The sequence below is a fragment of the Acetobacter persici genome (genome assembly GCF_018256955.1).
GTDB lineage: Bacteria > Pseudomonadota > Alphaproteobacteria > Acetobacterales > Acetobacteraceae > Acetobacter > Acetobacter persici.
Genome location: NZ_JAERKU010000007.1, coordinates 114,458 through 155,354, shown reverse-complemented (window position 1 = coordinate 155,354; position 40,897 = coordinate 114,458). Strand labels below are relative to the sequence as shown.

The following is a 40,897-nucleotide window of genomic DNA, read 5'->3' as shown; positions in this document are numbered from 1 at the left end:
ATCCATCCGTTCCGGGTTGGCCTGATGCGCGCTGTCCGCCGTCACCATAAAAGGTCGATTATGTTCATCCCCACCCCAGAGCACCGCCACGCAAAAAGGAATACTGGCCCGGCCATGTGCTTTCCAGAAACAGCCGGACGTCGGACGACGTCGCAATGGCCTCATCCACAATCGCCACATCAGGCCCGATGGCCCGCACAGCCTCCCATGCCGCAACGCGCGGCGGGATGGCATCCTCATTCCGCCGGGCCTTTGCTTCCGCAATCGCTTCCGCCCGCTGGGCGCGCCGTGCAGCAGCCACCTGTTCGGCCTGCGCGGCATAGTCCGCCTGATGCGGGTGTGCTGCCTTGCTGAGCAGCGGCAGCAACGCCTGAAGAGAGGCCTTGATATCCCCCACAACGGACAGCGGCGTGTTAAATGTACGGCCCAGATCCCGCACATCAGAGGACATCTGATAGACCGCACAGCCCGGCGGCAGCGCAGGACCTTCCGTGTAGAGAATGGTAATCAGCGATTTGCCACCAAGGGCAAAAATCGCATCATATGCACTCAGACGCTCGGCAATAGCCGTGGCCTGAGTGGGCAGATTGCCGCACCAGAGCGGATGCGCTGTCGAAAACGGCACGCGGGACGGCCATGAGGACCCATAGACCGGCGCCCCAAGGCACTCCGCTACAGCCGCGACTTCGGCCGCTGCATCGGACGCATAAACTTCATCCCCGGCAATCAGCGCAATCCGGCCCGGCGCAATGCGTGTAAGAGCCTTTGCCAGATCCTCCAGCCCGCCCGCCACGGCAGCGCGGTTGATAACGGACGGCGTGCCGATATCCACCCCGCTCATTTCCTCCATCACATCCATGGGCAGAGAGAGAAAGACTGGGCCAGCCGGAGCCGCCATGGAATCGTGAAAGGCGCGACGCAGCAGAACAGGCAACTGGTCCGCATGGGCCACTTCCTGCGCCCATTTGACGGCAGGGCGGGCGATCTGCACCAAATCTCCAAACAGGAGCGGGTCAGAAATGGTGTGCCGGGAATCCTGCTGGCCTGCCGTAACAACCAGCGGCGTCTGGGAAACACTGGCATTGAGCAGATTCCCCATGCCATGCCCCAGCCCCCCGGCTGTATGCAGGTTCAGGAAGCCCGGCCTGCGGGCCGCCTGCGCATATCCATCCGCCATAGCCACCACGCTGGCCTCCTGCAGGCCGAGAATATAGGAGACGTTTGGTACTTCCAGCAGGGCATCCATCAGGGGCAGTTCGGTCGTGCCGGGGTTGCCAAAAATATAGTCCACCCCTTCACTGCGCAGAATTTCAAGCAGCACAGCCGCACCACGCCGCATACCCTTCTGCCCGGCTGCATCAAGCGATGAAATCTGCATTCCGATTATCCTTCTGTTGTGCCCTGCACAGACCTGCCCGCCTGAATGTCAGGCGGCTGCGCCCTTTATGGCACTCCGTCTGCCCGCTGGTAACTGCTCCCACACACTGTGTAACGCAGCACGGGTGCAGAAAGCCCACGGGCATACTGGCCCGGCAGTCCGGCAAAGATGATAATCGTCCTGCATAATCAGCCCTTAATCCGCATATGGCGCCTCCTGTTATAACAGGAAACGCCACATGAAAACACCCGAAAACAGATTTCTGCCCTGACTCTGCTCAGGCGGCTGCGGACGTTTCCCCAAGCTGGGCCAGCGGCTTCATCAGCAGGTGGTTCTGGGAATAATCAACCGGCACGGCAATAACCACCGGGCCTTCAATATCCATAGCGGCCTTGAGAGCCTTGCCCACACCGTCAGCCGATGTCACGGTGATGCCCTTTGCCCCACAGGCTTCTGCGTATTTGGCAAAGTCGATCGGCCCGAATTCCACCCCGGACCCACGGCCGTATTTCTTCTTCTCCTGCATTTCCACCATGTTATAGGCCTGATCAATCCAGACCATATGGATCAGGTTACATTTGAGGCGCACGGCGGTTTCCAGTTCCATGCTGGACATCATGAACCCGCCATCCCCGGAGATGGAAATAACCTTTTGCGCCGGGTTGAGCAGGCTTGCGGCAATCCCCCACGGCAGACCAACCCCCATTGTCTGCTGACCATTGCTGATCAGCACCTGACGTGCGCGGAAGGACAGCAGATAGCGGGCCAGCCAGATATGGAACGTGCCCATATCCAGACAAAGCGTGACATCAGGAGTGACAATCTGCTCCAGTTCCCGGACAATCTGTAACGGATGCACGGCCGTATTGCTTGTGCTGCGCGCATCCCGCAGCGCACCGGCACGGGCAATTTTATACCCCTCAAGAATCGATTCCAGTTCTGGCGCACGGGCCAGTTTACCGGCCTCCCGTGCCAGTGCCTTCACCGTCGGGGCAATGTCACCAACCAGTTCAACAACCGGGACAAACGCGTTATCCAGTTCCGCCGCGACAATATCAATATTGATAATCTTGCGGGCGTCATTCACGTTCCATAGCCATGGGTCATATTCCACCGGATTATACCCGATGGTCACCACCACATCTGCTTCATGCAGAAGCTGGTCCCCATGCTGGTTGCGGAACAGACCAACACGCCCGCCAAAACGGTCCACCAGTTCATGCGAGACCGCACCGGCTGCCTGATACGTCCCGACAACCGGCACACCCGTGGTTGCCACAAACGCCCGCACGGCCTCAGCCACATCCGGGCGGCTGGCCAGCAGGCCAAGCAGCACGACCGGGCGGCTGGCATTTTTCAGCAGCTTTGTGGCGTCCGCAATGGTCTCGGCGGAGGCGGGGCCGGTTTTTGGCACAGCACGATCTGCCAGAACAGGCGCCTGCGCGGGCATGGACAGCACATCCATCGGCGTGCTGACAAAAGAAGCACCCGGACGCCCACTTTCCGCAAACCGGAAAGCATTGGCCATAACTTCGGAAATCGCCAGAGGATTGGTAATTTCCACACTATATTTGGTGATGGGTTTGAACAGGCTGACCGTATCCATGGTCTGATGCGTCAGCTTGAGCCGGTCAGCCAGCTTGACGGCACCCCCAATTGCCAGAACCGGGTCCCCTTCAGAATTGGCGGTTGCCAGTCCTGTTACAAAGTTTGAAGCCCCAGGCCCGGATGTTGCAATTGCCACACCGGCCTTACCCGTCAGGCGACCAAGGCCACCGGCAATAAACGCGGCATTCTGTTCGTGCCGGGTCACTACCGTTTCAATCGGGGAATCAACCAGCGCGTCAAACAGGCGGTCCACCTTCGCGCCCGGAATACCAAAGACATGCGTGACACCATGCGCCACCAGATTTTTGACAATAAGCTCCGCGCCGCATTGTGCGGCGTGATCAGAAGGCTCGGTCATTGTGTTGTGTCCTGTTAAAAAGCTTCAGCCGCCTTCGGCAATCCGAATAGCTTCACTCAGATGTTCAGGATTGAGGTTTGCTTTTGCAAACTGCTCTGTGCGTGGCAACTGTATTTCAAGATCAGAGATCACGGCGACTTCAAGCTGGCCGCGCACCAGCCGGTATTCCGTCACATGGCCACCGCGTTTCTGATCTTCCGTCAGAAAATGCAGGTGATACCCGGCAACATTCACGCCCTGCATATAAACCGGCGTGCGGAAGCCAATCATGGTGCCCGTGACAGACTCCATTGTCAGGGTCGGCTGTTTTTTCACAACATCCAGCATGTGGGGATACGGTTTGCACTGGCAGAACACCGTGCGGGTATCCACCCGCTCAAACTGCCCGGTAAAGCGCACCGCCCCAAACAGGTTGGGGTTCCCCAGAAGCTGGTCAACCAGTGCCTCAAACGTCTCTTTTGTCTGCGGCTTATCAATATTGAGCGTCTTTTCCGGCTCAAAATACGTGACGCAGGCAAAAGGGGTTTTTAGAGAACCGGGAACTTCCGTCGCCTGCCCTTCCGCCCGGAACTGGCGGACAACGCCGTCAGTCACAATCATCTCGCCGTCCAGCGCGTTGAACGTGCCCAGACCAAAGTTCCCGTGATGCAGCACTTCATCCAGCGTGGTTTCTCCGTCATACACCGCATCCAGCAGAGCGGCCATGGTGGAGGTCTGGTAAAGGCGGTTGGCGACGGGCTTCTTCCCGATACCGTTTCCGAGAGCAGAAGACCGAACGTCCATGTCTGCCACCGGGCTGTTCTTCATGCTGCGCACTGTTTCAAACTCATTGTTGCTGATCTCAGTGACACAGACGTTATTACAGCGTGATCTAGTCTTCCAATATATATTGAATGCTTTTTTCATATGATATAAATATGCCAGATGGATATCAGACACCTGCGCTATTTTGTCACTGTGGCGGACCACGGCAGCATTACCCGTGCCGCGGAAGAGCTGGGGATGGAACAGCCGCCCCTCAGCCAGCAGATCAAGCAACTGGAGCAGAAACTGGGCGTGGCCCTGTTTGAGCGCCAGACCCGCGGGGTAAAGCTGACGGAAATCGGGGCGACCCTGCTGCCCCGCGCCCGCACCATTCTGGACCTTCAGGCCCAGTTTCTGGTGACAGCCCACGGACTGGCACGGGGCGAGTTAGGGCATATCCGGCTCGGGCTGGCCGGGGCTGTGCCGCTTTTGCCGGTGATCCCGCTTGCCATCCGGCGTTTTAGAGAAAGCGCGCCAGATGTCACTCTCTCACTGGAAGAAAGCAATACGCCAGCACTCTGCGCGGCGCTGCATGACCACAGTACGGACCTCGCCATTATCCGGCCGCCCGTGCCGGACCCGACCCGCCTTTCTGTTTCTCATCTGCTGGATGAACCGACTGTTATCGCCCTGCCGCGCGGGCACCGGCTGGCCCACCATCCGGTGATCAGTCTGGACATGGTTGCTAAAGATCCGCTGATCATCTTCCCGCGTGAACTGGGTCCGGGCTTTCACGACGCTATTTTATCAGCCTACCAGCTGGCAGGTGTTACCCCCCCCATGGGGCAGCAGGCACCGCAGATTGCCGGGACTGTGCCGCTGGTGGCCGCAGGGCTTGGGGTTTCCGTCGTGCCGCGCTCGCTCAGCCAGATTCATGCGGGCGGCGTGACCTTCCACACACTGAGCGAACCAGCCCCACGCGCAACATTAGCCGTTGCCATCCGCTCCGGCCAGAATATGCCTCTGGTCTCGCGCTTTGTGAAAATTCTTCGCACCGCCTGCCGGAAATGGGAAAATATGAGTCTTGAAGACCAGTTTCCCGCAGCAGACCCGTAAAAGTCTTTTTGTCAGACTTCTAAAAAATTCGGGGCTCCCTTTCCGGAAGCCCCGGTAACACTGTTTTACAGACCAACCAGTTTCCGGATGGCCGGTTCAGCAATAATCATCAGCCCACCCGGCGGGAAGGTTGTGCCGGAGAATGATCCGGTCACATCTGCCGAGCTGTTGATCAGCTCTTCTTCCTGATCAAAAATCTTCTTTTCAGCAGCGGAGAGTTTTTTCTTGTGGCTGTTCAAGGCATTCAGCCCCGCTGCGGCCATAACCGCAAGATTGTGAGACGTCGGGACAGCCTCGGACAAACCGCGCACTCTCGCCACCTGCTGGAATGCGGCATCGTTATCCCGCCAGATCTGCATCTGGGCCTTCAAAGCCGGAACAACGGACCTGTCACCCGCAACATACTGGTCCACCAGCATGCTGAAGCGCACGGCAGGGAACGGATCTGGAGACGTGACTTCCCCAATTTCATCAAGCGCATCACCATGATGGCTGACATAACGGTTCATGACGTAATTGCGCAGCGGCACCGTGGCACTGGCCAGACGCTCCACCGGGTCAGCATTGGCAGGGGAGAGGCGCAGCGCCATCCGGTGTGTGTTGGCCTGTGCCTGTACGCCGGTCAGTTGCAATTCCGTATTCACCACGGCCAGACGCCGATACATGTCATTCACATCGCGCACGGATGCTGGAGACCAGAAGCGTTCCGCAATGGCCGCAGCGCGCGGCCAGTAGCGGGCATCCAGCATTTCATCAGTCACCAGTTCGGACCAGAGCGGCGCTTCACCCCCCAGAATATACTGCTTCTGCTCATCCGTCAGAGGAGCGGGGGCCGGTTCTTTCACAAATGCATTGACCAGATCAGGCCGTCCGCCTTTTGCCAGAAGTTTATCGGCCTGTGCGCGGGTAATGCCGTTTGCCGCCGGGTCATACGGGTCCACCAGATAATGCTGGGAAGCAGGCTGAAGCAGATCAAGATAATACCCGGCAGACACGATAACCGGATGATGATCGGCTGACGCGGAGGCCAGAAATTTTGAACTTCTCCAGACATCCACAACAACTTCTTTGGGAATTGGTGCTTCGCTCACCTCATCCCAGCCCACCATGACCTTACCCTGATCTGCGAGGATTTTCTGAACCTCAGCCGTAAAATGCGCCTGCAGGGCCTGCGGCGTGGCAAACCCGTTATCCTTCATATAGGCAACAATTTTCGGATTTTTCATCCACTCGCGGGGGTCCACTTCATCCCCGCCGGAATGGAAATACGCATCCGGGAACAGTTTCCCCATTTCCGCGTAGAGTTTGCGGACAAAACGGAGTGTTTCCGGAATAGTCGGGTCCAGTGCGGCGTTATTCTTGTTTTTCGGCTCCGGATTGACAGGGCTCTGCGCGGCCAGTTCCGGGTGTGCCAGCAAGAGCGCCAGTGCGTGCCCTGGCACGTCAAACTCCGGCACAATCCGAATACCACGATCAGCAGCGTAAGCCACAAGATCTTTCAGTTCCCGCTGGGTGTAATACTGGCCGTGGGACCCTTTTTCCGTCAGTTCCGGCATGCGTTTGCTTTCAACGCGGAAACCCGTGCCATCGCTGAGATGCAGGTGCAGCACGTTCATTTTGAGCAGTTCCATCGCGTCAAGCTGCCGCTGGAGCGTTTCAACCGCCATGAAATGCCGGGACGTATCAATCATGATCCCGCGCCAGGGGAAACGCGGGCTGTCTGTAATGGTGGCAAACGCCAGTTGCGGTCCGTTTTCACCCCGCGTGACAAGCTGGGCCAGCGTTGCCAGACCATGCAGAACGCCGTCCGGGCCGTCGGCTGTCAGCGTTACGCCGGACGCGTTGACCTGAAGGCTGTAATTTTCCTTTGCGTGGACTGTCAGCGCGTCCCGGTCTTCACCCACCTGAATATGCACGGGCACGCTTGTCACCTGCCCTGCCTGCGCAGTGTCCACCTGCTCAGGGAGCACCCGGCCCGCCAGCATGTTGATGCGCTTTGTAAAACGTTCCGCAGCACGGGTGAGCAGAGGAGAGGGTTGCTGGTCCCACTGGAGTGTCACACCCCCACTCAGCGGCAGCGCACCGGCGGGCAGGGACACCGAGGCAGGCACAGGCATAAGCGCCGGTGCTGCCGTTGCAACGCCCGTGGAAACTGCCACAGGCTCTATCCCCTGCGGCGCTGCCAGCGCGGGAGCGGCGGAGAGTGTCAGAACAGCAGCGCTGCCCAAAAGTGCGCGACGAAGTTTTGAGAAAGTCTGGTGAGTCATTCTGCGTCCTATTCTTTTGAAGCAACGGCTGTCAGGCAATCTGCCGTGTCTGTCTGTGGTGGCGTGTTTATGCAGAAAGAAAAGCCTGCAATTCCGGATCATGCTGCATTTGCCAGAAAATGGCCTCGCGCTGCGTCAGGCGTGAGGCCGCGGCCTCATCCAGCAGCACCAGACAATGCGGATGGAATTGCAGGGCGGAACCCGGCACCAGCGCGCTGACCGGCCCTTCAATAACCCGTGCCACAATATCAGCCTTTGCAGCACCCGTGACAACAAGCAGGGCCTCGCGCGAGTCCAGAATGGTGCCTGTCCCCATGGTCAGAGCCCGGGCCGGGACCTGCGCCATATCATTATCAAACATGACGGCATTCTGCTGGAGCGTGGCCTGCGCGAGTGTCACGACATGGGTGCGGCCATTGAGCGCGGAAAGGGGTTCATTAAACCCGATATGCCCGTTCTCCCCCAGACCGAGTAACTGGAGGTCAATACCGCCTGCCTGAGCAATCCGGCTTTCGTAAGAACGGGCTTCGGCTTCAGCATCCTCTGCGGCGCCATCCGGAACGTGCGTGTTGTGCTCGGGGATGTTGATCAGCCGGAAGAGATGCGTCTGCATATAATAGCGGTAAGACTGCGGGTGCTGCGCCGTCAGGCCGATATATTCATCCAGATTAAACGTCGTCACGCCGCTGAAATCTATAGAATGCTCCTCAGCCCTTTCCGCAAGCTGCGCGTAGATGGCTTCCATCGTGCGACCGGTGGCAAGCCCCAGCACGGACTCAGGCTTTGTCTGGACCTGTTGTGCAAGCACCTGTGCCGCCAGACGTCTTGTCTGGGCGGCATCGGAACATATGACGACTTTCATAAAAAATCAGTCTCCAGCGGAAATAATCAGGGATTCAGGAGCAGGCCCGCCTGTTTTGGCGCGCAGAGCAAGACTCCAGCCAGCAATAAAAATATAAGCCGGGATAACCAGCGCCATAAAAGCGTGCAAATTCCCCAGCATGGGGGCGATGTGAACAAAAATCTGCGGCAGCACGGCCCCGCCGGAATAGGCCATAACCAGAAATGCTGTTGCCTTCGCGCCATCAGACCCGGCCTCTGCCAGCACAATGGGGAACAGCGCAGGCAGGATCATGGCATTGGCAAACCCAAGCAGTGCCACACAAAAAACCGGAATAAGGCCGGGCGCCACCAGAGCAACCAGACAGATGACAATGCCCAGCAGGCAGCAGGTGAGCATGTACCCGTCCTGACTGATAAAACGCGGGACAATAATCATCCCGACCAGATAGCCCAGCATCATGGAGGCCAGCGTCAGGGCTGTCAGGTATTTGGTAATATCCAGAGAAAGACCGAAGGAATGTCCAAACAGCCCGATGGCATCCCCCGCCATAACCTCCACGCCGACATACAGGAACATGGCAAAAACGCCTGTCAGCAGCCAGACGGGCTGAGCTTTACGGGCTGGAGCCCCCTGCGGTTCCGCGGCATCAAGGGTAATTTCCGGTAAGGGTGCACGGGCAACGAGAATGGCCAGCAGCACAAGCAGTCCGGCCATCACCTGATACGGCACATGCACAGCATGCGTAAACTGCGTCAGCACCGCGTCCCGCACGGGTCCAGCCGGAGTATGGCTGATATTGGCAACAACCTGCCCGACATCCGGCATAACAATCAGTGCAAAAAGCACCGGGGCCACAATGCCTGCAAATTTGTTGGCAATCCCCATAATGGCAATACGCTGCGCCGCGCGATCATGATCACCCAGCAGGCTGACATAGGGGTTAACCGTAATTTGCAGGAGGGAAAGCCCCGCGCCGATTACACTCAGGCCGCTAAGTGCGCCCGCGTACCACCGCCCGTTGACACATTCCCCAAACAGCAGGGTGCCCGCCGCCATGATGGCAAGAGCGACAACAAGGCCACGCCGCAGGCCGATCCGCCGGGCCAGCAACGTGGCAGGCAGCGGGAAAACAAGATAGGCCAGATAAAAACAGACAGGCACCAGAAAGGACGCCACATCGCTCAGATTAAACGCAATCTGAACAAAGGTGATCAGCGGTCCGTTGAGCCAGGTCACAAAACCGATACTGAAAAACAGGGCCGCCATAATCAGCACAGGCCGCCAGCCATACGCACCGGCCGGACTTGCAATCGGAAACCTGAGCACGCTGCACTCCTTCAGCAAAGGGCCGGAGAAAGCCTCCGGCACCTTATCTCACTCTTTATACCGTAGCAGGGCTGAGAGCCTGCTGCACGCCCTCAGAACCCGGAAGAGATGGACACCATAGCGGCAAACACGCCGCCAACATAATAAACCGGAGCGCTCCCCGCGGCGACAGCGCCGGTAGAGGTCACGTGCGGATGCGCATTGGCCGTATAGCTGGACCCGGAGCGATAATGATTATCCCCGATATTGGTCAGGTTCAGCTGGATCTGCGGGTGCTTCAGGTAGCTGAAGGACTTCATGCGGTAGCCCAGCGTGATGTTTGAGGTCACGTAGGCTGGCATCTGCTCATCGTTCATGAACGTGGTGTACTGTGTATCCACATAGCGCAGGTCAAAGTTGCCGAAGAACCGGCCATCATCATAGTTCAGGCCGATCGCGCCGGTAAATTTGGGAGCCTGAACAGCAATTTTCCCGGCTGTTGGCAGATAACCGCTGCCCGTATTGAAGTTATTGTCAAACGTGGAATGCAGAAACTGCCCGGACAGATAGGGGCTGAAATGGTGCCAGCGGGCCAGACCAAATTCCGCCTGCACCCCGCGGGATGTCTGCCCGCCGATGTTGATGGGAGACGCCACCATCATGTTGGTGTTGGGGATGTAGCCGGTGGATGTCACCTGATGGTTTGTCAGGTTGATATTAAACAGCGACATGGAGAAATTATAGAAATTCCCCTGATGACGATAGCCGATTTCCTCACTGATGGAATATTCCGGCTTCAGGCTCTGCGGCTGCATGGTTGCGTGAGACGCATTGGGATCAAAAATCTGGGAATAGGCTTCCACAGATTCCGGCGCACGGAAGGACGTGGTGCCGTTGATGTAAATCTGATCCTTGGGCGTGATCATGTAGCTGGCGGAAAACTGCGGCAGCGGTTCAAAATAGTTGCCCTGCATTTTGTACGGGTCCGCGCCCGGCACAAGGTTTGTGCCCTGACGGGAGACCATGGCAACACGGAAACCGGCACTCAGGGTCAGTTTATCATTCAGCAGCTTCTGCGTATCCGCAATAAACAGCGTGTTGACCTGCTGCATAAAGTTCAGGTCATACCCCGTCAGGATTTTACCGCCTACGCGGATCACATCCCCGGACCAGCCGCTGCCATCCGCATAAACGGGGCGGAAATCGGACAGTTCTTCATGCGTGGTATAGGCATACCACCAGCCGAAGGAGAACGTGTTGCTCTTGGACAGGCGCCAGTCCGCAGAGACATTGAGACCACCGGTCTTCTGGTTCCACGGGTCACGGCTGGAAGTCAGGATGGAGCCGTTTACCGGCGTCCCCACATTCAGGTCACCATATTGCTGTGTGCCAAAATACCCGCCTGAAGCCGGAATGTTCTCACCGCCCAGAGAGGGGCCAAACTGATGCACATAATAGGGCGAGACATGCAGATGCAGGTTGTCCGCCAGCGTGAAGTGCATCGGCAGAACAACAAGCTGCTGATTGAGGTTTTGCTGATTCAGCTTGTAATATCTGGAATCTCCGGGCGTGAAGTGTTTATCATAGGAGAAGCCCACCCCATACTGGTCCCACTGCGCTTTGGTGGGGGAGCGCCATGATGTTGCGGACTGCTTGTTGTACGAGAAAATTGCGGAAATGCTGTTCCCGTCACCCCATTCTTTGACGAATTTTGAGTCCAGATGATAGCGGAGCAGGCCGCCCGGCCCACGCGCCCCGTTATCATAACTCGTGTGGGAGAAAGACACATATCCACGCACGCCGGAATTACCGATATCCCCGGTATCCAGACGGATAAATTCCTTATTGTAGCTGTAAGACCCGCCACCAAGATCCAGAAAGCCACCTGCTTTATGGGACGGGTTGAGTGCTGTCGCGGTAATCTGACCGCCCACCGCGTTATAGAACGGTGCGTTCAGATCAGGGGACCCCTGTGAGACCGTCACGGATCCCAGATTTTCAGAGTCAATCAGCGTAGACGTGTAAGGCGCATAGTTGATCGGGTCAGCCAGCGGCGCGCCTTCAAACAGGTAACCCATCTGTGTTTCGTTCAGACCACGCACCTGAAGATGGTCCCCCGTCATTCCGAACGGGTCCTGACTGGAAACGGTCACACCCGGCAAATCTGCAACCAGAGACGTGATGTTTGAAGAGGGTGCCTGTTTGGCGATAAAATCACGCGTGATGCCGCTTTGTGAGCGCGGGGCTGTCTGATGCGGCATCAGACCGCCACCCGGTGTCCGGTTGGTCACACCTGTAGAAGAGACGGAGTGACTGGTGACGGAAATTTCTTCCGTGCCACCGGTAAACTGGCCCAGAACGGAAGAGCTCAGCCCGTTTCCGGCGGAAGACTTCTTCCGGACAGGAGCAGAAGATTTTGAAAGCTTCTTTACCTGACTTCCGGATGATGAAGCAGGCGCTGACTGCGCATGCGCGGACACGGCCAGAAGACCCGTCAGCGCAACACAGGAGACTGAAAGCTGACGCAGTGAAAGACGCATGATGAACAACCCCCTTGCCCGATCGTGGAAATGCCTCACATCATTCCCAAATAGAAACGTAACCCTGCAAATTCCGTTGTTAGTATGCAATGGGGGTTTAAAGAGAACGATTTAATTCACACCGCAAACAAAGATTTTGCCGCATGTTCTCGCTTATCGTTGCACAAAAGACACATTTCGGAGACGGTCCGAGATGATTTCAGACCCCGCCATGCCCAAAAATGAAATACCGCGCCGCGAGACTTGCCGCCCCCCGGGCAAAACTTTCCGGCTCAAAATCACGAAAATTGATCATGGTACAGGCGTTTGTGCGGTGCAGGATATGGGATTCGGCCTCATATTGCAGGGCATGGCCGTACACACTTTCTTTCAGGGCCGGGTCAAGCATCACCACAACATGGCTGGGATCAAGCATCTGAATAAGCTGCGCTGTCGCAATGCCCATGGCGGAGCCCGCCCTGTGCAGGATACGGACGGCATCCGCATGGCCCTCCGCCGCCAGACGCGCCAGATCCCGCGTGCTGGTTGATAACCCCGCCTGCCTGGCCGCATTCCCGATAGCAAGAAGGGACGCCACAGTTTCCAGACACCCGCGATTGCCGCAGCGGCACGGCAACGCCTGCTGCGGGTCTAACGTAACAGGCGCATGCGAGATTTCCCCCGCGCCGCCAGTATTACCCCATAGCAAACGCCCATTGACGATATGGGCGCAGCCGATGCCGTGGCTGACAAAAATCATGCTGAAATCCGGGCTGCCTCTGAGCGGACCGAAAAGCTGCTCACCCAGAATCAGCGCCTTGGCATCATTCTCCACCCACACAGGCAACCCCGTCCGCTCAGCCACCGTCGCCCCTATGTTGATATTCCGCCACCCAAGGGCTGTACAGGCCAGACAGGTCTGCCTGTCTCTGGCCACAAAACCGGGCAAAGCGAGGCCAATCCCGGAGAGTTTTGCCCGCTCCTTCCCCAGAGACGCCCGCAGGGTTTTGACCGTTTTCACCAGAAGCGTGACACACTCCTCCGGGTCCGCCAGACGGGGCACTTCGATTCTGCTCAGGGTTGTCCCGTGCAGATCAGTCAGCACCACAACCGCCGGATCATCCTGAAGGGAAATACCGATAAACCATGCGGCATTCGCCCGCACCACCAGCGGTACAGAAGGCCGGCCCGCCCCGTAAACAGGGTCCTGTTCAGACAAGATATCGCGATCCAGCAGGTCCCGCACCAGTGCGGAAATAGCGGCTTTACTCAGCCCCAGTTCCTGCGCGAGTTCCGTCCGGCTCTGTGCGCCATGGCGGCTCAGAGTGCTGAGAATCTGATAATGGCCTGAAGACAGCATGAGCCGCCCTTTCCCTGCAAAACCGATACGGAAAGATAATTTATGGCATGAAACAAGTCAGGCAAACAGGTGGAATGTTATTTACAAACTCCCTTTGAAATACTAACCCGGAAGGGAAGAGAGTTAGCGGGTCGTATTTTTGCGTACCGTGTTGTCCAGCGCGTTTAATCACGGATGTCCTTATGCTTCTTTGTGCAGACATCGGCGGGTCGTTTATCGATTTTGCTCTCGTCCATCCGGATGGCAGACTGGAACAACGTCATGCCGTGCCCACACCGGTTGACGATGCCGAAAGCTTTATCACCGCGTTAGAAACACTCTGCGCCCCCTATCCTGCCCTGCCGCTGCATATTGCGATTGCCGGGGTTGAAAACCCGCAGACAGGCCATGTTCACGCCGCCAATATCCCCGGGATTCTGACCGTACCGCTCAGAGAAAAACTGAGTCTGCGCACCCAGCGTGTGGTCCGTATCGGCAATGATGCAGACTGTTTTGCGCTGGCAGAGGCGCGGTTTGGTGCAGCCAGAGGGCACCGCAATGTCTTCGGTCTTATTCTGGGCACGGGTATTGGCGGCGGGCTCGTGCTGGACGGGCAGATTGTACCCGGTCTGGGTGGTGTTACCGGGGAGCTGGGGCATGCGCCGGTTGTCATTGCGCCGCCGTTTCTGACAGACCCGGATGAAGTTGCCGCCACGGTGCCCCTGTTCCGCTGTGGATGCGGGCAGTCAGGCTGTCTTGATACTATTGCGGGCGCCAGATCTCTCGAACGGCTGCATCTCTGGGCAGGCGGAACACCTGAAACAAGCCATGCCATTCTCAGACTTTGGGAAGAGGGAGACAGGCAGGCCACCAGAACACTATCTGTCTGGATGACATACACCAGTGCGGCTCTGGCTCATGTTCTGAACGTCACGGGCAGCACCGTTGTCCCTGTTGCCGGCGGATTAAGTAATTCTGATCTCCTTGTTCAGACGCTGGACCGCGCGGTGCGGGACCGTATTCTCTCTCCTACATCTCAGCCCCTCCTCCGGCGCGCCATTCTGGGTAAAGATGCCGGAATTCTTGGTGCCGCCTGCCTCGGGCCGGAGCTTTGCTATGATCCGTGTTGAAATCTGCATAGAAACCCCGCAGGGCATTCAGGCGGCAGAGGCCGCAGGTGCCGACAGGCTGGAGCTTTGCGCCTCACTGGACGCCGGTGGTCTGACCCCGAGCGCGGGCCTAATGGCATATGCGGCCCAGCGCCCTCTGCCTACCCTTGCGATGATCCGCCCGCGGGCCGGTTCCTTCATTTTTGACGCAGAGGAAGCCGCCGTGATGCAGGACGATATTCGTGCTGCCCGGGCGGCGGGGCTGACCGGCGTGGTGCTGGGCGCGCTCCGGCCAGACCGGCATCTGGACCATGAACTGCTCCTGCGCCAGTGCGATGCCTGTGGCCCTCTGGAACGCACGCTGCACCGCGCGTTTGACCTGACGCAAGATCCGTTTGCAGAGCTGGAATTTGCCATTTCCGCAGGCTTTACACGTATTCTGACTTCCGGCCAGAAGCCCACCGCGCCGGAGGGTGCCGACTGCCTCGCCCGGTTGCAGAAACAGGCAGCAGGACGGCTTGTCATTCTGGCAGGAAGCGGAGTGAAAGCCGGAAACGTTGCGGCTCTGATCCGCCAGACCGGCGTGACAGAAGTCCATGCCTCCTGCCGCAAACCCTCTGTTGCGGACCCGGAGGATGCGGCTTTGGGCTTTGGCTCCCAACCTGTCGTGACAGATGCTGACGCTATCCGCGCCCTGATAGCCGCCACACGGCAGACCGGAAGCCAGCCCGCATGAACCTGCTCGATCTGAGCGTCATGCTGGCGTATCTGGCTGGCATGCCTCTGCTGGCCGTCCTGCTCTCAGGCAAACAAGCTTCTACCAGCGCCTATCTGGAAGGCGGGCATGATCTGCCCTGGTGGGCGCTGTGCCTGTCTATGGTCGCGACGGAAACATCCACACTGACCGTTATCAGTGTGCCCGGCGTGGCGTTTGGCAACGGGATGGTTTTTGTCGGGCTGGCACTGGGATATCTGCTGGGCCGGGCGATTGTCGCGTGGAAATTCCTGCCACTTTACAGTTCAGGCCGTATGCTGAGCGCGTATGACTATCTGGGCCAGCGCTTTGGCGCACGGATGCAGCGCGTTGCCTCTGCAACCTTTCTGGGCACGCGCGTTCTGGCCGAGGCCGTCCGGCTGTTTGCAGGCATGCTGCCTCTGACAGCCATGCTCGCGGCGACGCATATGGCCGTGCCCCATATGGTTCTTCTGACAACTGTTGTCGGGATCACGCTTTTTTATACGTTATGCGGCGGCTTGCGTGCGGTTGTGTGGTCGGACGCCATTCAGTTCTGCCTGTATCTGGGAGGTTCGGCCATCTGCGCCGCGCTGCTGATGCACGGTCTGCCCGCAGGCAGCTTCAGGGTGTTGCAGCATGCCGGGAAGTTCGCCCTGTTCGCCCATGCCAGCACGCCTTTCAGCAGTGCGTTTACCCCCATTGCGGCCATTGGAGGCGGAACACTGATGACGCTGGCCTCCCACGGCACAGACCAGCTCATGGTGCAGCGCGTGCTGGCCGCCCGCAGCCTGAAGGAAGCCCGTATGGCTCTGATGGGAAGCGCCGTGGGCGTCACCGCGCTATTTTTCCTGTTGTCTGGCGTTGGGATTTTGCTGTGGCTGTATCACGGGCAGGTTCCGTTGCAGGAGACAGGACTGTCCTCACCCGATGCGATTTTCCCGGACTATATTGTGCATGGTCTGCCCGCTGGCCTGCGCGGCCTGATGGTGGCAGCCATTCTGGCGGCGACAATGGGTTCTCTGTCCTCCACCCTTTCCGCCATGACCGCCGCAACCGTGGGAGATTTTTCCGCACTCTGCACAAAGCTGGGCCGCATCCTGTCTCTCAGCCCGCTGGGGCTTGCACGGGCTTTTACAGTCTTCTGGAGCGTAATTCTTGTAGGCTGCTCGCTGCTGTTTGCGCAGGGGAGCCAGTCTGCGGTGCTGCTGGGCTTTTCCATTGCAGCCTGCGGATATGGCCCCATGCTGGGGACATTTCTGGCGGGTATGGCCATCCCCTCGGCCCGTGCAACGGAGCTGATTCCAGCTTTCTGCCTGACCGTGCCGCTCGTTTTGCTGGCGATGGCGACAGTCCGGCCCGCCGTGCACCCACTTGCCTTCCCCTGGCTAATTCTGACAGGCATCCTGCTGCTGTTTTTCTTTGCGACCAGCCTGCGTCTGGCACGCAGCCTCTTCTCACGCTCTGCACGGAACTCTGACGCATGACCCACCTCCCCCGCCGCGCCCTCGCACGCCAGAGCGGCAAGGCTCTTCTCGGGCTGGGGGGAGCCTTAGTCGCGTCCCGGCTGGCATCCGGCGTCCCGGCGCAGGCCGCAACACCCGTGCCTCCAACCTCTTGCCAGAAAACGCCTGCGGGCCGCGTGAAAATCGGGTTTGAAAAACTGCGGGAGCAAGGCTACGCGCCGCTGCAGGGGCACAAGGTTGGCGTGATTGCCAATGTCGCCAGCGTGGATAATTCCCTCACCTCTATTGTAGACTGCCTGCATCAGGCACCGGGCGTGCAGCTTCAGGCCATTTTCGGGCCGGAGCATGGCTTTCGCGGGTCCATGCGGGAAGGCTTTTCAGAACCGGAAATGCAGGACCCGGAAACCGGCTGCACCGTGTATGATATTTATACAAAAACCGGAGACGCGCTGAAAAATATCCTGAAAAAATCAGGCATCACACTTCTTGTTTTTGATATTCAGGATACGGGCTCCCGGTTCTACACCTATATCTGGACGCTCTATGACTGCATGATGGCCTGCGCCAAACTTGGGCTCCCCATGCTGGTGCTGGACCGCCCTAACCCGATTTCCGGACTGGACGCCTCCGGCCCGGTGCTGGACCCGCGACTGGCCTCTTTTGTTGGCCGCGCACCCATTGCCCTGCGCCATGGCATGACGGTTGCGGAACTTGCCCGTCTGTTCAATGCCGTTTTTGTTTCTGCACAGACAGGCAAAAAAGCCACGCTGGATATCATCCCGATGGAAGGCTGGCAGCGTGGCATGTTTTTTGAAGATACGGGCCTGACATGGTGCCCGCCCAGCCCCAACATGCCCACTCCGTTAACAGCACTGGTTTATCCGGGCACCTGCCTGTTTGAAGGCTCCAGTTTTTCCGTCGGGCGTGGCACAACCATGCCGTTTTTGTATCTGGGGAGTGCCACAGTCGATGGACGCGTCTGGGCGCAGGCGGCCACAAAAGCCGGATGTGCAGGCACGGCGTTCCGCGATGTGTGGTTCACATCCCTTGTAGACCCTTTCAAGAATACGCTGCTGCACGGGCTGCACTGCGCCGTGACGGACCATAACAGCTTTGACCCTATTGCCACGGGCATGACGCTGCTCAGCACCGGGCGGCATCTGGCGGCCCCGTCTTTCTGGCGTGGGAATGGAAAAACTTTTGACCAGCTTTGCGGAAACGCGCAGATCCGCCCCATGCTGGATAAAGGGGCTGATGCTCAGGCTCTGGCCGCCATATGGGAGAAAGACCTCACGTCCTTCCGTGCCCTGCGCCAGTCCTTTCTTTTGTACTAACAATAGGATTTTTGTTGCATGACCCAGCAGGCTCCCTCCTCCCTTACTGGTCCGGCCAAAACCGAAACATATGATTCCCGGTATGAGGCGCTGGACCTCTGGCCAACCGGCACCCTGCTGGATGTGCTGCTGGAGAGTCAGCTTGGGGCGGTTGCCTCTGTCAAAGCCGCACTTCCCGGCATGGAAGAGGCCATTATGGCCGCCCTGCCGCGCCTGCAACGGGGTGGCCGCCTGTTTTACGTAGGGGCTGGCACCTCTGGCCGGATTGGCTTGCAGGATGGTGTGGAACTAATCCCCACCTATGGCTGGCCGGAAGAGCGCCTTGTTCTGCTGCTGGCCGGGGGCGATGCGGCCCTGTTCCAGCCGGTAGAAGGGGCCGAGGATGATGAAGAGGCCGCCCGCGCCGCCATCACAACGCATAAGGCTGGCCCGGATGATGTTGTGATTGGCGTGGCCGCCAGCGGAGGCACCCCGTATACCTGCGCAGCGCTCACCTGCGCCCGCGCGGCGGGCAGCCTGACCATTGGCCTGTCCTGTAGCCCGGAAACTCGTCTGCTACGCGAGGCGGAACTGGGACTGCTGATTGAAACCGGGCCGGAAGTCGTGGCCGGGTCCACGCGCATGAAGGCCGGAACCGCGCAGAAAGTGGCACTCAACATGCTTTCCACCGCGCTGATGATCCGGCTGGGTCATACATGGCGCGGGCAGATGGTCGATATGAAGATCGTCAACGCCAAGCTAGTGCGGCGGGCCCACCGCATGGTGCAGCAGCTCACAGACTGCACGGAAGCCGAGGCGAAAGAGGCGCTGGAGAAAGCCGGAGGCAGCATCAAGCTGGCCGTGCTGGTGTGTTTTGGCTTTTCCCCGGAGGAAGGCCGTGCGGTGCTGGAGCAAAATGCGGGCCATCTGCGCTCGGTTCTGAAAAACCGCTGATCGCGCCTAAAAAGCCGCTTAAGGCCGCCCGGACCGATGGTAGGGGTGGCCAGCGGCAATCGCCTGTGCCCGATAAATCTGTTCAACCAGCATGATACGCACCAGCATGTGCGGCCATGTGAGGGTGCCTAACGTCAGTTTGGCATCAGCGCGCTGAATGACTGAGGCGTCCAGCCCCTCCGCGCCGCCAATAACAAAGCAGAGCGTCCGGCCCAGTGCGGACCAGTCTGCCAGAGCGTCAGAAAACGCCACGCTGTCAAAAGCACGTCCGGCTTCATCAAGCGCCACCAGAAAAGCCTGATCCGGACAGGCGGCCAGAATGGCCTGTGCTTCCCGCCGTTTGATTTCGTCCGGGCTGCCCCGGCCATCGGCCAGTTCCACAATATCAAGCTTAGGGCGCAGGCGTTTGAGATAGCGGGCGACAAGCGCCTGCTCAGACTTATCCTTCATGCGCCCGACGGCAATCAGCTTCATGCTGCGCTCTTCCCTTGCTGCAAAAAGATCATTCTGATCCGGAGCCGTTCAAAAAAATTGGGGAAGCAAGACTGCTTCCCCTTTTTGTAAGCGCAGACTGTAAGACGCACAGAGAGTCAGACAGGGGTGACAGCCTCTTCGTTCCCGTCATCAAGTTCCGCGCCCCACATTTTTTCCAGACCGTACAGCTCACGCGCTTCCGGCTTGAATAGATGAACCACGATATCGCCCGTATCCAGCAGCACCCAGTCGGACCCGTTTGTGCCTTCAACCAACACACGCTTGATGCCAATATCTTTCAACTTGCGTTCAATATGCTGCGCCATGGCGGAGATCTGACGGTCCGCCACACCGGTGGCGATCACCATCCGGTCTGCAAAGGACGCGCGGCCCGTCAGGTCGATAACGACAATATTCTCGCCCTTATCATCTTCCAGACTGTTGACGATAAGTTCGAGCGACTGAGCGATGACGTCCGGAGAGGCCGCCTCACGCTTGACCTTGCCCTTCGGCCCGGCAGCGGCGGCTTTTTTACGCACGGACCCGGCCACCTTGGCGGCACCGGCCAGAGCGGGTTTTGCGGTTGCGGCTTTTTTCTTAGTGGCCGTGGAGGACCTGCTGCGCGCAGATGCTTCGGCGGGTGGCTTGCTGGTGATGGTCATTCTCCTGAATTTAACATATCGGGCGCACTGGCATGGCCCGCACCATCCCCAAAGCCGCCCCGCTGACGAATTGATGTTGCAGATATACCGTTTTGTCGCCCCGGAAGAAAAGCCCACACTGGGGGGGAAAGATCAGGCAGCAGGCGTGCCTGCCGCGCTGGCAGGCGGCAATGCGCCAGATACTGCGCCGCAGCGCCCCGCAAAGCCCGCATATTCTGCCCCGGACGCGGCATGACTGCTACAGGAACACGGTTCAGCAGGCGTTTCCAGCCTTTCCATTTTGGCAGGGTGGCAAACCCGTCTGCCCCGGTCAGCCAGACAAAATGGACGTTCGGGAAGCGTATCTGCAACTTTCCCAGCGTATCAAACGTGTAACGGGTGCCGAGTCGGGCTTCGATATCCGTAGCGATCAGCCTGCGTCCATCCGCCAGAGACGCTGCTGACGCCAGACGCCTGCCAAACGGTGCCATGCCCTCCGCAGATTTAAGCGGGTTCCCCGGTGAGACCATAAGCCAGACCTGATCCAGCCCCAGAGCCACCAGAGCACGGCGGGCAATGGTCTGATGGCCCGGATGCGCGGGATTGAAAGACCCACCCAGCAGACCAATCCGCGCGATGCGATGGTCCCCCCATGTGGGAATCGTATCCCGCCAGACCATACCGGGCGTCAGGTCCGCACCTGCCCTGTGCCGATCACTTCGTAACGGAAGGTCGTCAACTGTTCGACCCCGACCGGCCCGCGTGCATGGAAACGGCCTGTGGCAATGCCGATTTCCGCGCCAAATCCAAATTCGCCCCCGTCACAGAACTGCGTTGAGGCATTCCACATCACCACGGCACTGTCCGTCCCATTGAGGAAGCGCGTGGCCACGGCTTCATCAGACGTCACAATCGCCTCGGTGTGGGAGGAACCATAATGCTGGATATGATCAAGGGCTTCATCCACCCCGTCCACCACAGCAATATTCAGCACGGCATCCAGCCATTCCGTGGAAAAATCCTGCTCCGTGGCCGCAGGGAGGTCTGGCATAATGGCCCGTGCTTCCGCATCCGCGCGGAAGGTGCAGCCAAACTCGGCCAGATCGCCCACAATCTGCGGCAGCAGAGACGGCGCAATGGCGGCGTCAATCAGCAGCGTTTCCGTTGCTCCGCAAATGCCCACACGCCGCATTTTGGCGTTGAGCACAATCCGCCGCGCCATGCCGGGGTCCGCCGCGGAATGAACATAGGTGTGGCAAAGCCCATCCGCATGCGCCAGCACCGGCACACGGGCCTCCTTCTGCACACGCTCCACCAGAGAGCGGCCACCACGCGGAATCAGCAGATCCACCAGCCCAGCAGCGCCGAGCATATCCGCCACATGGGCGCGGTCTGCATCCGGGGCAATCAGCACAGCATCTTCCGGCAGATCGGCCGCGCGCAGGCCCGCCTGAATCGCGGCATGAATGGCCCGCGCACTGTGCAGGCTTTCTGACCCGCCGCGCAGCAGCACCGCGTTCCCGGATTTGATGCACAGGCCAGCGGCATCCGCCCCCACATTGGGGCGGCTTTCATAAATCACGCCAATCACGCCAACGGGTGTTGCCACGCGGCGGAAGCGCAGGCCGTTGGGCCGTGTCCATTCTTCCAGCACGCGGCCAACGGGGTCAGGCAGATCCGCCATTTCCTCAAGCCCGACAGCCATGGCTTCCACCCGCTCCGGGGTGAGTGTCAGGCGGTCACGGAACGCATCCCGCGCTGTGGAGGCTTCCAGATCCTTCGCATTGGCTTCCAGAATCGCGGGGCTGGCGTCACGGACCGCAGCAGCCGCAGCCCACAAAGCCCGGTCCCGCGCGGAGGACGGGCTTTGCGCCAGAGTGCGGGACGCCAGTCTGGCCCGACGCGCCAGGGCCACCATCGGGCCTGGCACAGCTCCGGAAACCGTCTGCTGTTGTGCCACACCCTGTTGCCCGTCTTCCTGCGCCTTCATGATGGCGTCCTTCATCCCCGTTTCTCTGTTGTCCAAACTGTCTCGGTCTGTGCTCAGACGTTAAAGCGGAACAGCAGGACGTCTCCGTCCTTCACCACGTAATCCCGCCCTTCAATCCGCAGGCGGCCAGCTTCTTTCGCCCCGGCCTCACCACCGTACTGAATATAATCATCATATGCGACTGTTTCACATGCAATGAAGCCACGTTCAAAATCATTGTGAATAACGGCGGCGGCCTGCGGTGCCTTGGTACCTTCTGTAATGGTCCAGGCGCGGGTTTCCTTCGGGCCAACCGTAAAGTAGGTGCGCAAGCCCAGCAGGCCGTACCCTGCGGCAATCACACGGTCCAGCCCGCTGTCACTCAGGCCGAGGCCCTCCAGAAACTCGCGGCGTTCTTCGTCTGCAAGCTGGCTGACTTCAGCTTCAATCGCAGCGGAGACGATCACCACAGCAGCGCCTTCAGCTTCCGCCTTGGCCTGCACTTTTTTGGAGAAATCATTTCCGGTCGCCGCTGAGTCTTCATCCACATTGCAGACGTAGAGAACGGGCTTGGTCGTCATCAACTGGAGGCGGCGAACGGCCTCTTCCGCGCCAGCCGGGATAGCGGTGCGGGCCGGGTGGCCTTCCTTCAGCGCTTCAATCAGCGGTTCAACCACCTCGACCTGCGCCATGGCTTCGGCATCACGGTTTTTGGCGCGCTTCTGCAAAGCCGGCAGACGTTTTTCCAGCGAATCGAGATCCGCCAGCATCAGTTCTGTTTCAATAATTTCCGCATCACGCACGGGGTCCACGCCGCCTTCAACATGCGTAATGTCATCATCCTCAAAGCAGCGCAGCACGTGGATAATGGCGTCCACTTCACGGATGTTGGCCAGAAACTGGTTCCCCAGCCCTTCCCCGCGGGACGCGCCACGCACGAGACCTGCGATATCCACAAACTCAAGGCTGGTCGGCACAACCTTCTGGGATTTGCCAACAGTCGCCAGCTTTTCCAGCCGGGGATCGGGCACAGCCACGCGGCCCACATTGGGTTCAATCGTGCAGAACGGATAGTTTGCCGCCTGCGCCGTGGCCGTTGCCGTCAGCGCATTGAACAGTGTGGACTTACCCACATTGGGAAGACCGACAATACCGCAATTAAACCCCATCAGCCCTTACTCCCCTCTGGCAACGCAACCTGCGTCATGAATTTATCCGAACGGCCTTCAGCCAGAAGTGGGGCTGCGTCTGCCATTTTATCCAGCAGAGGCTCAAGCCAGGTCTGTCTGTCGGTCTCTGTAAAATTTCCAAGCACCCAGCCATGCACGCGCTCCTTGACACCGGGATGCCCGATACCAATCCGCACACGCCAGTAGTCCGGGGTGCCAAGCATCTTGTCCATGGACCGCAGGCCATTATGCCCTGCCGCCCCGCCACCGCGCTTGACCCGCACCTTACCCGGCGCAAGATCCAGCTCGTCATGAAAAGCGGTAATACGGTCCGGCGTAATTTTGTAAAACGCCGCGGCTTCCTGCACGCTTTCACCAGACAGGTTCATATAGGTCATGGGGCGGAGCAGAAGCACGCGCTGCGTGCCGATCCGGCCTTCTGAAACATGTCCTTTGAAGCGGAGCCGCCAGGGTGAAAACCCATACCGGCTGGCAATGGCGTCCACCGCCATGAAACCGACATTGTGCCTGTGTCGGCTCATTGAAGACTCGGGGTTACCGAGTCCGGCCCAGAGCAACATCACTGGTCCTGTATCTTGACCGAGGCTGGAGGCACATGCCCGGCATGTGCCTCCATACCCCTGAGTTTCAGACCATCAGCCCGGTGTTCAGGCAGACGGAGCTTCCGCTTCAGCGGCTTCATCAGCTTCGTCAACGCTCGGTGCAGCGATCGTGGCGATCACGAAGTTGGGGATATGCACCAGCGGGGTCACGTTTTCCGTGCCCTTCAGGTCTTCCCAGCGCACGTTGTCGTTGATGTCCAGAGCGGACAGGTCAACCGTGAAGAATTCAGGGATGTGTTCTGCATCCGCTTCAACTTCAACCGTGTGACGCACGATGTTCAGAACGCCACCGCGCTTGATGCCCGGAGCTTTTTCTTCACCAGAGAAGTGGACGGAGACTTCAACGGTCACTTTCTGACCAGCGGCCAGACGCAGGAAGTCAACATGCTCCGGGCTGTCTTTAACCGGGTGCAGCTGAATGTCACGAATCAGGGCGCGCTCGGTCACACCGCCTTCAACCTTGATTTCGTAAACGCGTGAGCGCCAGCCAGAGGCCTGAATCCCCTTGATAACAATGCGGGGGTCAAGAGCGATCAGAGTCGGTTCTTTCTTGCCACCGTAAATAACGGCAGGAACCAGACCAGCACGTCTCGTTGCACGCGCTGCCCCCTTACCTGCTTTCGCGCGCGCCGAAGCGTCGATAGATGTAATCTTGGACACGTTGAATTCTCCTAAAAACCAGAACATGCAGGCCTCCAGGGGTGCCTGCACGGTGCGGTCGCCATACCGGAAAGGGGGAACAAACGCAATGCTTACCACCCTTTTGCGGCAGAAAGCCCGGCAGGAAGGCCATGACGCCCCGCGCGGGACGGGGTATAAAACCGCCTCACGCTCACCCCTGCGCCCGGACCAGACTGATGCAAGACAAGCCCCAGCACTTTGCCAGTGACAACTACGCAGGCATCTGCCCGGAAGCACTGGAGGCCATAACCCGTGCCTCCGCCACCGGGTCCGCCCCGGCCTATGGGGATGACCCGTGGACACGGCTTGCCGCAGACGCCATCTGCACCCTGTTTGAGACACAGGCCGCCGTCTTTTTTGTGCTGACCGGCACCGCCGCCAATGCTCTGGCTCTGGCCACCCTCTGCCCGCCTTATTGCAGCGTGATTGCCTCAGACATTGCCCATATCGAAACATCCGAGCGCGGCGCGCCTGAGTTCTTTTCCGGCGGCAGCAAGCTGCTCACGCCGCCCTGCCCGGACGGTAAACTGACGCCCGAGGCCATCCGCCTGTGCCGCCGCAAGGCCAGCAGCCCCCATGCCTCGGAACCTGCCGTGGTGAGCATTACGCAGCCGACGGAAAATGGTCTGGTTTACACGCTGGAAGAAATCCGGGCGCTGGCGGAAGTCTGTAAGGAGTACGGCCTAAAACTGCATATGGACGGCGCGCGCTTTGCCTGCGCCATTGCCGCGCTGGGCTGCACCCCGGCGGCCATGACGTGGGAAGCGGGCGTGGAGGCCCTGAGCTTTGGCGGCACCAAAAACGGCATGGCAGTAGGGGATGCTGTGGTGTTTTTTGACCGCTCTCTGGCCCGTGGCTTTGCGGAACGCGCCAAGCAGGCCGGACAGCTTGCCTCCAAAATGCGTTTTATCACCGCCCCCTGGCTAACCATGCTGAAAAGTGGGGCGTGGCTGCGCAATGCCGAGCACGCCAATGCCAGCGCCCGGAAGTTTGCACAGGCCGTGGAGGCCATTCCCGGTGTACAGATTGCCTGGCCCGTACAATCCAACGCCGTGTTTCTGCTGATGCCCGAGCAGGCCATGAACAGCCTCCGCGCCAGAGGCTGGCGATTCTATACCTTTTTTGGTGCGGCAGCGCGCTTCCTGTTTGCGTGGGATGCGCAAAGTGCCGCGATTGAGGCGCTGGCAGCCGACATCCGGGCCTGCATGGCACAACTGCCCGCACCTTCCCCATGACATCTGCCCCTTGACATCTCCCCGGCTCCCCGGCTTCCTCCGGCGCAGTATCGAAAAAACCGGCCCTCAATTTCAGGACGAGAGAATGCACCCTTACCGTACCCATAGCTGTTCGGCCCTTCGCGCACAGGATGCCGGCACCACAGCGCGCCTGTCCGGCTGGGTCCATAGCAAACGGGACCACGGCGGCCTGCTGTTTATCGACCTGCGGGATGAAACCGGCATCACCCAGATTGTTATCCCGGCGGGTGACCCGGTGCTGGACCAGGCGGAAAGCATCCGCGTGGAAAGCGTGATTACGGTCACGGGTGACGTTGTGCGCCGTGAGGAAGCCACCCGCAATCCTGATCTGGCCACCGGCGATATTGAAGTGCGCGCGCGGGAGTTTGTGGTGCAGTCCGCCGCCGCTGTGCTGCCCCTGCAGGTGGCAGGGCATGAAAACTACCCGGAAGATCTGCGCCTGCGCTATCGCTACATCGACCTGCGCCGCGAGAGCGTGCACAGCAACATGCTGCTGCGCGCCCGCGTGATCCAGAGCATGCGCAAGCGCATGACGGCCCTGAACTTTATTGAGCTTCAGACCCCCATCCTGACGGCGTCCTCTCCGGAAGGCGCGAGGGACTTCCTTGTTCCGGCGCGTATGCACCCCGGCAAGTTCTACGCCCTGCCGCAGGCTCCGCAGCAGTTCAAACAGCTGGCCATGGTGGCCGGGTTTGACCGCTACTTCCAGATTGCACCCTGCTTCCGGGATGAAGCCTCCCGCGCGGACCGCTCTCCGGGTGAGTTCTACCAGCTCGATTTTGAAATGGCATTCGCCACGCAGGACGAAGTATTCGCCACGCTGGAAGATGTCATGTCCGGTCTGTTCACGGAATTCGGGAATGGCCGCACCGTCAGTCAGGCTCCGTTTGAGCGGATTCCCTACGCCCGCGCCATGAAGGTCTATGGCTCCGACAAGCCTGACCTGCGGAACCCGCTGCTGATTTCTGACGTGACGGACGAGTTCGCCGGTTCAGGCTTTGGTCTGTTTGCCCGCATTGCCGCCGATGGTGGCGAAATCCGCGCTATTCCGGCCCCCGGTGCCGGTGACAAGCCCCGTGCCTTCTTTGACAAGCTGAACAACTGGGCCCGCGAGTCTGGTGCTGGCGGTCTGGGCTACATCATTTTTGCGGAAGACGGCGGCAAAGGGCCGATTGCCAAAAATCTGGAAGCCGACCGTGTTGAGGCCATCCGCACCAAGCTGGGCCTGAACGCCGGGGATGCCGTGTTCTTTGCCGCAGGCAAGGGGGATGACGTTGCCAAATTCTCTGGTCAGGTCCGGACCCGCATTGCGGAAGAGCTGGACCTGATTGAGAAGAATGCCTTCCGCTTCTGCTGGATTACCGACTTCCCGATGTATGAACTGAACGAGGAAACGGGACGGATCGACTTCTCGCACAACCCGTTCTCCATGCCGCAGGGTGGTCTGGAAGCCCTGAACACCAAAAACCCGCTGGAAATCAACGCCTACCAGTATGACATTGTGTGTAACGGCATTGAGCTGTCCTCCGGCGCAATCCGTAACCATCTGCCGGACGTCATGATCCGCGCCTTCGAGATTGCCGGGTATCCGGAAAGCGAAGTGGAAGCCCGGTTTGGCGGCATGCTGAACGCCTTCCGCTACGGTGCGCCGCCGCATGGTGGCTCCGCTCCGGGTGTGGACCGGATTGTCATGCTGCTGGCGGATGAGCCGAACATCCGTGAAGTGATCCTGTTCCCGCTGAACCAGCAGGGCGAGGATCTGATGATGGGCGCTCCGGCTACGGTGCCGCCGGAACGCCTGAAAGAACTCTCTCTGGCTCTGGACCTGCCCAAGCCGAAACCAACGATCAAAAAAGACTGACGCACGTCAGATGCCGCATCCGGGGTGGTTGCACTCCCGCTCCGGATGCTCTTTTCTGACAGCTATGACTGCATTCCTCCGCCGCCATGCCCGCCGGGTGCTCCGCCACCCTGCCCTGACCTTCCGCCCGGAAAAGGGCCGCCCCGCCGCTGCGGCAGCAGGATCTAAGGCGCTGATCTCCGGGGCACTGACACCCGGAGCCCTGTTACCCCAAGCACTGTTCCTCCGGGGTCTAGCCCACCGGCCATGGACTCTCCGGGCACGGGCTTCCCGGACAGTTGCAGCCGCTCTTCTTCTGGCTGCCCTGCCATCCGCCTGCCTTGCCGCAGCCTCTGGCAGCCCGACACCCCTTTCCGCAACCCGGACCACCACCAGCTCACTGGTGGGCCAGCGGGCACTGTATGATCTCAGTCTGGCGGAATCCGGCGGCAACACGCTCTCCGCCTCAGGCAACATGACCTATGTGGTGCGGGACACCTGCTCGGCATGGTCCACCCAGCAGCATCTGGATATCCAGAGCGCCACCCGCAACGGCGGCGCGGTGAACATGGTGTCTGACTACACCACGCTGGAAAGCAAGGACGGGCGGCATCTTGTCTTTCGTACCGTGCAGAAGTCCAACAACGCCGTGCTGCAGGTTGTCAGCGGGGAAGCCAGTATAGATGCGCTGGGGCATGGCGTGGTGGAGTATGAAAAACCCATCAAGAAAACCCTGAAACTGCCCACCGGCACGCTGTTCCCCATGGCGCACACCGCCGCCATTCTGGCCGCAGCCCAGCGGGGCGCCCCCAGTATTGCGCCGCTGCTGTTTGACGGCACCGGCCCGGATGGCGCGCAGGAAACCTACATTACCCTTCTGGGCTGGGGGCCGCTGAAAGACCCGGCTCCCTCCCCCGCCCTTGCGGGCCAGCCTGCCGGACGTGTGCATGTTGCCTTTTTTGGCCGCACACCGGACAGCATCCTGCCAGATTACGAGATTGGCATGCGCTATTTTGCCAATGGCGTTTCTGACATGCTGGATATGGACTTTGGAGATTTCCGGATGCGCGGCACCCTGCACAGCCTGACGCTGCCCCCCCGCGCGGCCCGCTGTTAAGCCGGATCGTCCGGAACCCGGCAAAGGCGGTATCCCCCATAGCCGGGCCTCACCTGTGGCATGGCTGAGTGCTCAAAACGGACTTGTAACGACGAAGCATCTCGTTTAATTCCGTCTGGACGGAAACAACGGGTCTAGAGATTTCAGGGTTATGGCGCGCCCCAGAACCATCAATCGTGAACGGGTCATGGAATGTGCGGAACAGCTCGTCCAGCGTGATGGTGCGCTTGCCCTGACACTGGACGCCGTTGCGCGCGAAGCGGGTATTACAAAAGGCGGCCTGCAATACTGCTTTGGCAGTAAGGATGACCTGATTACCGCCCTGATTGACCGCTGGATTGCCGCCTTCGACGCAGAAGTGCAGACCCACACCCCGCCAGACGCCACACCGGCCGATAAAGCCCGCGCCTATGTGCAGGTCTGCGCGCAGATGGATGATGCCACCCGCGCGCGCATTGCCGGAACGCTGATCACCCTTCTGCAATCCCCTGATCATCTCAAAAAGATACGGGACTGGTATGCGGGCTGGCTGACCAGCGAAGTCTGTCCTTCCGATGAAGCACGGCAGATGCGCACCATGATTTTTGCCGCAGAAGGTGCTTTTTTTCTAAGAAGTTTTGGTTTTATCACCATGCAGGACGTGGAGTGGCAGGCCGCTTTTGCGGATATCCAGACCCTGATGGTGCCTGCCGGTCCGGCTGAACCGGCAAAAGCGTAAAATCTCCGGACGATGATCTTGGTGCAGAGGTGTTTATAAAATGATGATGCCACTCTTTAAAGGAATGGGAAACAGCCTGACCCATACTGTCTCTTCCGCCTGTGAGTGGTTGATCGGGCAGCAGAAGGCCGATGGCCACTGGGTTGGCCCGGTAGGCTCAAATGCCTCGATGGAAGCGGAATGGTGTCTGGCTCTGTGGTTCCTTGGTCTGGAAGACCACCCGCTGCGCCCACGCCTTGGCAACGCTCTGCTGCAAACGCAGCGGCAGGACGGGTCATGGGGGATTTATCCGGACGCAGGCAATGGGGACATCAATGCAACGGTGGAAGCCTATGCCGCCCTGCGCTCACTGGGATATCCAGAAAACACCCCCGCCCTGTACAAGGCCAGCACATGGATTGCGCAGAAAGGCGGCCTGAAAAATATCCGGGTTTTCACACGCTACTGGCTGGCGCTGATTGGGGAATGGCCGTGGGAGAAAACCCCCAACCTGCCCCCGGAAATTATCTGGTTCCCGAACAAATTTGTTTTCTCCATCTATAATTTTGCCCAGTGGGCACGGGCCACACTGGTCCCGCTAGCCGTGCTCTCAGCCCGCCGCCCCAGCCGCCCGCTGCGCCCGCAGGACCGCCTGAACGCGCTGTTTCCTGAAGGGCGGGGGAATTTTGACTATACGCTCCCCAAAAAGGAAGGCGTGGATCTGTGGTCAGACTTCTTCCGGGCAACGGATAAAGGCCTGCACTGGCTCCAGTCCCGGTTTCTTAAACGCAACACCGTGCGGGAAGCCGCTATCCGCCATATGCTGGAATGGATTATCCGGCATCAGGACGCTGATGGCGGATGGGGCGGGATTCAGCCGCCATGGGTCTACGGCCTGATGGCGCTGCATGGAGAAGGGTTTCAGTTCCATCATCCGGTTATGGCCAAGGGTCTTGATGCGCTGAATGACCCCGGCTGGCGGCACGATAAAGGGGATGCCTCTTTTATTCAGGCAACAAACAGCCCGGTGTGGGACACCATGCTGGCCATTATGGCACTGCATGACGCCAAAGCCGAAGACCGCTTTACCCCGCAAATGGATAAAGCCTTGGGCTGGCTGCTGGACCGGCAGGTGCGGGTTAAAGGCGACTGGTCCATCAAGCTGCCGGACGTGGAACCCGGTGGCTGGGCCTTTGAATATGCCAATGACTTCTATCCGGACACGGACGATACCGCCGTCGCGCTGATCGCCCTTTCCTCCTGCCGCCACCGGCCGGAATGGAAAGAGCGCGGTGTTGAAGAGGCCATTGCCCGCGCCGTACGCTGGCTGGTGGGGATGCAAAGCGCCTGCGGAGGCTGGGGCGCTTTTGATAAAGACAATAACAAGGCCCTTCTTTCCAAAATCCCGTTCTGTGATTTTGGTGAGGCTCTGGACCCCCCCTCTGTGGATGTTACGGCGCATATTCTGGAAGCGTTTGGGATTCTGGGCCTCCCGCGGGATCTGCCCTGCATCCAGCGTGCGCTTGATTACGTCCGGGCAGAGCAGGACCCGCAGGGCCCGTGGTTTGGCCGCTGGGGTGTGAATTACATCTATGGCACCGGGGCCGTTCTGCCCGCACTGGCCGCCATTGGTGAGGATATGACGCAACCCTACATTGCCAGAGCCTGTGACTGGCTCGTGGCCCACCAGCAGGACGATGGCGGATGGGGTGAAAGCTGCGCATCCTATATGGACATTTCTTCCATTGGCCGGGGCAACACCACGGCGTCCCAGACGGCATGGGCGCTGATGGGGCTGATTGCGGCGGCGCGCCCGCAGGATTATCCCTCTATTGAAAAAGGTTGCCGTTATCTGATTGAACGTCAGGAAGCGGACGGAAGCTGGACAGAAGAAGATTATACCGGCACGGGCTTCCCCGGTTACGGGGTGGGCCAGACCATCCGGCTGGATGACCCGGCTTTGTCAAAACGCCTGCAACAGGGCGCAGAACTCTCAAGAGCATTCATGCTCCGGTATGACCTGTACCGGCAATTCTTCCCCATTATGGCGCTCAGTCGCGCAAGCCGCCTGATCACACCGGATGCAGAGGCGGAAAACGCTCTTAGTGCCGCCAGAAAAAATCTGGCAGACGCCAGCGTTTAAAATTCATAAAAAACGGGCAGCATTTTAGAAATGCTGCCCGCCCGAAACATCCTTTCTCAGATCACTTTCTGAGAAAGACCCTAATTCCCTGACCCTTTACTGTGCATCTGGCTGATGCTCTGCACGCAGGACGGCAATCAGATCCTGCAATTGCTGCGGGTTACTTTTCAGGATTGCGACGTTTGCGGCATCAGGTGTCGGGATCGTGCTGCTTGCCTGCCCCGGCGGGACATTCATCAGGCTGCCTGTCAGACCGACACAGGTCAGGCTCATGACAAATTCACGCGGCGTAAAGCCGTTTGTTTTCAAAATCGGTTCCAGACCGGGCACTTTTCCGACCATATCAATCTGCTCTTCCAGTGACATGCCCAGACGCCCCGGCGGCTGAATGTGGGCTGCCTGAATGGATTTCAACGCGGATGTCAGGCGCGGCACAACCGTGGCGACAAGCTTGTAATGCAGGGCCGTGTTCATATCCCGCTGCAGGGTTGTCACCTGCTCCGGGGTCAGATTAGGGCGGGAGGCGCCCTGTGCCTGCGTCGGGGCCTGAGCAGGCGTCTGCGCCGGAGCCGCCGTCTGTGCGCCCGCCGGCTGCGCCATGATGCCGCCTGCCAGCAGAGCCGTCGCCAGAGCGATCTTTTTCATTCCGTTCATCATATAAGATCCTTCTTTACAGCAGAACTGTTTTTCACAAGCCTGATTACGCTGAAATAGTCCATTCACCTTTGCGCATCAGCGGCACCGCAGTTCCGTTTGCGTCAATACCGTCCACATCAATCTCGCCAGAACCGATCATCCAGTCGATATGGATCATGCTGCTATTGGCACCCCGCGCGGCCAGTGCGGCTTCATCCTGCCCAGCCGTATCCAGCATGCATTTGGTATAGGCCTGCCCCAGCGCAATGTGGCTGGCGGCATTTTCATCAAACAGGGTGTTCTGGAACAGGATACCACTCTGCGAGATCGGGGAGGAATGCGGCACAAGGGCAACTTCCCCCAGCCTGCGGGCCCCTTCATCCGTATCCAGCACACGGGACAGGACGTCTTCCCCTTTTGACGCATGCATTTCAACAATTTTGCCGCCTTCAAACCGCACGCGAATCTCATCAATCAGCGTGCCCTGATGCGAGAGCGGCTTGGTGCTGGCCACATAGCCCTCCACCTTCAGGCGATGCGGCGTGGTGAACACTTCCTCCGTGGGGATATTGGGGTTGCAGACAATGCCATTGCCCGCTTTTTCAGACCCGCCAGCCCAGTCATGCCCATCCGCCAGACCAACCGTGAGATCAGTCCCCGGCCCGGTAAAATGCAGGGCCGCATAACGGGCATCATTCAGGAATGCCGCCCGGCGGTGCAAGGTTGCATTATGCGCCGCCCAGTCTGCCACCGGGTCCGCCCCGGTCAGGCGGGAGGCCGCAAAAATCGCGTCCCACAGGCGCAGCACTGCCTGATCTTCCGGCAGATCAGGGAACACCACTTTCGCCCATGCCGGAGTGGCTGTGGCGACGATGTTCCAGTTCACATCAAAATTGGTGATGATTTCCATTGCCGGGCGGTTCACGCGAGAGGCCGCACGGCTGGCGCGGGAAATATGCTCCGGATTCTGCCCGGCCAGCAAAGCGGGGTTGCTGCCGGTAATCGCCAGACGGGCCGCCCCCGCCCGGAAGCCCTCCGCCATGCCACGGGCCATCCAGTCGGCTGCGGTATCAAACGTCTCTTCATGCCCGAAGCGGTAACGCGCCAGAGTCGTTTCCTCATCCGCGTAAAAGGTCGTGACCAGCGCGGCCCCGGCCTTATAGGCATGTTCCGTCACCCGCCGCACCAGCGGCACGGCCTCCAGCGGGGCCGTAATAATCACCTGCTGCCCCGGCGCGACGTTCAGGCCGGTGCGCACCGCCACTTCCCCCAACCGGTCCAGCATGCTGACCAGTTTTGTCTCTTCCGGTGTGGCGTTCTGCGCCTGTGACGAGCCTGTCATTCCAATCCTTCCCATGCAGGAGCGGGGTGCAAACCCCCGTCTGGTTGCGGTCAGGCCGCAGGGACTGCGCTGTGGCCTGACACTGTTCCTGCTGATCGGATACTGAAGGCGGCCATCCGTCAACCATCAGGGCCGCCACGCAACCCTGATCAGGACGCAGGCAACAGGACCGGCCGGAGGGCTGCGGGCAGATAAAGAGGATGGCAGGGGCGGCCATTCACCCCCACTTTCATGGCATACACAGCAATCCCGTGCTGCTGGAGCGTGCGCACAACAGCAGGCCCGCGCTCACGCAGGGCCTTGTGCTGCGGGGAGCCATAGGCGGCTATCACCAGATCCGCCTCCTGCGCCATGCGCAGAAGAGCGGCATCATTCTCCGGCCCGACCGGGTCCGGCGTTTCCAGCAGGCGTGTCTGATCCGTGCAGCGATAGGCAAAGGTGTTACCCACCAGAATACCGCCATAGCCCCATGCCCGTGCATAACGCTGGCATTTGGCGACCGTGCGATCATCCCAGACTTCGGTTGCGACAGACGGATTCATCATCAGCCACATGACGACAGGCCGGGAGGCATCCCACACCCGCTTCAAGCTGTAACGGTAGCACTGGTCCGGGCCGCCGTAGGTGGCTGTGCTGACAACATCATCAGACAGACCCAGCGGACGGGAATTCCCGACATGATGCGCGTTAAAAAGATCCTGCATGGGCAGCCCCGAAATAGTCCCCGACGGTGATGTACAGCACGCCTCCGCAAAAGAGGGTTCACCGGGTTTTAAACAGAAATATCTGTCAGGGAAGATGCAGAAGCAGGAAAACGCTGCTCAGTGCAGCAAGGCCGGGCACGGAGAGGCGGCCCGCCCCGGACTGACGTCATTCCTCAGGAATGACGGTCCGGACACCTGTATTCGCCTTACGTCAGGCGGACACAGGGAAAACAGACTGAAACGCTTGAGAACGCTCAGGCTGTGCGGTCAGAAAACACGGTCGCCAGCATCAGCATGGCAACAACCGGCAGAAAGACGAGCATCGGGGCCATCGGGGCAACCTGCATGGTGGCGGAGATCGCGTCATTAACAACATGAATAAGCATTATTTGTTTTCCTAAGAATTTAGCGTGTGGAGGGCTAAAACCACACCTCCCTCCTCTGACGCAACAGGAAAATAAAAGCCCCCAGATATCGAGAAAACGCATAGTGAAGCAGGGTTTCAGGGAACTGATATCCAAGTAATCATCCTGAAGAATCCCCGTATTTTATCTCAATACCCCGATAATATTTGTAGTATAAAAAACAGGCATCGTGTGACGCGCTGCCGCACTACGCCCTGAGAAAAGATAATTTTTCGGGCATTTGATCAAATTTTAGGCCAAACGGTTTCGTGATAAAAAATTGGTAGTTTTCTGGGATTTTCTGCTGATTTCCCTCAAAAAACTGCTGCCCACGACTCATACGCCACAGTCTTCCGCCAGAAAACCGGGGAGTCGCGCCGCGTATTCTCTCCGGGCTGCCGCCTTGCACACCCGACTTTTTGCGCCCAAGTAGCAAGCTCCCTTCTCTGCTTGCGCCCCCATGGACCCGCGATACCGCATTCCCCCTCTGGCTGCCCTGAACGCCTTTGCCGCCTTTGCCCGCACCGGGGGCATTCGGCGCGCTGCGGCGGAGCTGCGTGTGGACCACGCCGCCATCAGCCGCCATGTGCGGGATCTGGAGCAGTTTCTGGGCACACCGCTGCGGGACCGTTCCACAGGCGCGCTCACACTGGCCGGGCAGACCTATTACACACAGATTCTCCCGCATCTGGATGGTCTGGCTCAGGCGACCGCAAATATCCGCCAGCAAACTCCCAGCCTGACCGTGACGTGCGTACATGGCTTTGCCTATCACTGGCTGCTACCGCGCCTCGCGGCCTTTCGCCGCGCGCATCCTCGGATGGATTTCATGCTCCGCCCGATTGATGCCAATACCGCCTTCCACGCCACCGGCATCGCGGCCGAAACCCACGCCGATATTTGCTATGTGCGGGACACAAATGCCGCCCTCACCCTGCGCGGCCTGTGCAGTGTTGATATTGCACGCCCCCCGGTGTTTCCGGTGATCTCTCCGGAAGGACTGGCGGCGCTGGGCGGTCAGCCGGAAACATTAGCGGACCTGCTGCATGCGCCGTTGCTGCATGAAGAAGATGATTCAGAATGGCAGCTCTGGTTTCAGGCGCAGCATGTGCCTGCCAGAACCATCCCTTGTGCGGGCCGCCTCTGGCAGGCCCATCTGACGCTGGCCGCCGCCCGTGCCGGAGAAGGCATTGCGCTGAGCAACCCCTTCCTGCTGGGGGATGATCTGCTGACAGGCCGGCTGATCCGCATCCAGCCAAAACAAACGCCTGTGCAGACCACCCCGCTTGGTTCCTACGTGCTGCGCACCACAGACCGGGGGTGGGAAAACCACGGGCTGAGCCTGTTCCGGAACTGGCTGCTGGAACAGATTGCCGCGGAAAGACTGGCGGGCTGAGACGCCGCGACAGGTGGTGACAATTTATCACCACACCTGCAAGAAAAAATCGCCTCCCCTCCTGCCTGAAAACCACTTACGAGATTGAAACAATTTCGTCGGGCTGCGCCTCCCCGCAGTCCTCTTTTTTCAGGAGCCAGATGGCATGAGCACAACAAACAAGGATCTTCTGACCCGCCGGGCCAACGCCGTGCCCCGTGGCGTGGCCTCCTCCACCCCCATTTTTGCCGACCGCGCGGAAAATGCAGAACTGTGGGACGTGGAAGGCCGCCGTTATATTGATTTTGGCGGCGGTATTGCTGTGCTCAATGTGGGGCACCGTCACCCCAAGATTATGGCCGCGGTCAAAGCCCAGCTTGAACGCTTTACCCACACAGCGTTTCAGGTCTCGCCGTATGAATCCTATATTGAACTGGCGGAAAAGCTGAACGCACGCGCGCCCTTCTCCGGTCCTGCCAAAACCATTTTCTTCTCCACTGGCGGGGAAGCGACCGAAAACGCTGTTAAAATTGCCCGCGCCGCCACTGGCCGGAACGCCGTCATTGCCTTCTGCGGCGGCTTTCATGGCCGCACCCTGCTGGCCTCCGCCATGACCGGCAAGGTCCTGCCTTACAAAGCCCCTTTCGGCACCCTGCCGGGGCAGGTCTATCATGTGCCGTTCCCGGACAGTGACGTCACGGTGGAAGACAGCCTGAAAATGCTGCACTTCCTGTTTGCGGCGGATATTGCCCCCACGCAGGTTGCCGCCATTATTATTGAGCCTGTGCAGGGTGAAGGCGGCTTCCGCGTGGCTCCGACCGCATTGCTGAAAGAGCTGCGCCGGATTTGTGATGAACACGGCATCAAACTGATTGCTGATGAAGTGCAGAGCGGTTTTGCCCGCACCGGCAAGATGTTCGGTATTGAACATTCCGGCGTTGAGCCTGATTTGGTCTCGGTTGCGAAATCTCTTGGTGGTGGCCTGCCCATTTCCGGCGTGATTGGCCGTGCTGACCTGATGGACTCCGTCCCGCCGGGTGGCCTTGGCGGCACCTATGCCGGTGCGCCTCTGGCCTGCGCCGCAGCCCTTGCCGTGCTGGATGTGATTGAAGAAGACAACCTGCTGGACCGCGCCAACGCGATGGGTGACCGCCTGCGCGCCCGGATTGAAGGCTGGCATAAACGCACGGACCTGCTGCCCGTCAGCATGCCGCGCGGACTGGGGGCCATGATTGCTTTTGATATTCTGGAAAGCCACGGCAGCACAGAACAGCGCGCCGGAGCAGCGGGCAAGCTTTGCACTCTGGCGTGTGAGAAAGGGCTGATCCTGCTGGCCTGTGGTGTGAAGGGAGCAACCATCCGTATCCTCACACCTCTGACCGCCTCTGACGCCCTGCTGGATGAAGGTCTGGATCTGATTGAGCAGATTCTGAGTGAGGCCGCCAAAGCGTAAGGCCCGACAAGCTCAAACATTTACAAAAAAGGGGATGCGCCGGATAAGGCTGCATCCCCTTTTTTACAGAAACGCACTCAAGGCGGGAAAGAGCGATACCTCTGTCTTTCCCGCCTCAAAACTGTATCGATCAATACGGTGTCGCGTAGCCCCCGGCTGCGGGATAGCCCTGCGTTGCAGGATAACCCGGAGCAACGGGCACCAGGGGCGTAACCGGCACAACCGGTGTAACGGCCCCCACCCCTGCATTCACAACGCCTGCAATAATGCCGGTCGCCAGAGCTGTCAGCAGAAACTGGTTGCCGTAGCGCATCCAGGAATATCCGCTCGGCGGCGCCCACAGGCCGGGCTGGCGGCGCCAATCATTCACCATCCAGCGCGGCTCACGCGGGCCGTCATAGCGCTCGCCCCGGGCCCATCGGCGGTTCATGTCATAAGACGGCTGCGGGCCACCCCGGCCGTTGCCCATGTTCGGGCCATGGTTGCCGCGAGGGCCTCCGCCACCGGGGCCGCCCGGACCACCGCCGGGTCCACCATGAGCACCCGGACCACCCTGACCGCGCGGGTCGGCATAGGACTGGGGTGCCGCGAGGGCAAAACACCCGAGAGCCAGAGCAAGCATCACTTTTGTCTTCATCAGAGACCTCATTTTCAACATGACGACTGTTCTGCCGGAGGTGTGGCAAAAATTTGTCCTGCGTTCATTCTTTTCAATTTTGAAATAATGAAAAACACCTCTTCACAAGCCAGAAATCATGATCTTTATGAAACAGGTTTGCAGCCATCCGGTCTGTATAAAACCGCCCTGGTGACAAAGGTTCCGCCATGTCCATACAGCTCCGCACAGGCTTGGCCTTACTGTGTCTGTGGATGGCTGGCTGCGCCTCCCATAAAGACAAAACTGCTGAAACAGCCTGCCAGAATACCATGCCCGCACAGCATGGCCCGTTCCACGGGCATATAGAATTCGGGCAGACCATGCAGAAGGTAATGCCCGCAGCGCTCGGCGCCATTCCCGGTGCAGGCGGCATGGCCGGAATGGGGATGCGGCAGGCCATGAACGGCTTTGGGCCAAACCCACACCGGCCCCCTGCCGACAAAACCGATCAGGAAGACCAGCCAGCCTCAACGCCCCGCTCTTTTCCGTGTCAGCCAGAAAAAGAAACGGTTCCGGACCTGAAAGCAGACGATATTAAAATGGAAGAAGCCCGTTAACCGGGAAAACAGCTGACAGATCCGTTGAGTTCTGCACGCACTTCCCGTTTTTACAAACGCGGCAAGCCCATCCAGTGCGGGCGCTTTGCCTCGACCCACGCCAGCGCTTTATTGGTTACACGCTGTAAAGGCGGCACGTCGTCAGACAGTAGCAAAACGCCGAGTGGCAACATCCAGATGCCAAAAACCGGCAGGATGGCCAGACATCCCCCCAGAATGAAGAAGACACCCGCAGGCATCCGCACCCATCGGGCCTGTGGGCGGCGCAACCAGTGAACAGCCGCCTGAATGCGCGCAGGCAGTTGCCGGACCAGCAGTTCTATCCGCCGTTCACAGTCCTCAAGATCCTGAGCGATTTCATGCTCTGTGAGCATTCCCGCATTCCCTCCTGCAACAACAGACACAGCTTTGCGCCACTCTCCAGAAAGAGCACAGAACCCCATCGCACCGCAAAGAATGGCATCACAGTGATAGATTTTTATGAATGAAATGTGGCGGAGGGGATGTCCGCCAACTTGAAGGCGCGTAAAAACACCTTAGAGTGCATTTCACCCTAAAAAACAATCTATTAGTTCGGATTGACGAGGCACGCCGACGCACATGGACGCGTGAAACTATATGATATAAGGTGGGATCAAAGATGGGACTGAAAATCCATGAGCAAGCTTCCGCCGAACCAGTTGACCGTGCGCAGGATCGCCAGCCTGAAAGATGGCGTTCACGGCGATGGCGGAAACCTGTGGATCACGATCCGGGGCGAGACACGCGCCTGGACGTTTCGCTTCAAGAGCCCCCTGACCGGCAAGCGCCGGGAAATGGGATTGGGACCGGCACGTGATGTGTCGCTCTCCGAAGCGCGCGGCAAGGCAACCAATGCCAGGCGTCTGCTGCTGGAGGGAGTCGATCCTCTGGAGGAGCAGACCAAAAGAAAGCGCAGAATCGTCAGAGAGCGAACCTTCGAGGAAGTTGCCGAGCATTACATCACGGAGCAGACACCCGCCTGGAAAGACCCGCGTTCCGCGCCGATGTGGCGCAGTTCTCTCGGTCGACATGTTTATCCCCTTATGGGGAGCCGCCCGATCGGCCAAGTCCAGACAGAAGACGTGCTGTCCGTGCTGCGCCCCATTTGGGAAACTACCACTGAAACAGCCAGCCGTATTCGTGGGCGGATCGAGCGCATTCTTGACTACGCTCACAGCCATCATTGGCGTGAAGGCGACAACCCGGCCCGATGGCGCGGTCATCTGGCCAATATTCTCCCGAAACCCACGGCAGTGGCCAAGGTCGTGCATCATGCGGCCATTCCCTACCGTGATCTTCCGGCGGTGTTTGCACGACTTGGTCGACAGGATGGCTCCGCCGCTCTTGCCGCCCGCTTCCTCTGTTTGACGGCTGCGCGTTCTGGCGAGGTACGTCATGCCCTGTGGTCTGAAATCGATTTCGAGAAGCAGATCTGGGTGGTTCCGGCCGAGCGTATGAAAGCAAAGCGCGAGCATCGCGTGCCCTTGACGGTCAGTGCCGTTAGTGTGCTCCGGCGGATGGAGGTATTGACATCACCCGCTTCAGCCGAGGGTCTGATTTTCCTTGGTGGAAAAATTGGATCGCCGCTCAGCGATGTTGCCGTCTCCAAAGCACTCCATCGTGCAGCCGGCACGAAGGATGTGACCATTCATGGACTGCGATCCAGCTTCCGCGACTGGGCGGCGGAGGAGACGGACTTTCCACGGGAGGTGGCGGAAATGGCGCTGGCTCATGCCATTGGAGATAAGGTCGAAGCTGCTTACAGGCGGGGCGATCTGTTCAGCAAGAGGCAAGAGATGATGAGGCAGTGGGAGACGTTCTGCCTGGGGCATGGATAGAGAGAGCGAATACCGCTTTGGGGGGGGATGCGGAATGTCGGTTATCGGCAAGCGATAGCCGAAAGCGGCCGTAGCCTGCGCCCATGTTCATGACAGCTACCGACCAATATACACCATTCCGATGCGTAGCCGGGAATGTCGGCTTACACCGACATCTGCTATTCTAAGCCCATGGAATCTGCCGGTCGGAGCCGCCGACCGGCAGATTCCATTTCGTGGAGGGGGTGTATGGTGAACTGTTAGCGC

36 protein-coding genes and 1 pseudogene are annotated in these 40,897 nt (G+C 59.3%); 16 read left to right on the top strand and 21 right to left on the bottom strand.

From position 1 onward, the window contains the following. Nucleotides 1-67: 67 nt before the first annotated feature. From JK199_RS10025 to budA, 3 genes and pseudogenes are all read right to left on the bottom strand, one after another. Nucleotides 68-1,378: pseudogene (locus tag JK199_RS10025) on the bottom strand (thiamine pyrophosphate-binding protein); the annotation flags it as partial. Nucleotides 1,379-1,655: 277 nt separating this feature from the next. Then, nucleotides 1,656-3,344 (bottom strand): acetolactate synthase AlsS, encoded by a 1,689-nt coding sequence (gene alsS / locus JK199_RS10020; protein ID WP_212375589.1) that lies wholly within the window; start codon nt 3,342-3,344, stop codon nt 1,656-1,658. 24 nt (nt 3,345-3,368) lie between these two features. Then, a complete protein-coding gene (budA, locus tag JK199_RS10015) occupies nt 3,369-4,151 on the bottom strand; it encodes an acetolactate decarboxylase (protein WP_212375587.1) in 783 nt (260 codons plus the stop codon). A 117-nt stretch (nt 4,152-4,268) separates the two neighbouring features. Between budA and JK199_RS10010 the strand changes: the two genes are divergently transcribed. Further along, entirely contained in the window at nt 4,269-5,204 is a 936-nt protein-coding gene (locus JK199_RS10010; protein WP_025828173.1) for a LysR family transcriptional regulator, read from the top strand. A 65-nt stretch (nt 5,205-5,269) separates the two neighbouring features. On the opposite strand, the gene JK199_RS10005 is transcribed toward JK199_RS10010, so the two are convergent. From JK199_RS10005 to JK199_RS09985, 5 genes are all read right to left on the bottom strand, one after another. Beyond that, on the bottom strand, nt 5,270-7,471 hold the full coding sequence (locus JK199_RS10005; protein WP_244985053.1) for a beta-N-acetylhexosaminidase: 2,202 nt from the start codon (nt 7,469-7,471) through the stop codon (nt 5,270-5,272). 67 nt (nt 7,472-7,538) lie between these two features. Next, entirely contained in the window at nt 7,539-8,333 is a 795-nt protein-coding gene (nagB, locus tag JK199_RS10000; RefSeq protein ID WP_212375585.1) for a glucosamine-6-phosphate deaminase, read from the bottom strand. A gap of 6 nt (nt 8,334-8,339) precedes the next feature. Then, nucleotides 8,340-9,641 (bottom strand): glucose/galactose MFS transporter, encoded by a 1,302-nt coding sequence (gene gluP / locus JK199_RS09995; RefSeq protein ID WP_308164917.1) that lies wholly within the window; start codon nt 9,639-9,641, stop codon nt 8,340-8,342. A gap of 92 nt (nt 9,642-9,733) precedes the next feature. Further along, nucleotides 9,734-12,160, bottom strand: a complete 2,427-nt coding sequence (locus tag JK199_RS09990) for a TonB-dependent receptor (RefSeq protein WP_212355639.1) — start codon at nt 12,158-12,160, stop codon at nt 9,734-9,736. 199 nt (nt 12,161-12,359) lie between these two features. Beyond that, nucleotides 12,360-13,499, bottom strand: coding sequence for an ROK family transcriptional regulator (locus JK199_RS09985; protein ID WP_212375583.1), 1,140 nt, complete (start codon nt 13,497-13,499; stop codon nt 12,360-12,362). A 182-nt stretch (nt 13,500-13,681) separates the two neighbouring features. Between JK199_RS09985 and JK199_RS09980 the strand changes: the two genes are divergently transcribed. Genes JK199_RS09980 through JK199_RS09960 form a run of 5 tightly spaced genes read left to right on the top strand, consistent with a single transcriptional unit; the run spans nt 13,682 to nt 19,053 of the window. Further along, nucleotides 13,682-14,608, top strand: a complete 927-nt coding sequence (locus JK199_RS09980) for an ROK family protein (protein ID WP_077930465.1) — start codon at nt 13,682-13,684, stop codon at nt 14,606-14,608. Beyond that, complete coding sequence (locus tag JK199_RS09975; RefSeq protein WP_212375581.1) at nt 14,595-15,323, top strand: copper homeostasis protein CutC; 729 nt, start codon at nt 14,595-14,597, stop codon at nt 15,321-15,323. The genes JK199_RS09980 and JK199_RS09975 overlap by 14 nt, the downstream gene beginning before the upstream one ends. After that, a complete protein-coding gene (locus JK199_RS09970; protein ID WP_212375579.1) occupies nt 15,320-16,807 on the top strand; it encodes a sodium:solute symporter in 1,488 nt (495 codons plus the stop codon). Before JK199_RS09975 ends, JK199_RS09970 begins: the two co-directional genes overlap by 4 nt. Beyond that, nucleotides 16,804-18,120 carry an exo-beta-N-acetylmuramidase NamZ family protein gene (locus JK199_RS09965; protein ID WP_212375576.1) on the top strand — a complete coding sequence of 439 codons (1,317 nt, stop codon included), beginning with the start codon at nt 16,804-16,806 and terminating at the stop codon, nt 18,118-18,120. The genes JK199_RS09970 and JK199_RS09965 overlap by 4 nt, the downstream gene beginning before the upstream one ends. A gap of 18 nt (nt 18,121-18,138) precedes the next feature. Then, nucleotides 18,139-19,053, top strand: a complete 915-nt coding sequence (locus JK199_RS09960) for an N-acetylmuramic acid 6-phosphate etherase (protein WP_212375574.1) — start codon at nt 18,139-18,141, stop codon at nt 19,051-19,053. Nucleotides 19,054-19,071: 18 nt separating this feature from the next. Here the strand turns inward: JK199_RS09960 and JK199_RS09955 are convergent, their stop codons facing one another. The 7 genes from JK199_RS09955 to JK199_RS09925 form a co-directional block, all read right to left on the bottom strand. Next, the gene (locus JK199_RS09955) at nt 19,072-19,527 is read right to left on the bottom strand and encodes a 23S rRNA (pseudouridine(1915)-N(3))-methyltransferase RlmH (protein WP_212375572.1); all 456 of its coding nucleotides are present in this window, start codon (nt 19,525-19,527) and stop codon (nt 19,072-19,074) included. Nucleotides 19,528-19,643: 116 nt separating this feature from the next. Continuing rightward, on the bottom strand, nt 19,644-20,096 hold the full coding sequence (gene rsfS, locus JK199_RS09950) for a ribosome silencing factor (RefSeq protein WP_237388808.1): 453 nt from the start codon (nt 20,094-20,096) through the stop codon (nt 19,644-19,646). Nucleotides 20,097-20,185: 89 nt separating this feature from the next. Further along, on the bottom strand, nt 20,186-20,848 hold the full coding sequence (locus JK199_RS09945) for a nicotinate-nucleotide adenylyltransferase (RefSeq protein WP_212375570.1): 663 nt from the start codon (nt 20,846-20,848) through the stop codon (nt 20,186-20,188). Nucleotides 20,849-20,856: 8 nt separating this feature from the next. Further along, a complete protein-coding gene (locus JK199_RS09940; RefSeq protein ID WP_051552139.1) occupies nt 20,857-22,086 on the bottom strand; it encodes a glutamate-5-semialdehyde dehydrogenase in 1,230 nt (409 codons plus the stop codon). A 125-nt stretch (nt 22,087-22,211) separates the two neighbouring features. Further along, nucleotides 22,212-23,306 (bottom strand): redox-regulated ATPase YchF, encoded by a 1,095-nt coding sequence (ychF, locus tag JK199_RS09935; RefSeq protein ID WP_077930472.1) that lies wholly within the window; start codon nt 23,304-23,306, stop codon nt 22,212-22,214. Next, nucleotides 23,306-23,887, bottom strand: coding sequence for an aminoacyl-tRNA hydrolase (gene pth / locus JK199_RS09930; RefSeq protein WP_212375568.1), 582 nt, complete (start codon nt 23,885-23,887; stop codon nt 23,306-23,308). The genes ychF and pth overlap by 1 nt, the downstream gene beginning before the upstream one ends. Before the next feature lie 87 nt (nt 23,888-23,974). Beyond that, a complete protein-coding gene (locus JK199_RS09925) occupies nt 23,975-24,589 on the bottom strand; it encodes a 50S ribosomal protein L25/general stress protein Ctc (protein WP_077931690.1) in 615 nt (204 codons plus the stop codon). A gap of 88 nt (nt 24,590-24,677) precedes the next feature. Between JK199_RS09925 and JK199_RS09920 the strand changes: the two genes are divergently transcribed. The 6 genes from JK199_RS09920 (at nt 24,678) to shc (ending at nt 31,663) form a co-directional block, all read left to right on the top strand. Further along, nucleotides 24,678-24,818 carry a hypothetical protein gene (locus tag JK199_RS09920; protein ID WP_212375566.1) on the top strand — a complete coding sequence of 47 codons (141 nt, stop codon included), beginning with the start codon at nt 24,678-24,680 and terminating at the stop codon, nt 24,816-24,818. Further along, nucleotides 24,787-25,845, top strand: coding sequence for a threonine aldolase family protein (locus JK199_RS09915; protein WP_212375564.1), 1,059 nt, complete (start codon nt 24,787-24,789; stop codon nt 25,843-25,845). The genes JK199_RS09920 and JK199_RS09915 overlap by 32 nt, the downstream gene beginning before the upstream one ends. A gap of 85 nt (nt 25,846-25,930) precedes the next feature. After that, nucleotides 25,931-27,727: an aspartate--tRNA ligase gene (gene aspS, locus JK199_RS09910; protein WP_212375562.1), complete on the top strand. Its 1,797-nt coding sequence runs from the start codon at nt 25,931-25,933 to the stop codon at nt 27,725-27,727. A gap of 64 nt (nt 27,728-27,791) precedes the next feature. Next, a complete protein-coding gene (locus JK199_RS09905; protein ID WP_212375560.1) occupies nt 27,792-28,823 on the top strand; it encodes an EipB family protein in 1,032 nt (343 codons plus the stop codon). Nucleotides 28,824-28,974: 151 nt separating this feature from the next. Beyond that, nucleotides 28,975-29,541 carry a TetR/AcrR family transcriptional regulator gene (locus tag JK199_RS09900; protein WP_212375558.1) on the top strand — a complete coding sequence of 189 codons (567 nt, stop codon included), beginning with the start codon at nt 28,975-28,977 and terminating at the stop codon, nt 29,539-29,541. Nucleotides 29,542-29,581: 40 nt separating this feature from the next. After that, a complete protein-coding gene (gene shc, locus JK199_RS09895) occupies nt 29,582-31,663 on the top strand; it encodes a squalene--hopene cyclase (RefSeq protein WP_212375556.1) in 2,082 nt (693 codons plus the stop codon). Between the two features lie 96 nt (nt 31,664-31,759). Here the strand turns inward: shc and JK199_RS09890 are convergent, their stop codons facing one another. The 4 genes from JK199_RS09890 to JK199_RS15975 all read right to left on the bottom strand — a co-directional run bounded on the left by JK199_RS09890 (nt 31,760) and on the right by JK199_RS15975 (nt 34,731). Next, nucleotides 31,760-32,320, bottom strand: a complete 561-nt coding sequence (locus JK199_RS09890) for a hypothetical protein (protein ID WP_244985052.1) — start codon at nt 32,318-32,320, stop codon at nt 31,760-31,762. A 43-nt stretch (nt 32,321-32,363) separates the two neighbouring features. Beyond that, a complete protein-coding gene (locus tag JK199_RS09885) occupies nt 32,364-33,641 on the bottom strand; it encodes an aminopeptidase (protein WP_212375554.1) in 1,278 nt (425 codons plus the stop codon). 149 nt (nt 33,642-33,790) lie between these two features. After that, nucleotides 33,791-34,345 (bottom strand): DUF1643 domain-containing protein, encoded by a 555-nt coding sequence (locus JK199_RS09880; protein ID WP_212375552.1) that lies wholly within the window; start codon nt 34,343-34,345, stop codon nt 33,791-33,793. A gap of 254 nt (nt 34,346-34,599) precedes the next feature. Continuing rightward, nucleotides 34,600-34,731 (bottom strand): hypothetical protein, encoded by a 132-nt coding sequence (locus tag JK199_RS15975; protein WP_255031206.1) that lies wholly within the window; start codon nt 34,729-34,731, stop codon nt 34,600-34,602. Between the two features lie 478 nt (nt 34,732-35,209). Between JK199_RS15975 and JK199_RS09875 the strand changes: the two genes are divergently transcribed. Further along, entirely contained in the window at nt 35,210-36,145 is a 936-nt protein-coding gene (locus JK199_RS09875; RefSeq protein WP_086655926.1) for a LysR substrate-binding domain-containing protein, read from the top strand. Between the two features lie 145 nt (nt 36,146-36,290). Beyond that, complete coding sequence (gabT, locus tag JK199_RS09870; RefSeq protein ID WP_212375550.1) at nt 36,291-37,577, top strand: 4-aminobutyrate--2-oxoglutarate transaminase; 1,287 nt, start codon at nt 36,291-36,293, stop codon at nt 37,575-37,577. A 130-nt stretch (nt 37,578-37,707) separates the two neighbouring features. On the opposite strand, the gene JK199_RS09865 is transcribed toward gabT, so the two are convergent. Continuing rightward, a complete protein-coding gene (locus tag JK199_RS09865; protein ID WP_212375548.1) occupies nt 37,708-38,214 on the bottom strand; it encodes an RcnB family protein in 507 nt (168 codons plus the stop codon). 188 nt (nt 38,215-38,402) lie between these two features. On the opposite strand from JK199_RS09865, the gene JK199_RS09860 reads away from it, so the two are divergent. Further along, nucleotides 38,403-38,792 (top strand): hypothetical protein, encoded by a 390-nt coding sequence (locus JK199_RS09860; RefSeq protein ID WP_212375546.1) that lies wholly within the window; start codon nt 38,403-38,405, stop codon nt 38,790-38,792. 50 nt (nt 38,793-38,842) lie between these two features. Here JK199_RS09860 and JK199_RS09855 read toward each other — a convergent pair whose 3' ends face one another. Further along, entirely contained in the window at nt 38,843-39,166 is a 324-nt protein-coding gene (locus tag JK199_RS09855) for a hypothetical protein (protein ID WP_212375544.1), read from the bottom strand. Nucleotides 39,167-39,448: 282 nt separating this feature from the next. On the opposite strand from JK199_RS09855, the gene JK199_RS09850 reads away from it, so the two are divergent. Then, nucleotides 39,449-40,651 (top strand): tyrosine-type recombinase/integrase, encoded by a 1,203-nt coding sequence (locus tag JK199_RS09850; RefSeq protein ID WP_212375542.1) that lies wholly within the window; start codon nt 39,449-39,451, stop codon nt 40,649-40,651. Nucleotides 40,652-40,897: the final 246 nt, after the last annotated feature.

What these genes read in the sequence shown, in the direction of transcription:
- nagB (WP_212375585.1), bottom strand. Translation starts at nt 8,333, where the DNA reads ATGAAAGTCGTCATATGTTCCGATGCCGCCCAGACAAGACGTCTGGCG.
- JK199_RS09865 (WP_212375548.1), bottom strand. Translation starts at nt 38,214, where the DNA reads ATGAAGACAAAAGTGATGCTTGCTCTGGCTCTCGGGTGTTTTGCCCTC.
- JK199_RS09985 (WP_212375583.1), bottom strand. Translation starts at nt 13,499, where the DNA reads ATGCTGTCTTCAGGCCATTATCAGATTCTCAGCACTCTGAGCCGCCAT.
- aspS (WP_212375562.1), top strand. Translation starts at nt 25,931, where the DNA reads ATGCACCCTTACCGTACCCATAGCTGTTCGGCCCTTCGCGCACAGGAT.
- JK199_RS09960 (WP_212375574.1), top strand. Translation starts at nt 18,139, where the DNA reads ATGACCCAGCAGGCTCCCTCCTCCCTTACTGGTCCGGCCAAAACCGAA.
- JK199_RS09920 (WP_212375566.1), top strand. Translation starts at nt 24,678, where the DNA reads ATGCTTACCACCCTTTTGCGGCAGAAAGCCCGGCAGGAAGGCCATGAC.
- JK199_RS09885 (WP_212375554.1), bottom strand. Translation starts at nt 33,641, where the DNA reads ATGACAGGCTCGTCACAGGCGCAGAACGCCACACCGGAAGAGACAAAA.
- JK199_RS15975 (WP_255031206.1), bottom strand. Translation starts at nt 34,731, where the DNA reads ATGCTTATTCATGTTGTTAATGACGCGATCTCCGCCACCATGCAGGTT.
- alsS (WP_212375589.1), bottom strand. Translation starts at nt 3,344, where the DNA reads ATGACCGAGCCTTCTGATCACGCCGCACAATGCGGCGCGGAGCTTATT.
- JK199_RS09975 (WP_212375581.1), top strand. Translation starts at nt 14,595, where the DNA reads ATGATCCGTGTTGAAATCTGCATAGAAACCCCGCAGGGCATTCAGGCG.
- JK199_RS09890 (WP_244985052.1), bottom strand. Translation starts at nt 32,320, where the DNA reads ATGATGAACGGAATGAAAAAGATCGCTCTGGCGACGGCTCTGCTGGCA.
- JK199_RS09955 (WP_212375572.1), bottom strand. Translation starts at nt 19,527, where the DNA reads ATGAAGCTGATTGCCGTCGGGCGCATGAAGGATAAGTCTGAGCAGGCG.
- JK199_RS09900 (WP_212375558.1), top strand. Translation starts at nt 28,975, where the DNA reads ATGGCGCGCCCCAGAACCATCAATCGTGAACGGGTCATGGAATGTGCG.
- JK199_RS10010 (WP_025828173.1), top strand. Translation starts at nt 4,269, where the DNA reads ATGGATATCAGACACCTGCGCTATTTTGTCACTGTGGCGGACCACGGC.
- JK199_RS09850 (WP_212375542.1), top strand. Translation starts at nt 39,449, where the DNA reads ATGAGCAAGCTTCCGCCGAACCAGTTGACCGTGCGCAGGATCGCCAGC.
- JK199_RS09945 (WP_212375570.1), bottom strand. Translation starts at nt 20,848, where the DNA reads ATGGTCTGGCGGGATACGATTCCCACATGGGGGGACCATCGCATCGCG.
- ychF (WP_077930472.1), bottom strand. Translation starts at nt 23,306, where the DNA reads ATGGGGTTTAATTGCGGTATTGTCGGTCTTCCCAATGTGGGTAAGTCC.
- JK199_RS09860 (WP_212375546.1), top strand. Translation starts at nt 38,403, where the DNA reads ATGTCCATACAGCTCCGCACAGGCTTGGCCTTACTGTGTCTGTGGATG.
- pth (WP_212375568.1), bottom strand. Translation starts at nt 23,887, where the DNA reads ATGTTGCTCTGGGCCGGACTCGGTAACCCCGAGTCTTCAATGAGCCGA.
- JK199_RS09875 (WP_086655926.1), top strand. Translation starts at nt 35,210, where the DNA reads ATGGACCCGCGATACCGCATTCCCCCTCTGGCTGCCCTGAACGCCTTT.
- JK199_RS09855 (WP_212375544.1), bottom strand. Translation starts at nt 39,166, where the DNA reads ATGCTCACAGAGCATGAAATCGCTCAGGATCTTGAGGACTGTGAACGG.
- JK199_RS09905 (WP_212375560.1), top strand. Translation starts at nt 27,792, where the DNA reads ATGACTGCATTCCTCCGCCGCCATGCCCGCCGGGTGCTCCGCCACCCT.
- gabT (WP_212375550.1), top strand. Translation starts at nt 36,291, where the DNA reads ATGAGCACAACAAACAAGGATCTTCTGACCCGCCGGGCCAACGCCGTG.
- JK199_RS09980 (WP_077930465.1), top strand. Translation starts at nt 13,682, where the DNA reads ATGCTTCTTTGTGCAGACATCGGCGGGTCGTTTATCGATTTTGCTCTC.
- budA (WP_212375587.1), bottom strand. Translation starts at nt 4,151, where the DNA reads ATGAAGAACAGCCCGGTGGCAGACATGGACGTTCGGTCTTCTGCTCTC.
- JK199_RS09880 (WP_212375552.1), bottom strand. Translation starts at nt 34,345, where the DNA reads ATGCAGGATCTTTTTAACGCGCATCATGTCGGGAATTCCCGTCCGCTG.
- JK199_RS09970 (WP_212375579.1), top strand. Translation starts at nt 15,320, where the DNA reads ATGAACCTGCTCGATCTGAGCGTCATGCTGGCGTATCTGGCTGGCATG.
- shc (WP_212375556.1), top strand. Translation starts at nt 29,582, where the DNA reads ATGATGATGCCACTCTTTAAAGGAATGGGAAACAGCCTGACCCATACT.
- JK199_RS09965 (WP_212375576.1), top strand. Translation starts at nt 16,804, where the DNA reads ATGACCCACCTCCCCCGCCGCGCCCTCGCACGCCAGAGCGGCAAGGCT.
- JK199_RS10005 (WP_244985053.1), bottom strand. Translation starts at nt 7,471, where the DNA reads ATGACTCACCAGACTTTCTCAAAACTTCGTCGCGCACTTTTGGGCAGC.
- JK199_RS09990 (WP_212355639.1), bottom strand. Translation starts at nt 12,160, where the DNA reads ATGCGTCTTTCACTGCGTCAGCTTTCAGTCTCCTGTGTTGCGCTGACG.
- JK199_RS09940 (WP_051552139.1), bottom strand. Translation starts at nt 22,086, where the DNA reads ATGGTGGCCCTGGCGCGTCGGGCCAGACTGGCGTCCCGCACTCTGGCG.
- JK199_RS09915 (WP_212375564.1), top strand. Translation starts at nt 24,787, where the DNA reads ATGCAAGACAAGCCCCAGCACTTTGCCAGTGACAACTACGCAGGCATC.